This window comes from Pseudomonas sp. Root569, from assembly GCF_001427465.1.
Lineage (GTDB): Bacteria > Pseudomonadota > Gammaproteobacteria > Pseudomonadales > Pseudomonadaceae > Aquipseudomonas > Aquipseudomonas synxantha.
In genome coordinates this window covers 56,596-114,266 of record NZ_LMGQ01000005.1, presented here as the reverse complement: position 1 = coordinate 114,266, position 57,671 = coordinate 56,596, and the positions used below count along the sequence as shown (strand labels likewise).

51 protein-coding genes, 1 tRNA gene and 1 pseudogene (2 of these 53 only partly in view) are annotated in these 57,671 nt (G+C 57.9%); 25 read left to right on the top strand and 28 right to left on the bottom strand.

What is annotated here, in order from left to right:
• The 5 genes from secF to queA form a co-directional block, all read right to left on the bottom strand.
• On the bottom strand, positions 1-60 hold the beginning of the coding sequence (secF, locus tag ASD70_RS06650; RefSeq protein ID WP_056845985.1) for a protein translocase subunit SecF. Its footprint begins 855 nt before the window's first position; the window shows 60 of its 915 coding nt (coding positions 1-60); it begins with the start codon at positions 58-60; its stop codon lies off the left edge, out of view.
• A 9-nt stretch (positions 61-69) separates the two neighbouring features.
• Positions 70-1,938, bottom strand: a complete 1,869-nt coding sequence (gene secD, locus ASD70_RS06645; RefSeq protein ID WP_046069450.1) for a protein translocase subunit SecD — start codon at positions 1,936-1,938, stop codon at positions 70-72.
• A gap of 62 nt (positions 1,939-2,000) precedes the next feature.
• Positions 2,001-2,339 carry a preprotein translocase subunit YajC gene (yajC, locus tag ASD70_RS06640; RefSeq protein ID WP_003175975.1) on the bottom strand — a complete coding sequence of 113 codons (339 nt, stop codon included), beginning with the start codon at positions 2,337-2,339 and terminating at the stop codon, positions 2,001-2,003.
• 43 nt (positions 2,340-2,382) lie between these two features.
• Positions 2,383-3,498 (bottom strand): tRNA guanosine(34) transglycosylase Tgt, encoded by a 1,116-nt coding sequence (tgt, locus tag ASD70_RS06635; protein WP_032803964.1) that lies wholly within the window; start codon positions 3,496-3,498, stop codon positions 2,383-2,385.
• Positions 3,499-3,503: 5 nt separating this feature from the next.
• Entirely contained in the window at positions 3,504-4,553 is a 1,050-nt protein-coding gene (queA, locus tag ASD70_RS06630; protein WP_046069453.1) for a tRNA preQ1(34) S-adenosylmethionine ribosyltransferase-isomerase QueA, read from the bottom strand.
• A 108-nt stretch (positions 4,554-4,661) separates the two neighbouring features.
• Between queA and ASD70_RS06625 the strand changes: the two genes are divergently transcribed.
• Positions 4,662-4,746: transfer RNA gene (locus ASD70_RS06625), tRNA-Leu, on the top strand.
• 416 nt (positions 4,747-5,162) lie between these two features.
• Here the strand turns inward: ASD70_RS06625 and ASD70_RS06620 are convergent.
• A complete protein-coding gene (locus ASD70_RS06620; protein WP_056845984.1) occupies positions 5,163-5,471 on the bottom strand; it encodes a DUF3077 domain-containing protein in 309 nt (102 codons plus the stop codon).
• Positions 5,472-5,905: 434 nt separating this feature from the next.
• Here ASD70_RS06620 and ASD70_RS28210 point away from each other — a divergent pair.
• The 3 genes and pseudogenes from ASD70_RS28210 to ASD70_RS06600 form a co-directional block, all read left to right on the top strand.
• Positions 5,906-7,110 (top strand): annotated as a pseudogene (locus tag ASD70_RS28210) (DUF927 domain-containing protein); the annotation flags it as partial.
• 98 nt (positions 7,111-7,208) lie between these two features.
• Positions 7,209-8,051, top strand: a complete 843-nt coding sequence (locus ASD70_RS06605) for a hypothetical protein (RefSeq protein ID WP_056845981.1) — start codon at positions 7,209-7,211, stop codon at positions 8,049-8,051.
• A gap of 63 nt (positions 8,052-8,114) precedes the next feature.
• Positions 8,115-8,324 (top strand): hypothetical protein, encoded by a 210-nt coding sequence (locus tag ASD70_RS06600; RefSeq protein ID WP_236708690.1) that lies wholly within the window; start codon positions 8,115-8,117, stop codon positions 8,322-8,324.
• Between the two features lie 298 nt (positions 8,325-8,622).
• On the opposite strand, the gene ASD70_RS06595 is transcribed toward ASD70_RS06600, so the two are convergent.
• Together ASD70_RS06595 and ASD70_RS06590 are read right to left on the bottom strand one after the other, a co-directional pair.
• Entirely contained in the window at positions 8,623-13,185 is a 4,563-nt protein-coding gene (locus ASD70_RS06595; RefSeq protein WP_056845979.1) for an AAA family ATPase, read from the bottom strand.
• Positions 13,186-13,725: 540 nt separating this feature from the next.
• Entirely contained in the window at positions 13,726-14,757 is a 1,032-nt protein-coding gene (locus ASD70_RS06590; protein WP_056845978.1) for a S1 family peptidase, read from the bottom strand.
• A gap of 1,090 nt (positions 14,758-15,847) precedes the next feature.
• Between ASD70_RS06590 and ASD70_RS06585 the strand changes: the two genes are divergently transcribed.
• The gene (locus ASD70_RS06585) at positions 15,848-16,450 is read left to right on the top strand and encodes a hypothetical protein (RefSeq protein ID WP_056845977.1); all 603 of its coding nucleotides are present in this window, start codon (positions 15,848-15,850) and stop codon (positions 16,448-16,450) included.
• A gap of 191 nt (positions 16,451-16,641) precedes the next feature.
• Complete coding sequence (locus ASD70_RS06580) at positions 16,642-16,971, top strand: hypothetical protein (RefSeq protein WP_056845976.1); 330 nt, start codon at positions 16,642-16,644, stop codon at positions 16,969-16,971.
• Positions 16,972-16,978: 7 nt separating this feature from the next.
• Here the strand turns inward: ASD70_RS06580 and ASD70_RS06575 are convergent, their stop codons facing one another.
• Positions 16,979-17,614: a LysE family translocator gene (locus ASD70_RS06575; RefSeq protein WP_056845975.1), complete on the bottom strand. Its 636-nt coding sequence runs from the start codon at positions 17,612-17,614 to the stop codon at positions 16,979-16,981.
• Between the two features lie 154 nt (positions 17,615-17,768).
• Between ASD70_RS06575 and ASD70_RS06570 the strand changes: the two genes are divergently transcribed.
• Complete coding sequence (locus ASD70_RS06570) at positions 17,769-18,140, top strand: PH domain-containing protein (RefSeq protein ID WP_043046807.1); 372 nt, start codon at positions 17,769-17,771, stop codon at positions 18,138-18,140.
• 132 nt (positions 18,141-18,272) lie between these two features.
• On the opposite strand, the gene ASD70_RS06565 is transcribed toward ASD70_RS06570, so the two are convergent.
• Entirely contained in the window at positions 18,273-18,647 is a 375-nt protein-coding gene (locus ASD70_RS06565; RefSeq protein WP_046069457.1) for a c-type cytochrome, read from the bottom strand.
• 203 nt (positions 18,648-18,850) lie between these two features.
• Here ASD70_RS06565 and ASD70_RS06560 point away from each other — a divergent pair, with 203 nt between their 5' ends.
• From ASD70_RS06560 to ASD70_RS06525, 7 genes are all read left to right on the top strand, one after another.
• Positions 18,851-19,231, top strand: coding sequence for a response regulator (locus ASD70_RS06560; protein ID WP_046069458.1), 381 nt, complete (start codon positions 18,851-18,853; stop codon positions 19,229-19,231).
• Between the two features lie 194 nt (positions 19,232-19,425).
• The gene (locus ASD70_RS06555) at positions 19,426-20,040 is read left to right on the top strand and encodes a biliverdin-producing heme oxygenase (RefSeq protein ID WP_056845974.1); all 615 of its coding nucleotides are present in this window, start codon (positions 19,426-19,428) and stop codon (positions 20,038-20,040) included.
• Positions 20,037-22,265, top strand: a complete 2,229-nt coding sequence (locus tag ASD70_RS06550) for an ATP-binding protein (protein ID WP_056845973.1) — start codon at positions 20,037-20,039, stop codon at positions 22,263-22,265. Before ASD70_RS06555 ends, ASD70_RS06550 begins: the two co-directional genes overlap by 4 nt.
• 455 nt (positions 22,266-22,720) lie before the next feature.
• On the top strand, positions 22,721-24,622 hold the full coding sequence (locus ASD70_RS06540; RefSeq protein WP_056845972.1) for an alkaline phosphatase D family protein: 1,902 nt from the start codon (positions 22,721-22,723) through the stop codon (positions 24,620-24,622).
• A 135-nt stretch (positions 24,623-24,757) separates the two neighbouring features.
• Positions 24,758-25,771, top strand: a complete 1,014-nt coding sequence (locus ASD70_RS06535) for a sensor domain-containing diguanylate cyclase (protein WP_056845971.1) — start codon at positions 24,758-24,760, stop codon at positions 25,769-25,771.
• Between the two features lie 113 nt (positions 25,772-25,884).
• Positions 25,885-27,138: a 2-aminoadipate transaminase gene (locus ASD70_RS06530; protein WP_056845970.1), complete on the top strand. Its 1,254-nt coding sequence runs from the start codon at positions 25,885-25,887 to the stop codon at positions 27,136-27,138.
• A gap of 163 nt (positions 27,139-27,301) precedes the next feature.
• On the top strand, positions 27,302-28,018 hold the full coding sequence (locus ASD70_RS06525) for a hypothetical protein (RefSeq protein WP_056845969.1): 717 nt from the start codon (positions 27,302-27,304) through the stop codon (positions 28,016-28,018).
• A gap of 171 nt (positions 28,019-28,189) precedes the next feature.
• Here ASD70_RS06525 and ptaA read toward each other — a convergent pair whose 3' ends face one another.
• A complete protein-coding gene (gene ptaA, locus ASD70_RS06520) occupies positions 28,190-29,281 on the bottom strand; it encodes a pyoverdine biosynthesis transaminase PtaA (RefSeq protein WP_046069466.1) in 1,092 nt (363 codons plus the stop codon).
• Between the two features lie 213 nt (positions 29,282-29,494).
• Here ptaA and ASD70_RS06515 point away from each other — a divergent pair, with 213 nt between their 5' ends.
• Positions 29,495-30,100 carry a helix-turn-helix transcriptional regulator gene (locus ASD70_RS06515; RefSeq protein ID WP_080944662.1) on the top strand — a complete coding sequence of 202 codons (606 nt, stop codon included), beginning with the start codon at positions 29,495-29,497 and terminating at the stop codon, positions 30,098-30,100.
• Positions 30,087-30,956 (top strand): queuosine precursor transporter, encoded by an 870-nt coding sequence (locus ASD70_RS06510; RefSeq protein WP_046069467.1) that lies wholly within the window; start codon positions 30,087-30,089, stop codon positions 30,954-30,956. The genes ASD70_RS06515 and ASD70_RS06510 overlap by 14 nt, the downstream gene beginning before the upstream one ends.
• 115 nt (positions 30,957-31,071) lie before the next feature.
• Here ASD70_RS06510 and queC read toward each other — a convergent pair whose 3' ends face one another.
• The 8 genes from queC to hmpA all read right to left on the bottom strand — a co-directional run bounded on the left by queC (position 31,072) and on the right by hmpA (position 39,420).
• A complete protein-coding gene (gene queC / locus ASD70_RS06505; protein WP_046069468.1) occupies positions 31,072-31,770 on the bottom strand; it encodes a 7-cyano-7-deazaguanine synthase QueC in 699 nt (232 codons plus the stop codon).
• A gap of 104 nt (positions 31,771-31,874) precedes the next feature.
• Positions 31,875-32,762: a heme o synthase gene (gene cyoE, locus ASD70_RS06500; RefSeq protein ID WP_003176002.1), complete on the bottom strand. Its 888-nt coding sequence runs from the start codon at positions 32,760-32,762 to the stop codon at positions 31,875-31,877.
• A gap of 11 nt (positions 32,763-32,773) precedes the next feature.
• Positions 32,774-33,115, bottom strand: coding sequence for a cytochrome o ubiquinol oxidase subunit IV (gene cyoD, locus ASD70_RS06495; RefSeq protein ID WP_046069469.1), 342 nt, complete (start codon positions 33,113-33,115; stop codon positions 32,774-32,776).
• Positions 33,115-33,741, bottom strand: coding sequence for a cytochrome o ubiquinol oxidase subunit III (locus ASD70_RS06490; RefSeq protein ID WP_046069470.1), 627 nt, complete (start codon positions 33,739-33,741; stop codon positions 33,115-33,117). Before ASD70_RS06490 ends, cyoD begins: the two co-directional genes overlap by 1 nt.
• 3 nt (positions 33,742-33,744) lie before the next feature.
• Positions 33,745-35,763, bottom strand: coding sequence for a cytochrome o ubiquinol oxidase subunit I (cyoB, locus tag ASD70_RS06485; protein ID WP_046069471.1), 2,019 nt, complete (start codon positions 35,761-35,763; stop codon positions 33,745-33,747).
• Positions 35,764-35,766: 3 nt separating this feature from the next.
• Positions 35,767-36,708, bottom strand: a complete 942-nt coding sequence (gene cyoA, locus ASD70_RS06480) for a ubiquinol oxidase subunit II (protein WP_043046795.1) — start codon at positions 36,706-36,708, stop codon at positions 35,767-35,769.
• A 792-nt stretch (positions 36,709-37,500) separates the two neighbouring features.
• A complete protein-coding gene (locus ASD70_RS06470; protein WP_046069472.1) occupies positions 37,501-38,007 on the bottom strand; it encodes a disulfide bond formation protein B in 507 nt (168 codons plus the stop codon).
• Positions 38,008-38,238: 231 nt separating this feature from the next.
• Entirely contained in the window at positions 38,239-39,420 is a 1,182-nt protein-coding gene (gene hmpA, locus ASD70_RS06465) for an NO-inducible flavohemoprotein (protein WP_056845967.1), read from the bottom strand.
• A 147-nt stretch (positions 39,421-39,567) separates the two neighbouring features.
• Here hmpA and norR point away from each other — a divergent pair, with 147 nt between their 5' ends.
• A complete protein-coding gene (gene norR, locus ASD70_RS06460; RefSeq protein ID WP_046069474.1) occupies positions 39,568-41,112 on the top strand; it encodes a nitric oxide reductase transcriptional regulator NorR in 1,545 nt (514 codons plus the stop codon).
• 47 nt (positions 41,113-41,159) lie between these two features.
• Here norR and ASD70_RS06455 read toward each other — a convergent pair whose 3' ends face one another.
• Complete coding sequence (locus ASD70_RS06455; RefSeq protein ID WP_046069475.1) at positions 41,160-42,062, bottom strand: DMT family transporter; 903 nt, start codon at positions 42,060-42,062, stop codon at positions 41,160-41,162.
• Between the two features lie 136 nt (positions 42,063-42,198).
• Here ASD70_RS06455 and ASD70_RS06450 point away from each other — a divergent pair, with 136 nt between their 5' ends.
• On the top strand, positions 42,199-43,074 hold the full coding sequence (locus ASD70_RS06450) for an AraC family transcriptional regulator (protein ID WP_056845995.1): 876 nt from the start codon (positions 42,199-42,201) through the stop codon (positions 43,072-43,074).
• On the opposite strand, the gene ASD70_RS06445 is transcribed toward ASD70_RS06450, so the two are convergent.
• The 7 genes from ASD70_RS06445 to ASD70_RS06415 all read right to left on the bottom strand — a co-directional run bounded on the left by ASD70_RS06445 (position 43,071) and on the right by ASD70_RS06415 (position 52,749).
• The gene (locus ASD70_RS06445) at positions 43,071-45,566 is read right to left on the bottom strand and encodes a LuxR C-terminal-related transcriptional regulator (protein ID WP_056845966.1); all 2,496 of its coding nucleotides are present in this window, start codon (positions 45,564-45,566) and stop codon (positions 43,071-43,073) included. The genes ASD70_RS06450 and ASD70_RS06445 overlap by 4 nt on opposite strands.
• 175 nt (positions 45,567-45,741) lie before the next feature.
• A complete protein-coding gene (locus tag ASD70_RS06440) occupies positions 45,742-47,100 on the bottom strand; it encodes a DUF1329 domain-containing protein (protein ID WP_046069477.1) in 1,359 nt (452 codons plus the stop codon).
• A 27-nt stretch (positions 47,101-47,127) separates the two neighbouring features.
• Positions 47,128-48,909 (bottom strand): DUF1302 domain-containing protein, encoded by a 1,782-nt coding sequence (locus ASD70_RS06435; protein ID WP_056845965.1) that lies wholly within the window; start codon positions 48,907-48,909, stop codon positions 47,128-47,130.
• Between the two features lie 480 nt (positions 48,910-49,389).
• Positions 49,390-50,301, bottom strand: a complete 912-nt coding sequence (locus tag ASD70_RS06430) for an SDR family oxidoreductase (protein ID WP_056845964.1) — start codon at positions 50,299-50,301, stop codon at positions 49,390-49,392.
• A gap of 116 nt (positions 50,302-50,417) precedes the next feature.
• On the bottom strand, positions 50,418-51,320 hold the full coding sequence (locus ASD70_RS06425) for an alpha/beta fold hydrolase (protein WP_056845963.1): 903 nt from the start codon (positions 51,318-51,320) through the stop codon (positions 50,418-50,420).
• Positions 51,320-52,102 (bottom strand): class II aldolase/adducin family protein, encoded by a 783-nt coding sequence (locus ASD70_RS06420; protein WP_056845962.1) that lies wholly within the window; start codon positions 52,100-52,102, stop codon positions 51,320-51,322. Before ASD70_RS06420 ends, ASD70_RS06425 begins: the two co-directional genes overlap by 1 nt.
• A gap of 191 nt (positions 52,103-52,293) precedes the next feature.
• The gene (locus ASD70_RS06415) at positions 52,294-52,749 is read right to left on the bottom strand and encodes a flavodoxin (protein WP_046069482.1); all 456 of its coding nucleotides are present in this window, start codon (positions 52,747-52,749) and stop codon (positions 52,294-52,296) included.
• 128 nt (positions 52,750-52,877) lie between these two features.
• Between ASD70_RS06415 and ASD70_RS06410 the strand changes: the two genes are divergently transcribed.
• Positions 52,878-53,345: a PAS domain S-box protein gene (locus tag ASD70_RS06410; protein ID WP_046069483.1), complete on the top strand. Its 468-nt coding sequence runs from the start codon at positions 52,878-52,880 to the stop codon at positions 53,343-53,345.
• A 58-nt stretch (positions 53,346-53,403) separates the two neighbouring features.
• Positions 53,404-54,009, top strand: coding sequence for a hypothetical protein (locus tag ASD70_RS06405; RefSeq protein ID WP_046069484.1), 606 nt, complete (start codon positions 53,404-53,406; stop codon positions 54,007-54,009).
• A 2-nt stretch (positions 54,010-54,011) separates the two neighbouring features.
• Here ASD70_RS06405 and ASD70_RS06400 read toward each other — a convergent pair whose 3' ends face one another.
• Complete coding sequence (locus ASD70_RS06400) at positions 54,012-54,968, bottom strand: MerR family transcriptional regulator (protein ID WP_056845961.1); 957 nt, start codon at positions 54,966-54,968, stop codon at positions 54,012-54,014.
• Positions 54,969-55,180: 212 nt separating this feature from the next.
• Between ASD70_RS06400 and ASD70_RS06395 the strand changes: the two genes are divergently transcribed.
• The 5 genes in view from ASD70_RS06395 to ASD70_RS06375 are tightly spaced (at most 56 nt apart) and all read left to right on the top strand, a layout consistent with a single transcriptional unit that may run on beyond the window.
• Positions 55,181-55,738: a hypothetical protein gene (locus tag ASD70_RS06395; RefSeq protein WP_056845960.1), complete on the top strand. Its 558-nt coding sequence runs from the start codon at positions 55,181-55,183 to the stop codon at positions 55,736-55,738.
• A 56-nt stretch (positions 55,739-55,794) separates the two neighbouring features.
• Entirely contained in the window at positions 55,795-56,505 is a 711-nt protein-coding gene (gene folM, locus ASD70_RS06390) for a dihydromonapterin reductase (protein ID WP_046069487.1), read from the top strand.
• A 20-nt stretch (positions 56,506-56,525) separates the two neighbouring features.
• A complete protein-coding gene (folE, locus tag ASD70_RS06385; RefSeq protein WP_046069488.1) occupies positions 56,526-57,086 on the top strand; it encodes a GTP cyclohydrolase I FolE in 561 nt (186 codons plus the stop codon).
• A gap of 2 nt (positions 57,087-57,088) precedes the next feature.
• Positions 57,089-57,460, top strand: coding sequence for a dihydroneopterin triphosphate 2'-epimerase (gene folX, locus ASD70_RS06380; protein ID WP_005791287.1), 372 nt, complete (start codon positions 57,089-57,091; stop codon positions 57,458-57,460).
• A 24-nt stretch (positions 57,461-57,484) separates the two neighbouring features.
• Positions 57,485-57,671: the 5' portion of a DUF1244 domain-containing protein gene (locus tag ASD70_RS06375; protein ID WP_014719882.1), read on the top strand. 110 nt of this gene lie beyond the right edge of the window; only the first 187 of its 297 coding nucleotides appear in the window; it begins with the start codon at positions 57,485-57,487; the stop codon falls past the right edge of the window.

Genomic DNA, 57,671 nt, shown 5'->3' with positions numbered 1-57,671 from the left:
GAGCACGGTGACGCCGAACGCAACGTTGCGAACGCCCATGAAGTTGATTGTACGTAACATGGCAGCCCCTTAAATCCACAACTTCTTGAAGTCACGCCCGCCAAAGATCAGGTTGACCATTGCGCGGGTCACCATGATGGCCGTGAACATCGAGGTAAAGATACCCAGGGACATGGTCACCGCAAAACCTTTGACGGGGCCGGTGCCCATGGCAAAGAGAATCCCGCCGACCAGCAAAGTGGTCAGGTTGGAGTCGAGAATCGCGGTAAATGCCCGGCCGAAGCCTTCGTTGATTGCACGCTGTACGGTCATGCCCGCCGCGATCTCTTCACGGATACGCGAGAAGATAAGCACGTTGGCGTCGACCGCCATCCCCATGGTGAGCACGATACCGGCGATACCCGGCAGTGTCAGGGTAGCCCCCAGCAGCGACATCAGGGCCAGCAGCATCACCATGTTGCCCGCCAGGGCGACGGTGGCGATGACGCCGAAGAAGCGATAGATGGCGATGATGAACAGCGACACGAACAACATGCCCCACAGCGCCGCATCGACACCCTTGGTGATGTTGTCGGCACCCAGGCTCGGCCCGATGGTACGTTCTTCAGCAAAGTACATCGGCGCCGCCAGGCCACCAGCACGCAGCAACAGCGCCAGTTCGGACGACTCGCCCTGGCCGTTCAGGCCAGTGATGCGGAATTGAGCACCCAGCGGCGACTGGATGGTCGCCAGGCTGATGATCTTCTTCTCTTCCTTGAAGGTCTGTACCGGCACGTCTTTTTCGACGCCGTTGACCATCTGCTTGGTGTAGGTAGTGATCGGGCGCTGCTCGATGAAGATCACCGCCATGCTGCGACCGACGTTGCTGCGCGTGGCGCGACTCATCAGTTCGCCACCGTGGCCATCCAGGCGGATGTTCACTTCAGGGGTGCCGTGCTCGCCGAAACCGGCCTTGGCATCGGTCACCTGGTCGCCAGTGATGATCAGGCCACGCTCGATCAATGCTGGAGGACGGTTGCCTTCGCGGAACTCGAACTCTTCGGAGGTCGCGCGGGTGGCACCTGGCTCAGCCGCGAGACGGAATTCCAGGTTGGCGGTCTTACCCAGGATACGCTTGGCTTCAGCGGTGTCCTGCACGCCCGGCAGCTCAACCACGATGCGGTTGGCGCCTTGACGCTGCACAATCGGCTCGGCCACACCCAGCTCGTTGACGCGGTTACGTACCGTGGTCAAGTTCTGCTTGATGGAGTACTCGCGGATCTCGGCGATCTTGGCCGGGCTCATCGCCAGGCGCAACACAGCCTGACCATTCAAGTCGGCCGGCACGATGTCGAAATCATTGAAATTTTTGCGGATCAGCGCACGGGCCTGTTCGCGAGAGGCTTCGTCAGCAAAGCCCAACTGGATGGCACCGTTGAGCTGCGGCAGGCTGCGATAACGCAACTTCTCTTTGCGCAGCAGGCTCTTCACATCACCTTCGTAGACTTTCAGGCGCGCATCGAGGGCCTTGTCCATGTCCACTTCCAGCAGGAAGTGCACACCACCGGACAAGTCCAGACCCAGCTTCATCGGGTGCGCGCCAATGCTACGCAGCCATTGTGGCGTGGTCTGTGCCAGGTTCAAAGCAACGACGTAGTCGTCACCCATGACCTTGCGCACGACATCTTTGGCCGGCAACTGGTCTTCTTGCTTGGTCAGGCGCAACAAGCCGCCTTTGGAACCAGCCGCCAAGGTTGCCGCTTTAACCTGGATACCCGCGTCGTTGAGCGCTTTGCTCGCACGTTCCAGGTCAGCCTGATTGACCTGCAGCGAAGTGCTGGCGCCAGAGATCTGGATCGCAGGGTCATCAGGATAGAGATTGGGAGCGGAATAAATAAAACCGATCGCCAGCACCGCCAGGATCAGTACGTATTTCCACAGAGGGTATTTGTTCAGCATCACGCCGCCCGCTTATAACGCGGGGCGCCTTGCGCGCCCCGTCGATTGGTAAAGGTTGTTACTCAGATCGCTTTGAGCGTGCCCTTAGGCAGCGTGGCGGCGATGGCGCCCTTCTGGAACTTCATTTCTACGGTGTCGGAGACTTCCAGTACCACGAAAGCATCGGAAACCTTGGTGATCTTGCCGGCGATGCCGCCAGTGGTCACGACTTCGTCGCCTTTCTGCAGGCTGCCCAGCAGGTTTTTCTGCTCTTTGGCGCGCTTGGCCTGTGGACGCCAGATCATCAGGTAGAAGATGACCAGGAAGCCGACCAGGAAAATCCACTCGAAACCACCGCCCATAGGGCCGGCAGCAGCAGGCGCAGCGGCGTCAGCCATGGCGTTAGAGATAAAAAAGCTCATTTAGCACTCCAGTTGCAAATAGTGAATCTTAGGGTCGGGAAACTCAGTCCAAGGGCGGCACAGGGAGCCCGCGCTTGGCATAGAAGGCATCGACGAAGGCGGCCAATGTACCCTGTTGAATAGCCTCGCGCAAACCAGCCATCAGGACTTGGTAGTGACGCAAATTGTGGATGGTATTCAACATGCTACCCAGCATTTCCCCGCATTTGTCCAAGTGATGCAGATAAGCACGGGAGAAGTTCTGGCAGGTGTAGCAGTCACAGGTGGGATCCAGCGGCGAATCATCATGGCGATGGAACGCGTTACGGATCTTCAGCACGCCTGTATCGATGAACAGATGCCCATTGCGGGCATTACGGGTTGGCATCACGCAATCGAACATGTCCACACCGCGGCGCACACCCTCTACGAGATCTTCGGGTTTGCCAACGCCCATAAGGTAACGAGGTTTGTCAGCGGGCATCAGGCCCGGTAGGTAGTCGAGCACCTTGATCATTTCGTGCTTGGGCTCGCCCACCGACAAACCGCCGATGGCCAGGCCGTCGAAACCGATCTTGTCGAGGCCTTCCAGCGAGCGCTTGCGCAGGCTTTCATGCATGCCGCCCTGGACGATACCGAACAACGCAGCCGTATTGTCGCCATGGGCATTCTTCGAGCGCTGGGCCCAACGCAGGGACAGCTCCATGGAGATGCGCGCTACGTCTTCGTCAGCCGGGTACGGCGTGCATTCGTCGAAAATCATCACGATGTCGGAGCCCAGGTCACGTTGCACCTGCATCGACTCTTCCGGCCCCATGAACACCTTGGCACCGTCCACCGGCGAGGCGAAGGTCACACCCTCCTCCTTGATCTTGCGCATGGCGCCCAGGCTGAACACCTGGAAACCACCGGAGTCGGTGAGGATCGGGCCTTGCCACTTCATGAAGTCATGCAAGTCGCCATGCTTCTTGATCACTTCCGTGCCCGGGCGCAGCCACAGGTGGAAGGTATTGCCGAGGATGATCTCGGCGCCGGTGGCGACGATGTCACGGGGCAGCATGCCCTTGACGGTGCCGTAGGTACCGACCGGCATGAAGGCCGGGGTCTCTACGGTGCCGCGCGGGAAGGTCAGGCGACCGCGACGGGCCTTGCCGTCGGTAGCCAGCAGTTCAAACGACATACGACTCATAAGTTATCCTCAGGGCCGCGCGGCGCCGGGTTACGGGTGATAAACATCGCATCACCGTAGCTGAAAAAACGGTACTCGTTGGCGATGGCGGCTTGATAAGCGGCCATGGTTTCCGGGTAACCGGCAAATGCCGACACCAGCATCAACAGCGTGGATTCCGGCAAATGGAAATTGGTGACCAGGCAATCGACCACATGGAATGGCCGACCCGGGAAAATAAAGATGTCAGTGTCGCCACTGAACGGCTTGAGTACGCCATCACGCGCCGCACTTTCAAGTGACCGTACGCTGGTGGTGCCCACCGCCACCACTCGCCCACCGCGCGCCTTGCACGCGTTAACCGCGTCCACTACGTCCTGGCTGACTTCCAGCCATTCGCTGTGCATATGGTGGTCTTCGATGTTCTCCACACGCACCGGCTGAAACGTACCGGCCCCCACGTGCAGGGTCACATAAGCGGTCTCGACGCCCTTGGCGGCAATCGCATCCAGCAGCGGCTGGTCGAAATGCAGGCCGGCCGTCGGTGCTGCAACCGCACCGAGACGCTGGGAGTACACCGTCTGATAGCGCTCGCGATCCGAGTCTTCGTCGGGGCGATCTATATAAGGAGGCAACGGCATATGACCGACACGTTCCAGCAGCGGCAACACTTCCTCGCAGAACTTGAGCTCGAACAAGGCATCGTGGCGCGCCACCATCTCGGCTTCGCCACCGCCATCGATCAACAGGCTCGAACCCGGTTTCGGCGACTTGCTGGAGCGCACATGGGCCAGCACGCGATGGCTGTCCAGCACCCGCTCCACCAGGATTTCCAGCTTGCCGCCGGAGGCTTTCTGGCCAAACAGCCGCGCCGGAATCACCCGGGTATTGTTGAAAACCATCAAATCGCCTGGGCGCAAATGCTCAAGCAAATCAGTGAATTGACGGTGTGCGAGGGCACCGCTCGGCCCGTCCAGGGTCAGCAGTCGACTGGCGCGACGCTCGGCCAAAGGGTGGCGAGCGATCAGCGAATCAGGGAGCTCAAAAGTAAAGTCAGCAACGCGCATGATGGGGTTCGTCTAGCAGGGCCGGGAAGTCTAGCGGAAATAGTCAAAATTGACCATGAAACGTGATTGACCAACGGTAATCTCATCTCTATACTTCGCCGCCATTGAGCCCTGATGGCGGAATTGGTAGACGCGGCGGATTCAAAATCCGTTTTCGAAAGAAGTGGGAGTTCGATTCTCCCTCGGGGCACCATCTTAAAGAAAGACCTTGAAATTCAAGGTCTTTTTTTTCGTCTGTAGAAAAGTGGGCAGCCAGCTGATCCCTCGCTCACCGCCAATTACCACCTGAAACACGGCCCAATGTGGGAGCTGGCTTGCCTGCGATTACCATGGGTGTCTACAAAACTTCGAGACGCCGCTGGACCCTGTGGGAGGGGGCTTGCTCCCGATGGCGGCCTGACAGACGACCAGAATGCTCGATCAGGCCGAGCACCTATCCGGTATTTAGGTAACGGCCGCTTAAGGTGACCGTTATCGCAGCAATAGATATGTACACCGACAGGGCCAATCGGGAGCCCCCCCCCCACAGGGTCCAGCGGCGCACCCGATGAAGTTGTGTAGATACCTATACTGCGATTAAGCCAGCCCACATACCGTCAAACCATCGCCTTACACACCAACAGATACCACCTCCTCCACCACCCCATTCGGCAACATCCCATTCGCCAAATCATCCACCACCGCCTTCGCCATCTCTCCCAAATAATGCGCCGCCCAGGCATACCGACCCGCGCTGTTATCCATCGCCGCATCCAACGCCAGCATTTTGGAACAATGCAGAAGCTCGGAGGCATGCTCCAGGGCGTCGCGGATGGGCACGCCGGAATTGACGCGGAATAGACGGTGGAGGTTGGGCTGTTTGCCGCAGGTGGAAAAGGTGATGACACCGAGGGTTTTGTTGAGGGGTGGGTTGATCATTGGGCACCTCCGATCTGAGCGGCGGTGTCGATTGCGGAAGTGCGAGGATACGACCTATCAGAAACGCTCATTGCTTAAGCTCCTATGTAGTGAGCTGCCACGTTCGTTTCTCATGCGAATGGGTGGCAGCTATGCGCGGGCTGAGAAACCGGGACAATAGGAACCCGGCAGACCCGAAGGTCTCCCACGCATAGCCGCCATTACACAGACATGCGGACACAAAAAAGCGCCAACAGTCTAATGGATGGTGGCGCCTATGCGCCTATTGTTTCTCGGATTCTCAAGTCCGGTCGCTGGGTTGGAAGCGACGGGAGAAAAGTAGCGCAGGAGTGGTTGGAGATGAAAGTTAGTATCTGTGGCGAGAGATTTCCGGCGGGCAGCCAAAAGGGTTGCGGGCGTTAGGAAGAAGAAAGTCTTGCTCTAATCCCGATTATTCGTTGCGCGCTGGTATCCACCCCTTGATGTTTGTCGTCTCTGTGGCAGTTGCAGGGCTACTGCTAAATCTGCTCCGACATTAGTTTGTCGGCTTCCATCTCTATGATGGGCCGCGCCTGGTGCGTTCGTGGCACTCGTCAGATAACACCCTAAAGTCCATCGCTGCCGCACAATCAGATGGCATCTTGGTGCCGGATGAAATTGGCATGTGTGATCTGCACATCATTAGCAAAACGGTGTACATGCTCGGCAACGGCACGGGTAAAACCCGAGCAAATGACCGAGGGCAAGCGGGCCGACAGGTGCAGGGGTGGCGCTTGCTGTTTCTCTCGACCGGCGAGAAGACGTTGGCGCAGCACATGGCGGATGCCAACAAGGAGCAGAAAGCGGGCATGGAGGTGCGCATGCTTGCGGTGCCAGCGGATGCCAGCAAGGGCCTCGGCATGTTCGATGTGCTGAACAGTTTTGAGGACACCGCCGCCCTCTCCGATGCGCTCAAGGCCCGTGTCGCCAAATACTACGGCCCCCCCCCCTCACCGCCTTCCTCCACGCGCTGTGTGCACCTGGAGAAATGCTCAGATGGTCGGTGATCGTGCGCCGCACGGTGGAGCAGTTCATCACCCAAAACCTGCCCGCCTCTGCCAGTGGACAAGCACAACGTGCCGCCCTTCGCTTCGGCCTCGCAGCAGCGGCCGGAGAGCTGGCCACCGCCTTCGGCGTTACTGGCTGGCCCGATGGAACAGCCACAACCGCCGCACGGGTGTGTCTGCATGCGTGGCTGGCCGAACGCGGCGGCGCCGGAAACTTCGAGGGCGATGCGATCTTGGCGCGGCTGCGCCAGGTCATCGAGCGGTTTGGAGAAAGCCGCTTTACCCGCTGGGAATCCGCCGCCGCCAAGCTCGATGAGCACGGGCCGCACACGATTGATCGGTTGGGCTTTCGCAAGACGCTGGAACACGGCATGGGCGACGCCCTGCACACCACCAACACCTATTACGTACTGCCTGAAGCCTGGAGGACCGAGATCTTCAAAGGCATGAACATCAGTGCGGTGAACAAGGAGTTGCTGCAACGCGGCGTGCTTGAGCCGGGTAGTGACGGCAAGGCCCACAGCTTGATCCGTCTGCCCGGGTTAGGGCCCCAGCGCTGCTACGTGGTGAAGACCGTTCCAGGAACGGACGAAGGCGAGGCCAAGGCCGCCTGACGGCGAGCCTGCTGATCGAGGTAGCGCCGGCTCATCACCGGCCTTGCCAGCCATTCGACAACCATCCCTATTAACCACAGTACCCAGAGACAATTCAGATGAACACTATCCAAGAACTGAAAGACCGCCGCGACCAACTGACCCTCGAAGTGGAGAGCATTCAGCGCGACCTGGCTCCCTTCGAAGAGGCGCTGGAAAGCCCGGAGGTTATCCAGCAGGGCCGTCAACGAGCCGTGCAGGATGAAATCAACGATCATAAAAGACGCATCGACTCGCGAAATCTGGAGATCAGCAACCTGAATCAAAAGATTCATCGCCTTGAGAGATTGGCAAACCGTGAGAGCTTGGCTGCGGGATATCTCAGCGATATGGCGAACTGGGAAGCCGACGAGATGGAACTCAACGAAAAGCGCAGCAGAATCGAGACTCGGTTGCAGCAGGTCCGCCAGAGCGATCAGGAAGACATGGCAAAAGCTCGACAAGCTGAAACGGACGCCGCCACCGCTTATGCACAGGCTGTCGCATGGGGCGATGTAGAGGGCGAAAAAGCGGCTAACGCAGAAGCTCAAAAGGCAGCAAAAAACCTCACGGCTGCGGCTGAGCATCACCGCCGCCAACAACTGCTCATCACCGCACTGGAGCAGGAGCTGGTGACGATTGATCTGCATATCACAGAGGCACAAAAGGAACGCACCGAGATCGAGAATAAAGCGGCTCACCTGGCAAACACTGTGCTGGAAGAACAGTGGAATGAGGCCGCCAAAACACTGCTGGAGACCGGCGGCAAGCTGTGGGCCGCACGCAACCTGATTAGTCGTGACCCGGTTGCACTGATGAAGCTGGATATCCCTGAACTGGGCGAGCACTTTGGAAGCTGGACCTGGCGAGAACTCGCGGCTCGCTCACACCAACACAGCCTGCTTGACCTGTTGGCGGCCTAACTCAAACCTTCCCCGAAGCAACCGGCGAGGGTCGGCTGCTTCGGGCCAACCATCGGTCTAACCATGAATAAACCATCACAGAACAGTGCTCAGATGCCTGATTACCTAAAAGCCCGGAAGCTGCATTTGAACGGGATAATTAACCTTATGGGCGATATGAAAAAGCTCAACGCAAGAGCAAACAAAAACGCAAAAGTCGAGATGCTCACGATTGATGCAATCGCGGCAGAGCTTGACTTCATTGACCTTCAACTCAAAAGAAAGGGAGTGTGAGAAAAATGCGGAAGCCCGTGCAGCTTCCGCTTCACTAGATCCTATCCTTACAGGTAAGGATTACGACTTTTTCGACTTCTGGTCTATAACTACCTTACTCTCACGACCACTTTTGACCACAACAACTCTCTCAAGTGTGTCTACGGCTCCCGTCGCAGTTTAGTTCGTACAGGATTACTGTCGACAACTTTGGCTTGATCATCATGATATTCCTAACACAGTTAAGACCCCACTTACAGAGCCTACCTCTCTCAAAGGTCCATGCGCTAATATGCGGGATATCTATACGCAACGTAACTTACGGCCTCTCTGCAGCCGCTAGCCAATCACTGACGCCAGATACACCAAGGGACAACAACTTATCCTGCACCGAAACGACACGTTGTAACATCACGCCGCCGTCCGTCTCTTCCCATTCTTCTGCTTCTGCAAAAAGACGAGTCAATAATTGAGTGAAATTCCCACCATGGTCGTACATGTGTGCAGACTTATCTTGCATATAATCAAGGTACAACTCGAAAACCGTAAGAGCCTCTCCGGGATCCCTCTGCGCTGTAGCACTTAACCATTCATCCAAACCATAGATGTGTGCATTTGTACTATTGCTGCTTGCCTCACGAGCAGCGAAATAACTGCGTACGAGATCAGAAGATACGCCCGTCACACCACGATTAAACAGCTGGCTCATTCGCTGTACTACAGCGCCTGCATGCCCAACTACAGAGAGGCCATATTCAAGACCGGCAATACATTGACTTCGATGCCTTTTGAAGTTCTCGGTGTTCGTCCAGACGGCTGACGCTCCCTTCCATGCGGCCACTTCATCAATGGCGGTCAGATCAATCAGTAGCTCAGAAGTGCGAGTATGATCCGGTAAGGCAGCCAGAGCGGATATTCTCCCCCAGGTTTCAAGATCCTTGCCGCTCCCTTCCAATCGAAGCCGTTCCAGCCATTTCGATACACGTTCAAAATCTTTGTAGTACGTGTAATAAAGACACGGTTCTGCAGTTCCCCACAGTCCGGATGATCGCCCCGTCATACAGCGATCGAACAGATCCCAGCCTACGTCGGGGTCAAGGCTCTGTAGATAAGGCAAACGTCGAATAATCACTGCACTCACTGCCGGGTTTTTCTCATCAGCAAAATTGCGCAATAGTCTCAACAGCACTTCAGGCAACGGTACGCCACTCTCCGTCAAGTTGGTTACCAGAACCACTAGCGCCTCAGCAATACGCCCACGAGTCATATTGATCCCAACCTCAAGGTGGCCAACCCCATCGCCACTGATAGACGCTCCTTCTTGCATTTCCAAAAACTCTGAACTCAAACCAACATGCCGATGAGCCTGGTCGATATCAGCAATCACATGAGCACATGCGTTCAAAGCATCTGATGCAGCGCGGTTCTGCCGCCAGCATTCAGGATGATTGGAAAGCTCATTGATGACAGCTCCCGCCAAAGCGGCCACATCGACAGAGACGAAAGTAGCCCAGGAGTCTTCAGCCTTTAAATTCCCATGAAGATGAGCAAGGCAGTTGGCAGCCCCGCTCATAATCGCGTCGCGAAAAACCGACGAAATGTCAGGCCAGTTTTTCGACATAATGCCTAAAAATCGATCAGGGTCACGAGAGGCTGCCTCTCTAAGCATTGAGGCGACCTCGCTCTCTCCACCAATCAAACCTTCTTCAAACCTTCGTTCATATCCGGTGTAGTGCTTCAATAGCCGCAGCACCCCATAATCACTCGTTTCAAGAAAGACGCTAAATGGGAAAGGTGCCGAGACCATTCCGCTCCAACCCTGAACTGGTGGTGACTCAACAAAGATGCCTTCACGTACTTCTACTTCCTCGAGCAGCAACTGAGCACTAGGTGGGCGCATATGACATGGAATACATGCGACGAATCGAACCTGAATACTTTTCCTTCTTAAAATCTCGTACTCATCCTGATCATCACACTCGGTAATGGCGAATACTGCCTCCATTACCGAATTCTGTTGATTGGAGTTAAAATAAAAAAACGCTACCTTAACGAGACAGCCAAGCTCGTAGCTAAATTCAGAATCGTCCAACGGCTTTTCACAGAGCAATCGAACTGAAAGATCGGCATTACTACTCGGAGCACCTTTGCACGAAAGTATTCCAAAATAGCGCAATGCACCTTCATGATTGAAACAGAGTCGCTCTCGATTATCCCGCCACCATTTCGAATCAAGTGAAGCATGATTTATCACAGCAGCTTCTATTGCGCCTAGAAGCAAGACATCTGCATCAATATGTTGACCGCCGCCCTTCTCTCGAATTGCTTCGTATGAAGTACTCCGCAAAAATCCCGAGCTACCGGCGGCCCATTCTCCAATTTCGGATATTCTTAAATGGCTCCAATCCTCTATAGACTGGACTGCGAGACTCAATAGTCCAGACGACACTTTCAAGCGTTCAGCAAGATAATTCTTACATCGATCACCGAACTCATAATCCTGCAACGTCAGCTTTTCGCCAATGTTATGAAATTCAAGTATGTCATCATTAGTAACGCGTCCTGTCACAAACTTCCACAGCACTTCATCTGATAAAACATCTGCATCAATGCAACGTGCGATGGATTGTCCAAGGTAGCTGTGCTCTTGCAGAGGCAAACGAAGCAACGACTCCACCAATTTTCCAACAAGAATTACATGGTCTAGTGCTACCTCAGACAGCAAGTATCCCAACCTACTTGCGACACGCCCTCGGTCCATCCAGTCCGCTTCGAGCAGTTCAGTCCAAAATGGGAAAACCAAAGATGGTGCCTGATTGGCCCACACAGAGCATCGGTGCATTTGCATCAACAGCGCTTCTTGATCTCGCTCCTCCCACAGCACAGGGACTAAATATTTGAACCAGAACTGACCCCACTCGAGCGTCTTACCCTGTAGATAGATAATCTGAAACACATCGCTACAGTCTCTTCGTAAATCACGCAGTAACGACCAATCATCGTCATGAGGCAATCGATCCGCAAATGACTCTGCAACCAGACGACGCACATGGAACGGGCTTCCCCCCATAAGAACAGCACGCAACTGAGTTCTGAACACTCGGCGGTCACCGATAGCCAGTTGTGTTACAAAGCCACGAATACTCGGCCTTACGAATGGTGCAGGTGACAAGCTCTGGATGAAGCCATTCAGCGTCATCCCCCTTCGAATGGCAGAGCTAATCACTAGCACGTCTAGCAACGTTTGATGGCCAAACCCCACCCGACCATCCAAAGCTTGATGCAGAACGTTGTGGCTGAGGAGTAGTCGCAGGACACTTTGAGAGCCGCCGAATCGCTGAGCGGGAATGGTAAGGCTTCGAGTGCTGAGCATCTCGTCGGCGACCGATTCGATTGCTTGAACAGCGGCATCGCCTAACCTCGTATCTGCGCGAACCAGAGTCTCTAGGTATCGCTGTGCTAACCCCTGGCTAGTCACAACACTAAATCCGCCCTCCAACTGCGCAAGCTCAATGAATACTGCCAGCTCCCGATGATTTTGGATGAGTGCGCGCGTCGGGCCATCGATCCCAGCAGTGTCAATATCAAGTGACTGAAGCAGCGGTAAAACTTCACAGTCCAAATCCAAAGGTTGGCAAGCCAGCTCACACTCCCACACACGCGCTGCCAGACGACGATCATAGCGTCGGTCAAAATCACGACAGGCCGTTAATACTGTGACTTTCTCGATCAACAAAAGCCTGTCAATCTGAGCCAAGAAATACGTGAGAGCCGCATGCTCCCGGGAAATTGAAAGCACATCGAGGGAATCAACAACAATGACAACGTGAGCCTTGTCGGCAAGTCGCGCTACCCTCTCGACCCAGTCTTCGCATAAGCCCTGAGATTCTCGATCCCTCGCAGTCGCAAGATCGGCAAACTCTCGAGACTGGATGAACATCGGAACCAGTGCACTGTCACATTTGGCTCGAAGTTCCAAAGCTTCTTGCACAGCTAGAAGAGTGCATGTCTTTCCTGAACCTGGCATCCCAGTGAGGAGGATTGAACGCTTCCTGCTGTAAATAGCCGAAAGCAAATCCTCAACGACACGATTCTGTAGCCTCTTTCCACCTATCTCTCGCCGCCAGCTCCGTCCCACTGCGGACACCCCAATAAGAGAAGCACGAATTTCGGACTCGTCTATATGTGGCGCTAGCATTGATCCCGATTGCGTCAGTACAGCGACAAGATCAGCTCTCGTTAATCGGTGCTGAACAGACGCTGCCTTTGAGCCATGTGAGACCAGCCGTCCTCCCAACTGATCGAGATGGTGCCAAAGTGCGACGTAGGCAGTCTGCGCATTTGTTGATAGAAGGCTCAACCGCTCTAACAACGACGCTTCAAGATCACTGAAATCTTCAGTGTTATGGAACGTAGTGCGACGCAAAAATTCATAGGTCGTGAGAGATACGGCTGCGTTGAAGGTATTGCTCAAAGAGGTATCAGTGGTCGTATGCTCGATAGTGAGACTGTCGCGGTAGCTCTCCTGATTGGGCTGCGTCACACAATGCTCTCGCAACTTCGCAACTAGACCGAACGTACCCCGGGAATAGAAATGCACCTCTGCGTTCGCCTCCCTCGCCAATAGCAGAGCGGTTTTTTCAAATTCGCTAGAGAGGTCGCCGATTGTCCAGGGCCTGAAATCAGGTTGATTCTTCTTACACTGGCAGCAAATGATAGATCCATCGACCTTCCCGACAACAACGTCATCCACCAACCAACGAGTGGAGTCAATTTCCAGCCACTGGTATTCGGTGTCAGAAAGAATTGTCATAGCCCATCGCATAGCGATCAGTGTCTGATAGCTATCTCCTCGATTTGATCGAATACCGGCAAGGCTCATTGATTACCTAATAGTGCAATAGACATGGAAGACCTTCGCCCGCGAGATTATTGCGGGAGCAATAGAGGCTAACGCTCACCGAAGCGGCCTAACTTGAAAGGTAGCTCTTTTACGACCGAAAATCGAAGCGAAATCCACCGAAAATTAGTATCAAATGGCAGCCGACTTGAATCGCCACAATTCTCGCAGTTGGCCAAAGTGACCGCTTTTAGCCGACTTCTGCCGGTACGGCCACCCAGTTTGCTGGTCAAGTCGAATGCAAATGAGCGGGCAAGTGCAATGCAAGCTGGTGGTCAGGTGGAATGCAATTACCCAGCTAGCTTCTAGCAGGCTCAACGCCTCCTCTTGCCTTGACGCGCTCTCTGAAACCCCAAACACATTCCGATACCGTTGGGCTTGCTGCCGATCCATAGGCCAGTAAGAGAAACCCATATCGAGGCGAACTCTTACCTGGGGCCAGAAGTAAACTTCAAGCGCAGCATTCGTCCGTGGTCGATTGCCAGCTCACTTCGCACTTCAGATGTGAAACCCACGGTTTCTCTAAACAGATATATAATTTCTGGTGCCAATTTTGTTTGCGACTTTCACGATGCGGTGAGGCTGCCTGAGCAAATTTCCGGCTGAAACTGCATCCTCCTCCAAAGCATGAACACTAAAAGGTTCGCTCTCATTTTCTAGAAAGACACCCCAACACACCTGCCATCCCGGCGCATCCAAGCTCGGCGAAAATGGTTGAATGTCGTATGCCCTACCAAGGTCCACCGCATAACCTCTGCCGGGAAGATCCCCCTCGGCTCGAATCGAACGGCTAACGATACCAACAACGTCCCCTGCCCGATTGAATACCGGACCTCCGCTCATGCCTGGTGGCCAGTCAGTCTCCACCTCAATAACCGGACTAGGGTTGACCGTGCCAACTCCATTCAAGTGCACATCGACAATGCGCCCATATGCGCCGTACATCCCCTCCGACAAAAGCATTTTTTGAGATTCGTCCGAGAGCCTAGAAAGGTCCAATTCTGGGTACCCAATGGCAAGCAAGATATCCCCGACTTGAGGCCGCCATCCGTTAATACACACGCTCACCGCCTGGGGAGGACGCACTCGTGGACCAAGCGGAGAGGCCTGCATAACTGCTAGGTCGATGGCAACTTTACGCTCCTGCCTCCCTCGCAAAGCCCCCATGGGATCAGCAGAATCCATCATGGCCATTTGACACCCAGTTACAGGCACGAAGCAGTCACTGGGAATGGTGACTGAGCCAAACACGATCGCGTGCATGCTCAGAAACAAGACCGGTCGGCTCGTCCCGCTTTCTCCAGAGAAGTCGATGACGTGATGGGCGGTAAGGAAGGTGCCAAACTGATTAATGTTGAATGCAGTGCCAAAACCGAAAAGCTGTCCGTTTGTGTCTTGCCGGAATACAGGTACTACGGCATTCCTCAGCCCAAAGGGATCCTTAATTCTGAACGGATGAAAAGGTCTTTCGGGGTCGGGGTCAAGCGGGTAGGCCCTTTGTGACGATTCAGTCATTTCGCAGGTGGCAATCTCAAACGGTACGAAGTGTTTCATGGACGCTCCTAAATACGATCCTGCCGTACCTCCGCAGCCCTACGCAAGGTTCCCGGTCCCCACACCATACACCTTGCACGAAAGGTCGCTATCGGCTGATTCTGTTGAAAAAGTCGGCTTACTTAAAACGTTCGAATATTGATGGATGAAAAAACCTCTTTTACACGCAGCTACGTGAAATCTAAACTCCTGAACCTTCTGGGCAAAACTCAGATTTCAATCTCAGGCGCGTACCTTTCTGCCGTGAATTCGAAGCAGACTTTTTCAAAAGAATCGGTCAATAGCGGCCCTTTGTAACGAAGAGCTTTGATGCGATTACAGTAGCCATAATCATCATAAACCGCGCCTCACAAAGCAGTAATTGGTGTAACACCTATTTGCCATGTAACAGATCTATCGGCAAAGGAAGCACAGCAGCGTTACACCATAAAAATCATTTAAAATCATATACTTATAAAGTATCGTAACACGCGCAACACCCGTAACACCGTTTTTTAACGGTATCCCCGCGCCCACGTTCTGAACTGCCCCCCAGCGAGGCGAGATCCATTATTCTCCTGGCTTCGCGTAAATACTGGGGGGGGGGTCCCTACGCGTGTTGGTTTGGCACGGGTTAGTAAACCCGCGTTATCGTGTCAGCGGAAAGGTGCCCAGCTTAGTGAACAGGTGAACCGGGTGAACTGCTGTTCACCAGTGCATTTGCCCTATGAATCGAAAAGCCGCTGGGGACCCTGGGCATTTCGGATAGACACGGGGCAAAGAACCCGCCGGATCTCGTTAGTGGCTGGGCTCCAAAGTTAGTGACTGGTTGACCGAGTTGACCAGGCCAATCGTTCACTATTCTGAACGAAACCCATGACCGTTACACATCCGGTAAGGATGCACTTTTCTCTTCAAGATCCTTTCAATTTCAACGTTGAAATTTCAGTAAGCTGGTACGGCTGCCGCTACCACGATCCCGCGGGTTTCTGACCCCGTGCAAAGAGGAATGTCCCAGGGTCCCCGGAGGCTTTCACCCGTAGAATGAAATCGACCCGACAATCGCTAAATCACTAGACTGTCGCTCAAATGAAACTTGTGGAGACCGCGTATGAAAACGTCAGAGACGCATCAAATGCTTCTGAACATTGGAGCTATCGCGCAGCATGAGGCAGCTCACTGTGTAGCAGCGTTGGCCTCTGGATTCGATGCTCATCAGATCAGTCTTCACTATCAGTTGTACCCCCAGGCGCATCGGGGTAAAGCGTATGCTGACTACAACATTCGCTGCGACTCACTGACTGAACTGCATGATCTTATGACCAAGAAAGTGGTAATTGCCTTATCGGGTGCAATGGGAGAGGCGATTGATCGCTCCACCTTCAAGGTAAACGCCATAACTGCTTACAAGATTCTTGATGAGGGAGCCACTGGGGCAAGCCAGGATTTCGCTGTCGCGAAAGAGCTTGTCAATCTAATACATAATTCCTCTCCGGTGACTGCGGATGCTGAAACGGGGAAGGACAGCACCTCAGTGGACTTGCTGCGCTTTCTTCTCGAAGCTGCGCTCCGACTGGTAGAATCGAATGCGAAGCAGATATGCATGATCGCTGACGCTCTTGTGAAAAAGGTAGTGGAGGGTAAAGGCATAGGTGAATTGCAGAGGGATGATATCGAGCAGTTGCTAACTCCTCCCGAAGCGTCAGCACCCTAGCCGATCAATCCTTGTATCCCTGCTTGTATCCCTGCTTGTATCCCTAGCTTTAAAATCACTCTCAAGGCCTTGAATTATATGGAACCCGACAGTCTCCCTCGGGCACCATCTTAAAGAAAGACCTTGAAATTCAAGGTCTTTTTTTTCGCCTGTGAAAAAGTGACCGGCATGGCAGTAGAGGTAACGGGACCATGGAATTGACGCTTGAAGCAGTTGCACTGTTTGCCCTGAAACTGGTGCATGAGACCGAGGACGGCAGCCCGCTGCTGCGCGATGACCCGGCGATGGATGGGTATGAACGCGAGGTGTTTGGGCTGCTAGTGCGCCAGGGTGATTTGGCGCGGATTCAGTTAAAGCTTGATCAGTGCCTGACGTTAGCGCTCGACTCTCTGGGCGGCGCCCATACCGTGATGGGGCGCGAGCTGCAGCGGCTTGCGCTGGACGTGCATCAAGCAGCGACCCTGGAAGCACTCAATGCTCCGCTCCAGGCACTCACGGATTACCTCAAAGCCATCCTGTAACGCGCAGCTAGCGTCGCCCCTCCACCGCCATCCGCACCGCCAACCCCATCAACACCGACCCCATCACCCAGCGCTGCACCACCTGCCAGCCTGGCCGGGTGACGAAGAACACCGCGATGGAACCCGCCATGCAGGCAATCACCGCATTGACGCTCACGCTGATAAAAATCTGCAGGGAGCCCAACACCAGGGATTGCATCAGCACACTGGCATGACCGTTCGGATCGATGAACTGCGGCAACAGCGACAAATACATCACCGCTACTTTGGGATTGAGCAGGTTGGTGATTAGGCCCATGGTGAACAGCTTGCGCGGGCTGTCCTTGGGCAAATCCCGCACCTGGAATGGCGAACGCCCACCCGGCTTGACCGCCTGCCAGGCCAGGTACACCAGGTACAGCGCCCCGCCGAGCCGCAGCGCGTCGTAGGCGAAGGGCACTGCCATCACCAACGCAGTGATACCCAGTGCCGCGCAAACCATATACACCACAAAACCTAACGCCACCCCGCCCAGGGAAATCAACCCGGCGGTGCGGCCCTGGCAGATCGAGCGGGAGATCAGGTAGATCATGTTCGGCCCGGGCGTCAGCACCATGCCGAGTGAGATCAGACCATAGGCAAGCAAGCTGGACATATCGGGCATTGTTTCGCTCCTGGATTTTTATTCTGCCAGCGTGAATCCTTCGCCACACTGTGATGTTTCGCTCCATGCTAGGGCGTTAGAGGCGTGGGCGTTAGATACAGATCCGCGAACAAAACCTCATACACAGGCGCCCCCACTGACCCAGGACAGGTACATGATCGACTTCAACAACAAAGGCTTCTTCAAGCTCAAACAAAACAATGAGTACGCCGAACGCGTATCGGCCCTGCTGCTCGACGGTGAGGAAGTGGTCGACGCCTACAAAGCCATGCGTGACGGCGTGGTTTTCACCACCAAGCGCATCATTGCGGTGAACGTGCAGGGGATTACCGGCAGCAAGAAGGACTTCACGTCGTTGCCGTATAAAAATATCGTGGCGTATTCGGTGGAAACGTCCGGGACGTTTGATCTGGATTCGGAATTGGAGATTTACTTTTCCTCACTGGGGAAGGTGAGGTTTGAGTTCACCGGCAAGACCTCGATTGTGGAAATATCGCGGTTGATTTCCAAGCATCTGCTGGGCTGATCAACACAAGGAGGCTTGCCCGCGACAGCGGTGAATCAGTGACTAGATCGGCTACTGATACTCTGCCATCGGGGGCAAGCCCCTCCCACATTTTGATCGCGCTGTATCAGCTGAATACGCATGCGAGGCCGCTCACTTGGGCTGGAATGTCTCCAGGTAGGCCAGGATGTTTTCAATCTTCTCCTGATCGCTGATCCCCCAGAAAATCATCCGCGTCCCACTCACCACCTTCTTCGGCGCTTCGATATAGGCGGCAAGCTTGTCCCGCGTCCACACCACCCCGGAATTCTTCATCGCATCCGAATACTGATAGTCGGTGGTAGTTCCGGCAGGCCGGCCAATGATGCCGTTAAGCTGCGGCCCGAAACCACCGCGGGCGCCTTCGCCGACGCTATGGCAGCCACCGCAGGTCTTGGCGAAGAGTTTACCGCCCGCCTCCGCGTCGCCGGCGGCGAAGGCAGGGCTGGTGGCAAGGGTCAGGACGAGGGTGAACAGGGCGTACTTCATTGAGGGCTCCACTTCGGCTATTACTGGCGATTATGCCTGTTTAAGCGGGCATGCCTCCAACCGTCCAATCAGGCACGTCAGATAACCTCGCTCCAGTAGCAACCACGTCAAATGACCACCCATCGTTTAAAAAACATCCAATCGAACCTATAAGCGCGCGCCCCACTCCACCCTACTGAACCCCTGATGGTGGAGTAAGGATCATGGCTCAGCCATCGATTTTGGTATTGGAAGACGACGAGATCATTCGTTCGTTGATGGTGGATGTGCTGGAGGAGTTCGGGGCGCATGTGACGTCGTTCCCTTCGGCGGATGACGGGATGATTTTCCTGGAGCGCGATGATGAGCAGGTGGACCTGATTGTCAGCGATATCCAGATGCCCGGGCTATTGAACGGCTATGACTTGAGCAGGGTGGTGGCGCATCGTTGGCCATCTATCCAGGTGCTGTTGACGTCCGGTAATACGTCGCTGGCGTCTGAGTTGGGTGGCAGAGTCAGGTTTTTACCCAAGCCGTGGAGCACCGAGCGTCTGCTGGAATGTGTGGAGTCGGCGTTGACCCAGCAGGGTGCGTCCATGCATTGATAGCGCTGCGACATCGCTCAAACCGAACTTCCGGTCAGGCGAAGGGGTCATTAACCATGCATGGAGCGACTTCTCGGATCCGACGGTCAGCCTTTTCGCTTTGTGCGCTCAGCTGACGGCCATGAGTGTGTAGAATCGTTGCCGACTTTTACCCGTCATGGATGGCTGACAAGCCCACAGTTCGAGCTCATTGAATGCATTCACAGGCCCCTGACATTGGTGCGCCCCCGTTGCTGGAAGCCTTGCGCACAGGCACGGGCTTGCTGCACGTAGCACTGGAAAAGCGCCTGCCGTTTTTCTGTGCGAGCCTGGATGTCGACTGGTACCGACGTTTACTTCAAGCGTATTACGGGTTTTACAGACCAATAGAATCAGCGCTGTACCACAGTGACTTGATCCCTGAAGGCTTCGACTGCGTGTTGCGTGCGAAAACCCCGACACTGGTCAGTGACCTCCACGCCCTGGGCCTGGATGACCATGGTATCAACGCCCTGCCCCGCTGCACCCATCTCCCAGACTTGGACACCCCGGCGGCCTGCCTGGGCGCACTCTACGTGCTGGAAGGCGCGACCCTCGGCGGCCAGGTGCTGCGCCGGGAAATGGCCCTGCGCCTGGACGTGGGACCCGACAACGGCGGCGCGTTTCTCAATGTATATGGCGCCCAGACCGGTCGGCGCTGGAAAGACTTTCTCGATTATCTGGGCCGTTTGCCATTGGATGCACTCGCCAAACAGCACGCGGTTAACGCGGCCCGCTCGACATTCAGCGGCTTTGAGCAATGGCTCGACAGCCAGAAGGTACTGCTATGAAACCCGAAGACTTTGAAGAGCTGCTTGCCAACTGTGCTGACGAGCCCATCCGCTTTCCGGGGGCGATCCAGCCCCACGGTGTGCTGCTGACCTTGTCGGAGCCCGGCCTGGAAATCATTCAGGTGAGTGCCAACGTAGGCACCTTGTTTGGCCACGCGCCTGAAACCCTGTTGAATCAGCCGTTGCACAGGCTGATCGGCGACGAGCATGCCCAGGCTGTGCAAACCATGGCTGCCAACAATACGTTTTTCGATGCTCCGCCCCTGCACGTCACCTTCAACGGCGCGCCATTCGAGGGCCTGCTGCATCGCCATCAGGATGTGTTGGTACTGGAATTCGAACCACGGCTTGAGAACTTCAAGCCACAGGCGCGCAATGGCCGCACCAGTGACCTGGGCAAGATGCTGCAACGCCTGCAATCGGCCAAGACCCTGCAGGCGCTGTATGCCATCAGTGTGAATGAAATCCAGGCCATGACCGGCTACGACCGGGTGCTGATCTATCGCTTCGAAGAAGAAGGCCATGGCCAGGTGATTGCAGAAGCGTCGGCACCGTCCATGGAGTTGTTCAATGGGCTATTCTTCCCCGCATCCGACATCCCCGAACAAGCTCGCGAGTTGTACCGCACCAACTGGCTACGCATCATCCCGAACGCGTCCTACGAACCGGTGCCGCTGCTGCCCAAGTTGCGGCCGGACACGGGCCAGCCCCTGGACCTGAGCTTTGCCACCCTGCGCAGTGTCTCGCCGATCCACTGCCAGTACATGCAGAACATGGGTGTGCTGTCGTCCATGAGCATCTCGCTGATGAAGGGCGACAAACTCTGGGGACTGATCAGCTGCGGCAACCGCGAACCGCTGCTGGTGCCCAACGACCTGCGTATGACCTGCCAGACCATAGGCCAAATACTGTCGTTGCAGATCAGTGCCATGGAAGCCTTGGAGCTGAATCGCCAGCGCGAAGAGAAAATCGAAGCCCTGGCGCTGCTCGATCAGGCCATGAAAGCCAACGAAGGTAACGTGTTCGACAGCCTGGCCCACCACGGCAAAAAACTGATGGACCTGGCCCTCTCCGGCGGCGTAGCGATCATCGAAGACAAACAATTGCACCGCTACGGCAACTGTCCGGAACCGGCGCAGATCCGCGCATTGCACAAGTGGTTGCAGGAGAGCGGCGAGCCGGTGTTTTCCAGCCATAACTTGGCCTCGGTATACCCGCCCGCCGCCGAGTACCAGGCCGTCGCCAGCGGCGTACTCGCCATGAGCCTGCCCAAGCCTGTGGATAACGGTGTGCTGTGGTTCCGCCCCGAGGTGAAAGAGAACATCAACTGGAGTGGCGATCCGAAAAAGCCGTTGGACCTGGAAACTTCCGACGCCGGCCTGCGCCTTCGCCCTCGCACCTCGTTTGAAATCTGGAAGGTGGAAATGGCCGGCATCTCCACCAAGTGGAGCCATGGCGATCTGTTTGCCGCCAACGACCTGCGTCGCTCGGCCCTGGAAAATGACCTGGCCCACCAAGTGGTGCGCGAACGGCAAGCGGTGCGCGCCCGTGATGAACTGGTCGCGGTGGTGTCCCACGACCTGCGTAACCCGATGACAGTCATCTCGATGCTCTGCGGCATGATGCAAAAAGCCTTCAGTTCCGAGGGCCCACACACCTCACGGCGGATTTCATCGGCCATCGACACCATGCAGCAGGCCGCCGGACGTATGAATGTGCTGCTGGAGGACTTGCTCGACACCTCGAAAATCGAGGCCGGGCGCTATGTGGTCAAGCCGGTTGCGTTGGACGTCAGTCAGATCTTTGAAGAGGCGTACTCACTACTGGCGCCGCTGGCCACGGAAAAAGGCATCGACCTGTCGTTCAATGCCGAACCTGGCCTGCAGATCAATGCCGACCCGGAACGCTTGTTCCAGGTGCTGTCGAACCTGATCGGCAACGCGATCAAGTTCACGCCGCGCCAGGGCAACATCGGTATCAGCGCCATGAGCAACGGCAAAGATATCGTGTTCTCGGTGCGTGACTCCGGTGAAGGCATTGCCCCTGAGCAACTGCCCCATGTGTTTGAACGCTACTGGACCCAGACAGAGAACAACCCTACCGGTAGCGGGTTGGGGCTGTATATCACCCAAGGCATTGTCCAGGCCCACGGCGGGCGGATTGAAGCCCAGAGTGAGTTGGGCCGTGGCAGTGAGTTCAGGTTTACGGTGCCTAAGCCCGTCTGAAACACGCCCAAACATTTGATTACCTGAGGCCGGGAACGACGAACCCGGCTTATGCCACAGATTAAGTGCGCACTCAAAGGGAGCATTGATGCGGGAACAATCCTCCAATTGAGCAAAGGGTTTATCATGATTATCGGTCAGCCGTTCCACACCTATAACATCAACCAATCCACGGAGGTCCAGCAGGACCATCAAGCGTCCCTAAATCCTGCGGATAACCCGTCGACAACTGAAAGCAATCAATCAGAGCACGTGACAACGGGGAAACCTCCTCACTCATCCCTGGACTCCCTCGGACAGGGCAGGCTGCTTTGACCCTACCCACAGCGCCAGGCCTGTAGCACGCCTGGTCGCCCCCAAGGAGTGCAGCGCCGGTGCTGCACTCTGTTGACAAAACACTGACATCCCCCGCGCTACCCTTTCACGTCCTAGACTTCGTGTGAGCCACCACCTCAATGCTTCAACCCGACACTCTGCCCGCAGTCATTGCAGGACCGCTGTTAAGGCGGCTGGAACCGCAGCGCCTGGTTATTTGGTTGGTGGGCAGTCGTGTCCTGCCGTTGTACTTGGAACTGCGTTTACCCCACGGCGAGACGTTGGATATCCCTTTAGATACCACGTGCTGCCAAGTCGTGCCCGTCGGGCGCCATGCCTTCATCCACCTGATCGATGTTGTGCTGGATCATGCCCTGCCCCAGGATGTGGTCATCGGCTACGACCTGTTGATCGACGGCGTAGGCATCGCCGACTGGGCATCACATTTGCTGTACGCCGATAAGACGATGCCGAACTTCGTGCTGCACAGCCGCATCCACCAGTTGGTACACGGCTCCTGCCGTAAGCCCCACCACCGTGCCGACGAAGGCTTGTTATGCGTTGACCGCCTGCTGACGGATGCCCGCACACCGACCGAACGCCCGGCCCTGCTGATGATGAGCGGCGACCAGGTCTACGCCGACGATGTCGCAGGCCCCATGCTACGGGCAATTCATGCGCTGATCGCGCGCCTGGGGCTGTTCGACGAATACCTGGAAGGTGCCGTGGTGACCGACAGCGCCACCCTCTACGACCATCGCGCCAGTTACTACCACCGAGCGGATTTGCTACCTGCGCTGGACAGTAACGAGACCTTGCGCGAACGCTTTTTCGGCGGCGTGAAAAAACCTATCTTCACCAGCAGCACCGCGGACAACCACCTGGTGACCTTTGCCGAAGTGATCGCCATGTATCTGCTGGCCTGGTCACCCACGCCGTGGACGCTGATCACGCCACAACCACCGCAACTGAGCCCCGAAGAACAACAGCGTTATGCCCGCGAGCAGGCGCAGATTGACCTGTTCCGCAGCGGTCTGCCTGGAGTCGCTCGAGTGTTCGCCCACCTGTCGACGCTGATGATCTTCGACGATCACGACATCACCGACGACTGGAACCTCAGCGCCCAATGGGAAGAAACCGCCTACGGCCACCCCTTCTCCAAACGCATTATCGGCAATGCGTTGCTGGCGTACCTGTTATGCCAAGGCTGGGGCAACCAGCCCGAAGTGTTTGGTGAACTGCTGAGCCAAACCCAGGCCATGGCCGGCCAGGCACGCGACAATCATCTCGACGCCGTCGCGCAAGATGACCTGCTGGAAGCGCTGTTGAAATTCCAGCACTGGCACTACGTATTGCCAACCACGCCCGCCCTGGTGGTTTTGGACACCCGCACCCGACGCTGGCGCAGCGAGTTCACCCTCAAGCAACCCTCCGGCCTGCTGGACTGGGAAGCCTTGAGCGAACTGCAACAGGAACTGCTCGACCACCCGTCGGCCATTATCGTATCGCCCGCGCCGATTTTTGGCGTAAAGCTGATCGAGACCGTACAGAAAATCTTCAGCTGGTGCGGCTTCCCCTTGCTGGTAGACGCTGAAAACTGGATGGCCCATCGCGGCGCCGCCCAGGTGATATTGAATATCTTCCGCCACTCGCGTACGCCGGGTAACTACGTGATCCTCTCCGGCGACGTGCATTACTCGTTCGTCTACCAGGTGCTGATCCGCCATCGCAACGGTGGCCCGAAGATCTGGCAAATCACCAGCAGCGGTATCAAGAACGAGTTCCCGCCACGCTTGCTGGAATGGTTCGACCGCCTCAATCGCTGGCTCTACTCCCCACGTTCACCGCTCAACTGGTTTACCCGTCGTCGCACCATGCAGGTGGTACCGCATATTCCGGAGCATGCCGAGGCGGGGGAGCGTTTGTGGAATTCGGCGGGCATTGGCCAGGTGTTTTTCAATGAGCACGGCCAGCCAGAGGCTATTTACCAGCACAACGCCAATGGGAAGCCCCGGACAAAAATGGCACCTCCCGAACAATAGCCTATTGCCACTAGCCAAAAGCAGCACACCCGCCCTATTCAAAGCGCGCAGGCGGCGATGTACAGTAGCGCCAGCCACGGAGTATCGGCGACAACAATGACTGGCCTTAAGCCAGCCCTCGCAGGAAGCGCGCTGATGGACGATACATCCGGCAACGAACCACTACGCAATGACATAACCGACCTCAACGTCGACCTGTTGCACGCCATCATGGAACTGGTCAGTGACGGAGTCTGGGACTGGAACGCCAATACCGGTTTCGTCTACCGCAACCCCGGCTGGTACGAGATGCTTGGCTACTCCCGCCACTCCCTGGAAAACAGCGTGTTCACCTGGGAGAACGTGATCCACCCCGAGGATTACCCCCGCGTGATGGCGATGTTTGACGACTACATCAGCCAGCGCTCGCCCCATTACCGGGCTGAATACCGCTGTCGAAAAGAAGATGGCACCTATCTCTGGATCGAGGACTGCGGTTATATCATTGCACGTAACCCCGACCACTCCGTGGCCCGCATGGTGGGCGCGCACCGCAATATCCATACGCGCAAATGCTCCATCGAACAGTTGCAAAGGCGCAATAAATCCCTTGAGGCACTGGTGGCCGAACGTACCCTGGAGCTGTCGCGGGTCAATCAACAACTGCAATTGCAACTGGACGAAAACCGCTCCCTGGCCGAACGGGACGCGCTGACACGCATAGCCAACCGTTATCGCCTGGAAAAAGTCCTGCTGGAAGAATGCGACCGCGCCGAGCGCTTCCGCTTGCCCCTGGCGCTGGTGGCGATGGATATCGATGATTTCAAGCCGATCAATGACCGCCACGGCCACGGCGTCGGCGACCAGACGTTGATACAGGTGGTCGAAAGCCTGGAAACCTGCATACGCACCAGTGACTTGCTGGCCCGGTGGGGGGGCGATGAGTTTATGGTCGTGCTGCCCAAAAGCACCCTGGAGATGGCCAAGGAACTGGCCGAAAGGATTCGCCATACAGTCAAGCTAGCGCCCACCGTAGGCGGCTTCAACGTCACCCTGAGCCTGGGTGTGGTGGAGCGGCTCATGGGTGAGTCGCCGGCCGCCCTTATGGCGCGGGCCGACCAAGCGCTGTATCGGTCAAAGGCGGCGGGCAAGGACGGGGTTTCGGAATAATGCAGGCAACCGCTCCTTCCGATTTGGAATGACCCGGCGACTTTATTTCGTTTGCGGCAAGACCAGGCGCGCGGCTTAGATAAACACGCCTGCCCTTGCCGAGTCCCGGATTCATGAGCCACGCCACCATTAGCCAATCAATTTCCATCGTTCACCCCATCAGCCTCAGCCACGGTAAAAACGCCGAGGTCTGGGATACGACGGGCAAGCGCTATATCGATTTTGTCGGCGGCATCGGCGTACTCAACCTGGGCCATTGCCACCCGGCTGTGGTTACGGCGATTCGCGAGCAAGCGACCAAGCTCACGCACTACGCGTTCAACGCCGCACCACATACACCCTACATCGAGCTGATGGAACGCCTGACTGCGTTTATTCCGGTGGGCTACCCGGTCAGCGGCATGCTCACCAACAGCGGCGCGGAGGCCGCGGAAAACGCCTTGAAGATCGTGCGTGGCGCCACCGGGCGCACGGCGGTGATCGCCTTTGACGGTGCTTTCCACGGCCGCACACTGGCGACCCTCAACCTCAATGGCAAGGTAGCGCCCTACAAGCAGAAAGTCGGCGTACTGCCCGGCCCGGTGTATCACCTGCCCTACCCCAGTGCCGATAATGGGGTGACCAGTGCCGAAGCGCTGAAGGCCATGGACCGCCTGTTCAGCGTGGAAATCGACGTCAACGATGTGGCCTGTTTCATTATCGAGCCGGTGCAGGGTGAAGGCGGCTTCCTCGCCCTGGATATCGCGTTCGCCCAGGCCTTACGCCGGTTCTGCGACGAGCATGGCATCCTGCTGATCATCGATGAAATCCAGTCAGGCTTTGGCCGCACCGGCCAGCGTTTTGCCTTCTCGCGCCTGGGCATCGAACCGGACCTGTTACTGCTCGGCAAAAGCATTGCCGGCGGCGTGCCGCTGGGCGCGGTGGTCGGGCGCAAAGCGCTGATGGACAACCTGCCCAAAGGTGGCCTGGGTGGCACGTACTCCGGCAACCCCATCGCCTGTGCGGCAGCGCTGGCCACTCTTGAGGTGATGACCGATGAGCATCTGCAGGCATGGGGATCACAACAGGAAGCGGCGATTGTCAGCCGCTATAACACCTGGCGTTCGCGACAACTGTCGACCTACCTGGGCCGCCTCACCGGCGTTGGGGCCATGCGCGGCATTGAGCTGGCCCATGCCGACGGCACGCCCGCGCCCCAGCAACTGACCCAATTGCTGCGCCTGGCGCGGGAGGCCGGCTTGCTGCTGATGCCCAGCGGCAAGTCGCGGCACATCGTGCGCCTGCTGGCACCATTGACCACCGAGCCGGCAGTGCTGGAGGAAGGCCTGGATATTCTCCAGGCCTGTCTCGCACAACTGGATGAATAGCACGCATGCCAAGGCAGGGCCTGGATGGTGGTACAGTCATTGATGCGCCGCTATCGGCACTGAAAGTATTCACCCGCCCGAACCTGCCTTGACCTGATCCCTCTCCCCGCCGAAAATGCCCGACGTTTTTTTGTCTCCCCGCTTACTACGCAGTGAAATTTTAATGTCCGATTCCTACACCGCAGAATCCGCCGAAGAATCCGTAGCCGCCTTGCGATCCAAAGCCGAATACGAAAACGCCATCAATCTTTCACAGCATGTGCCAGCGGCCAAGATCATCAGCGAGATGGTGCTGGACGCGTTTCACACCTCCAAGGAAAGCGACCAGATCCGCGAGTTGCGCGTTGCCATCCGCCAGGCCCACGACGCCTTCGACGATGACAAGGCTTATGACCTGATGGGTCAGCTCAAGCAATTGAAAGACGCCGAAGCCGCCGATAACGCCGCCCTGGAAAACCTGAGCAGCCAGTTCTCCATCAGCCGTATCCTGTCCTGCTTCAAGGACGACCCAGAGTTCCAGGAACTGGTGTACGGCCTGGCCCTCAAGGTGCTGAACCAGTCGCACCAGGCCATCAGCAACCCGAACGCCGGCAAGGGCAAGGCCGCGCGCGCCAAGAAAGACACCGAAGTGTTTGTGATCAGCAAGGATGGCATCAGCGTCACCCTGCCGCTGCGCACGCCGCGCTCCAAGCTCAATGTGGACCGCGAAGCACTGGAGTTCCTCGGCTTTGCCTTTGTGGGCGAAGGCAGCGAGGCGGAATTGGCGAGTGAAACCTTTATCGACAACAGCGGCGCGGAGCAGCCAGTCACGCGCAAGAGCATCGTCACCGCACTGCAACAGCAAAGCGCCTTTGACGGCTATACCATCGCCGCCCAGTAACACGATGTGCAGCACACATCGAGCAAGCGCCGAAGGTCGTCGTTCAGCATCGGTCGGGTTTTATCGGGGAAGACATTTCGTCGCACAGCTGTCGTCCTTGATCATTCAACCCGCACGAAAACGAAGCATGCCCGGCAGGCCTGTCCAGGCTTGGTGTAACAACCCTGGTGCCTAGGCCCGGGCCAGCTGCGCCGCGAAGACCTGGCGAAAGCGTTCCATTTCCTGCTGGGTACCCACCGTCACCCGCACCCATTGCGGCCAGTTCTGCCACACCCGCCCGACCAGTACATTCTGGGCTGCCAGCCGCTCGACCACCTGTTCTGCCGGTTGCTTCACTTCAATCATGAAGCAATTGCTCTGGGAGGCCGTGCAGGCAAAACCCCGGTCCTTGAGCCAAGCGATCGTCTCATCGCGCAACCTGGCATTGAGCGCTTTGCGTTGGCCCACCAGTTGGGCCTCTTCCAGGCTGGCAGTCGCACCCAACAAGCTGGCGCCAGCTGGGACGTTGTCGCCGCCGAACACGGCCAGCCGCTCCAACAGTGCCGGATGGCCGATTGCCAGGCCCAGGCGTGCACCGGCCATACCATAGATTTTCGAGAATGTGCGCAGCACCAGCAGGTCATCGTAGTCGTTGGTCCAACTCACGCAGCTGGGGGCGTCGCAGAAATCGATGTAGGCTTCGTCTACCACCAGCACACTGCCCTTGGGTTTGTTCACCAGGGCTTGGCGGATAGCTTCAGTCGGGGTCAGGGTGCCGGTCGGGTTGTTGGGGTTGCACAGGTACAGCATGCCGGCTTGTGGGTCGGCCTTGAGCATGGCCTGCACATCATGGGCATGCTGCGTGTCGAGGTCCACTTCATGCACAGGCGCTTTGTTTGACTCGGCCGCCTGTCGCGGGACTTCGTAGGACGGTGTGGCCATCACCAGGCCGCGGTTTTGACTGGTGAACGCCAGCACCGCATAACGCAGGGCCGCCATCGAGCCGGCAAATACTGCGACGTTTTCTTCAGCGATTCCCTGTTGCCGGGCAAACAGCTCGGCCAGTGCGTACATGTGCGGGTAAGGATAGCGTCCAGACTCTGCAATCGCCCGCTGCATCGCCGCACGGGCTGCGTCTGAAGGGCCGTAAGGGCTTTCGTTGTAGTTGAGCAGCACCTTGTCAGATGACGTCGGCGGCGGGCTGGCGAGCGCCCAATCCAGATGCCCCAGCACGGGCAAAGCGGCCCCGAGGGCGAGAAGCGATCGACGGTTGATACTGACCATGGCTACTACTCCTTGTAGAGGCGCGAGAAATTCGCACCGGGTCATATTCAAGAGTATGACGAAATAACCGTTGCCTGATTTAGCGTCACACCCTATCGGTACACTCAGCACTTTATTGTTATGCCGGGCCCATGCAACACTTCCATTGCCGCGAACCTGAAAGGACAGGTTCTGCCGGACATGGACTGACGACTAAATGGAAGTGGTGAGCACTTGATACACAGACGGGAAAAAACCGAGCACTTGAAGAGCAACATCAAGTACTTGATCAAGAGCCGTGGCGAAACCCAGCGTTCGTTAAGCAATGCCGCCGGGCTGACCAGGACCACCATCTACAACATCCTGGGAGGCAAAGTCCTCAACGTACAGCAGTCGACCATTCGCAAGATCTCTGACTTCTTCGGCGTCTCGTATGAGGAAATCGAGACCATCAGTTTTGAAGCCAAGGAAATCATCGAGAACAATGTCTCGCCGCTGGGCAACATGAACCCGGCAGCGGTGCCTGTGCTCAAGGAAAGCCTGCTCATGCAGAACCTGGGCAAGCGCGTGGGCGAATTGGCCACGCTTTATCCGCTGACCTATTACTTCGGTACGTCATGCAACTTGATCGGCGTGCGCCTGGAACATGCGATCCCCGGCATCAATGAGGCGGGTGACTTGTTGATCGTACAGAAAGGTTCATCGAGCGACAGTAAAGAGAAACTGGTATACGACCGCGCGACCAAAAAGCTGTTTATCACCCTGGAGCCCTGTGCTCATTCAGACCGTTTATGTGTCATCGGCGATATTCTTGAGGAGCGCTTCAATGACCACGTATGAAGGGGCCGTTGAAAACAGCAGGTATAAATTGCTGGGCTTTGAAAATGACAAGCGCCTGGCGGTGATCATGGTGCTTGCCACGGGCAAGGTCATCAAGATCAAACTGAGTGAAGTGCTCAACAGTGAGATCATGGATGACTTCAATAGAATGGAAGTCAAGAACGTCTACAAGAAGTTCTATGCCCAGGGAGGCACACTCACCGCCTACGATATAAACGATCGCAATGAAAACTCCTGGATGATCTACATCATCCTGAACTTGCTGCTGTTCACGTTTTATATCTTCACCAGCATTGCCGCGACCAAGCCGATATACCTGGAGTCCATGGGCATCATCGTGACGCCGGGCACATTCCTGTACCCGCTGACCTTTCTGATCGTGGACCTGCTGAACGAGAATTTCGGCTTGCGCCTGGCGCGACGGGCCATTCTGTTTGCGTTTGCCAGCAACGCGATGATCATCATCCTGCTATATGGCTCGACCTTCCTGCCGGGGCTGCCGGGCTGGAAACTGGACGGGCCGTATACCGACGTGATCCTGCAAGTGTCGTCGGTGCTGGTGGCCTCTTCGGTGTCGTTCCTGGTGTCGGAGAATATAAACTCCTACCTGCTGTGCAAGATCAAGGAGCTGACCAACTCCAAATACCTGTACCTGCGGATTTTCCTCAGTACATTCTTTGCGGTCATTATCGACAGCTTCCTGTTTTGCTTCATTGCCTTCTACGGCGCCATGGAGACCCGCGACATCCTGGGCATGATCTATGTACAGATCGCGATCAAAGTCGGCTTTGCGTTCTTCAATATCCTGCCTGCGTATGGGGCACGCTCGTTGTTCAAGCGCTACCTGGCGACTTGAACCCATTGCCGTGTAGGAGCGAGCTTGCTCGCGAAAAACGTCAACGATAACGCAGCGCTCCTGGTTGAACGCGGCGCTCTCGGGATTTTCGCGAGCAAGCTAGCTCCTACAAGAGTTATTTCAACTGCAACTTATGCTTCAAGCTGTGCATGACATCCGCCTTGTTCTGCAGATACTCATTCAAGCCCCGCGCACGCAGGTTGCACGCATCGCAATTGCCGCAGCCTGTGCCGATGATGCCGTTGTAGCAAGTCAGCGTCTGCTCGCGCACCAGCTCCAGCTGGTCGTGGTAATCGGCCAGTGCCCAGGTTTCGGCCTTGTTCAGCCACATCAATGGGGTGTCCAGGCGCAGCTTGTATTCCATGCCCAATTCAAGGGCCTTGTTCAGCGCTTTGACGAACTCATCCCGGCAATCGGGGTAGCCCGAGAAGTCGGTTTCGCACACGCCGGTAATGACGGCCTCGGCCTTCACCTGGTAGGCGTAGATCGACGCCAGGGTCAGGAACAGGATATTGCGACCCGGCACAAAAGTGCTTGGCAGGCTTTCGCCCGAGCTGTTCACGGTCGGCACGGGAATGTTGTCACGGGTCAGGCTGCTGATGGCCAGCTCATTGAGCAAGGACACATCCATCACTTTGTGGACCGTGGCCCCCAGTTGCTTGGCAAGCGTGCGGGCCACTTCGATTTCCGCCACATGGCGCTGACCATAATCAAAGGTAATGCAGTGCACTTCGTCATACAGCGGCAGTGCCTGGATCAGGCAGGTCGTCGAATCCTGCCCGCCGCTGAATACCATAACGGCTTTTTTACTCATTGCTTTGCTTCCTGCATCCGTAGAATTGGAGAATAGTTTAAAGGGCATGTCATAAAAAACCCCGCGCTTCTTGCGAAGGCGGGGTTTTTAATTGCTCACACCACTCAGTGGGCGTAGGTCAGCAACAGCTCTTTCGGCACTTGGAAATCCAGGGACATCATCACGCTGAGCGCGGTGATGGTGAAGATCGAGAACACGAACAGCTTGCGCGCCCAGACGGTGTCATCCACCGCCTTGTAGCCGGTCCAGGCCATGTACAACCAGTACATGCCCATGGCGGCGGCCACGGCCAGGTAGCTCATGCCGGCGTAGCCACTGAAGGTCAACATCAAGGTCGCCACGAGGAAGGCCAGGATGTAGAGCAGGATGTGTTTCTTGGCCACCTGGATGCCACGCTTGACCGGCAATACCGGAATCGACGCAGCCAGGTAGTCATTGAAGCGGAAAATCGCGATGGCGTAGGAATGCGGCATCTGCCACAGGCTGAACATCACCAGCAGCACCAGCGCGGCCATGTCGAAGCTATTGGTTACAGCCACATAACCAATCACCGGCGGCATCGCACCCGACAGGCTGCCCACCAGCGTACCGTGTACCGACTTACGCTTGAGGTACAGACTGTAGAGGCCGACGTAGATGACAAAACCGATCACGGCAAACAGCGCCGCCAACGGGTTGGCCACCTTGTACAACAGCACCACACCGGCAACACCCAGGACGGTCGCAAAGATCAGTGCCAGTTTCAGGGAGATAAGCCCCTGCACCAGCACGCGATTCTTGGTGCGCTCCATCTTGATATCGATGTCACGGTCGATGCAGTTGTTGAACACGCAACCGGAAGCAACCACCAGGGACGTACCGATCATTGCAGCCAGGAAGATGGCCAGATCGACATGTCCCTTGGAGGCCAGGAAGAAACCGCCCGCCACAGAAAGCACGTTACCGAAAATGATCCCCGGTTTGGTGATTTGGATAAAGTGCTTAAGCGACATCGGGTCTTACCTCACTTCGCCATCATGAACGTATGGATGCTGAACATGATCCATATCGACAGGCCAACCAGCAGCACGATTACGATCCCTGCAAACACGAACGCAACCACGTTGTCGCGCTGCTCTTTGGAACGATCCAGGTGCAGGAAGTACACCAGGTGAACCAGCACCTGAATCACCGCGAACGCCAACACGATCATCAAGGTGATCGACTTCGGCAGGGTCGGGTACATCACCAGACCAAACGGGATGATCGTCAGGATTACCGACAGGATGAAGCCGATAGCGTAGGACTTAACGCTGCCGTGGCTCGCATCATGGCTGTCATGGTCATGGGAGTGTGCATTAGCCATTACAGAGTCCCCATCAGGTAAACAACGGTGAAGACGCAGATCCAGACCACGTCCAGGAAGTGCCAGAACAGGCTCAGGCAAGTCAGGCGAGTCTTGTTGGTGTTGGTCAGGCCGTGCTTATTGACCTGATACATCATCACCGCCATCCACAGCAGGCCGGCCGTTACGTGCAGACCGTGGGTGCCGACCAGCGTGAAGAACGCCGACAGGAAGCCGGAACGGTGCGGGCCGTAGCCTTCGGAGATCAGCAGGTGGAACTCGTTGATCTCCATGCCGATGAAGCCCAGGCCGAACAGGAAGGTCAGTGCCAACCAGCTCAGTACGCCCTTCTTGTTGCCCTTGTAGAAGGCCAACATGGCGAAGCCGTAGGTGATCGAACTGAACAACAGCAAGGCGGTTTCGCCGAGCACGTAAGGCAGTTCGAAGATGTCGTGGCCCGACGGGCCACCCGCTACGTTGTTTACCAGTACCGCGTACACCGCGAAGATCGACGCAAACAAGATGCAGTCGGTCATCAGGTAGAGCCAGAAACCGAAGACGGTCATTGGCCCCGAGTCGTGGTGATGGTCATCGTGCCCATGGTCATCGACATGGGCGTGTCCAGCATTGGTCACTAAGTTCGACATGGTTTAAGCCTGTTCCAACGAGGTTTCTACACGGTTGGCCGGAATCTTCTTCTCGGCTACCAGGCGAGCGTGCTGCTCGGCTTCGATGCGTTCGATCGTTTCGACCGGCACCATGTAGCCTTGATCATCACGGGCAGCGTGAATGATGAAGTAACCGATAGTGCCCACCAGGCTCGCGATTGCCAGCCACCAGATGTGCCAGATCATCGCGAAACCGAACACGGTCAACAGCGCGCCCATCACCACACCAGTGGCGGTGTTGCTTGGCATGTGGATCGGTTCGTAGTGCTTGGGCTTCTGGTACGCAGTACCGTCTTCCTTGGCTTCGGTGAACGCATCAATGGTGTTCGCAGTCGGGATCACGGCGAAGTTGTAGAACGGTGGTGGCGACGAGGTCGACCATTCCAGGGTGTGGCCATTCCATGGGTCGCCGGATTCGCAAGCGTTCTGCTTACGGTCACGGACGCTCACGTACAGCTGGATCAACTGGCAGGCGATACCCACGGCGATCATCACCGCACCGAACATGGCAACGTACAGGTACGGTACCCACTCAGGGTTGGTGGTGGCGTTCAGACGACGGGTCATGCCCATGAAGCCCAGCGCATAGAGCGGCATGAACGCGACGAAGAAGCCCGAGATCCAGAACCAGAATGCAGCCTTGCCCCAGCCTTCGTGCAGCTTGAAGCCGAACGCTTTCGGGAAGTAGAAGCTGAAGCCAGCGATGTAGCCGAATACAGCACCACCGATGATCACGTTGTGGAAGTGCGCGATCACGAACAGGCTGTTGTGCAGGACGAAGTCAGCACCCGGGATGGCCAGCAGTACGCCGGTCATACCGCCGATGGCGAATGTCACCATGAAGCCCAGGGTCCACAGGACCTGGCTGGTCATGCGCAGACGACCGTGGTAGATGGTGAACAGCCAGTTGAATAGCTTCACCCCCGTCGGGATGGAAATCAGCATCGTCGCCAGGCCGAAGAAGGCGTTGACGCTGGCCCCCGAGCCCATGGTGAAGAAGTGGTGCAGCCAGACCATGAAGCCCAGTACGGAGATTGCGCCCGATGCGTAGACCATCGAGTGGTGACCGAACAGGCGCTTGCCGGTAAAGGTCGAGATCACTTCGGAGAAGATACCGAACGCTGGCAGGATCAGGATGTACACCTCAGGGTGACCCCATGCCCAGAACAGGTTCACGTACATCATTGGATTGCCACCAAGTTCATTGGTGAAAATGTGGAAATCCAGGTAACGGTCAAGCGACAGCAGCGCCATGGTAGCGGCCAGGATCGGGAACGAGGCCACGATCAGTACGTTTGCCCAGGTGCAGGTCCAGGTGAAGATCGGCATGTCCATCAGTTTCATGCCAGGGGCGCGCATTTTCAGGACGGTGGCCAGGAAGTTGACCCCCGTCAATGTCGTCCCTAGTCCTGATAACTGTAGCGCCCAGATGTAGTAGTCCACACCCACGCCCGGACTGTATTGCAAGCCCGACAATGGCGGATACGCAACCCAACCGGTCTTGGCGAATTCGCCGACGCCCAGGGACACGTTGATCAGCACCACGCCGGACACCAGCAGCCAGAAGCTCAGGGAGTTCAGGAACGGGTAGGCAACGTCACGCGCACCGATCTGCAGCGGCAAGGCCAGGTTCATCAAGCCGGTGAAGAAAGGCATCGCCATGAAGATGATCATGATCACACCGTGGGCGGTGAAGATCTGGTCATAGTGTTCAGGTGGCAGGTAGCCAGGCGAACCCTCGGTGGCCATGGCCAACTGGGTACGCATCATGATGGCGTCGGCAAAACCACGCAGCAGCATGACCATGGCAACGATGACGTACATGACGCCGATTTTCTTGTGGTCGACCGAGGTCAGCCATTCGGTCCATAGGTAGGACCATTTCTTGAAATAGGTGATACCCGCAACCAGTGCCAGACCACCCAGCGCGATCATGGCGATAGTCACCATTACGATCGGCTCGTGGAATGGGACCGCGTCCCAACTTAATTTACCAAACATCGTTTACTCCTCTGCCCCAGCAGTTGAATGCGCGCCTGTATCAGAACCTTCAACCGCGGCCACTTCTTTCTTCTCATGCTTGACCGGCTTGCCTGGCTTCATACCTTCGTACTTGTCGACGATTTTCTGAAACAGGTTCGGCTCATACGTGGAGTACAGGGCGACTGGGTTGTTCTGGCTTGGTTTGGTCAGGGCGTCGTATTCAGCTTGATCAAGCTGTTTAGGTGCGGCCTTGACTTCGGCTACCCAGGCGTTGAAATCGTCCTGGCTCGTCGAGATCGCTTTGAATTTCATGCCGGTGAAGCCAGCGCCGCTGTAGTTCGCGGAGATGCCTTCCATTTCAGCTTTTTCGTTGGCGATCAGGTGCAGGCGGGTCTGCATGCCTGCCATCGCGTAGATCTGGCCGCCCAGGGCTGGGATGAAGAACGAGTTCATCACGGCGTCGGAGGTGATCCGGAAGTTAAGCGGGGTGTTCTCCGGGAAACGGATCTCGTTGACCGTGGCGATACCCAGGTCCGGGTAGATGAACAGCCACTTCCAGTCCAGCGCGACCACTTCGATGTTGATCGGCTTGACGTCGGATTCAAGCGGACGGTACGGGTCCAGCTCGTGGGTCGACTTATAGGTGATGTAACCCAGGGCGATGATGATGAGGATCGGTACCAGCCACACCGCAATTTCGATCTTGGTGGAGTGCGACCACTTGGGCGCGTAGGTCGCCTTGGTGTTCGACGCGCGGTATTTCCAGGCGAAGGCGAACGTCATGATGATCACAGGCACCACGACCAACAGCATCAGCAGGGTGGCAGTGATGATCAGGTTTCGTTGATCCAGACCGATCTGTCCTTTCGGGTCCATCAAGGTCCACTTGCAGCCTCCCAGCATTAACATCATGCCAAGCAGCGGCAAAAAGCCTAGTAATCGGGGGTACCTGTTTTTACTCATCTCACGACCTCTAAAGCAGCTTGCGCAATGCAGTTGGGTTTTGATCGCCAACACTTCACCCTGCCAAGGGTTGGCATTTCTCTTCGATTGAATAAGAGCCTGCCCGACACGTCATGACTGTACGTTGCACGGACCAGCAGTGAGTTCTTATTCGATTTCGTGGCTAAAGGCCTTGTTACAGACCAATTCCATTTGGTGCGGATAGTTGAAAGGCTGCCGGAACCTGGGGTCGCACAGAGCCTTCCATCTGCCCCTCGACCGCTCCAATGCTCAAAGATTGAACAGCACCGGACATTCAGTGCGGGCGATTGTAGTTAGCTAGCGATGTATAAACCATGTCTTATAAAGAAATAATTTTTATCGATTCCAGCAACAATCCTTCACCAAACTTGCAAAGATTCGCGATCTTATCGCGTTCGATTCTCAACAAAAACCACAAAAATTGCCCTGTCATTGGGCAGATTGCCACTTCCCTTACAGCCTGTAAGGGCATGCCGAAGCTATCCAAGTCCCCATAAAACAAGGCATTCATAGCTCCGTCGAGCGCTCGGACCACAGGTGCGGCGCGGCGCCGCTCGCACCACGAACTGACAGCACAATTTGTGCGCTGGGTGCAAATTTAAGCGCCGATTTCACGGGTCAGAAACGTCCTGCGACAGTGTCCGTGTGACAACATGTCGCACACTGTGCGCACCTTAAGTTGCTCCTCGTCACGGCGCTTTCACAAATCCCTACAAACAAAAACGCTCCGGCCTTCACAAGAAGGACGGAGCGTCTTAATGGAGCGAAGGCTCAGGCTTTGGGATGACGATTGCGATAGATGCACAGCGGCACCAGGATCACCGTCAGCACGAACGCCACCAGCGCCCATTGGGCCAGGGACAGGCCGAGTATCGGCGGGTAAGGCGTGCTGCAGAAGCCGTCGACCTGGAAACCCAGGGGAAACACTTTGGCCAGGGGCAGGTCATCGACGATCGGTTGCAACACATCAACGCCGCAACTGACCTGTGGAAAGAACTGGGTGTACACATGGTGGCCGGCAGCAGCCACGCCACCCAAGGCGCTGAGTACGACCAGCCCTTCGAAAAACGTGACCGCCCCTTTGGTGCGCATGGCCGCCCCGATGAACGCGAAGAGGGCGATCAGCAGCAAGGCGTAGCGTTGCAGGATGCACAGCGGGCACGGTGCTTCGCCCAGCACCACTTGCATGTACAGCGCCCCGCCAATCAGCGCCAGGCAGATGATGCCCAGCAACACCAGAAAGCGCCGCTCCCTGCCCAAACGCATATCGTCAATCATCCCCGTTTTCCCTTTGCCTGATTATGGTTGTGCCTGATGGCAACAAGTTTACACACAGGCAGTGGTTTAAACAGAGAGGGGTTAACAGCAGATTAATCAGGAAAAATAGAGCACTTAATGTGGGAGGGGGCTTGCTCCCGATATAGGTGTATCAGTCAGCATAGAGGTAGCTGGCCCACCGCCATCGGGAGCAAGCCCCTCCCACATTGGGATAGTGCCGCTACAAAAAGATTATTCCAGCGCCGCAGCCGGGCCGAAGAACTCATAGCGCGCCTGCTTCTCCGGTACGCCCAGCGCCTTCAGATGCCGCTTGATCGCCGCCATAAACCCCTTGGGCCCCAGGAAGTACGCATCGACATCCCGCTGCTCAGGCAACCAGGCCTCCAACTGCTCCTGGTTCAGCATTCCAATCTTGTCCGCCGCCGGGCTGATACCGTCATCCTCGGCATAGCAGTAGAAACGCTTGAGCTGCGGATGCTGGGCCGCCAGGCTGTCTACCCAGTCACGAAACGCATGCACCCCGCCATTACGGGCGCAGTGGATAAAGTGCACCGGGCGCTGGGTCGCCAGGGCCGCTTCGAGCATCGGCAGGGTTGGAGTGATACCCACCCCGCCGCTGATCAGCACCAGCGGTTTATCACTGGCGGCCAGGGTGAACTCGCCCGACGGTGGAAACAGGTCAATGGTGGCACCGATGTGCATCTGGTCATGCAGGTAGTTGGACACCCGCCCACCGGCTTCGCGCTTGACGCTGATGCGGTACATGCCGTTATCGGTGAGGGCCGACAGGGAATAGTTACGGCGCACTTCTTCGCCATCGAGCACCAGTTTCAGGCCGATGTACTGGCCAGGTGTGGCGGCCAGGATCGGGCCGTTATCCACCGGGGCGAAATAGAACGAGGTGATCTCGTCGCTCTCCTCCACGCGCTTGACCAAAAGGAACGGCCGCGCACCGCGCCAGCCGCCGGGCGCCTGGGCTTTTTCATCATAGATGGCCGCCTCGGCGCCGATCAGGATGTCCGCCAACTGGCCATAGGCCGCACCCCAGGCATTCATTACCTCTGGGGTGGCAATCTCGCTGCCCAGCACTTCGGATATAGCTCGCAGCAGGCAGGCACCGACGATGGGGTAATGCTCGGGCAGGATCTGCAAAGCCACGTGCTTGTTGATGATCTTGGTCACCAGGTCGCCCAATTGGTCCAACTGGTCAATATGGCGCGCGTACATCAGCACCCCATTGGCCAGGGCGCGGGGCTGGTCGCCGCTGGCCTGGTGAGCCTGGTTGAACAGCGGGCGCACTTCGGGGTACTCGGAGAGCATCATGCGGTAGAAATGGGTAATCAGCGCTTCGCCGCCACTTTCCAGCAGGGGCACGGTGGATTTGACGATTGCACGGTCTTGGGCACTAAGCATGGGAGACTCCTAGGTCTTTTTACTCATTACCCTTTGGTAGTCAGTATTCGTGCCAACTAATAAATCCTTTATTTTCAATAGATTAAATATAATCTAGTCAAAACGACTTCCTACGCTTTATAGTCATAAGGACTACAAGGAGTCATTATGACTGCACAACCGTTGCTCACCACCCTGCTGCCGCTGGTTGCCGATCTCTCTCGGGAATTGCCCGAAGGCGAGCGTTACCGACGCCTGCTACAAGCCATGCGCGCCCTGCTGCCCTGTGACGCCGCCGCGTTGCTGCGCCTGGACGGTGAGTGGCTGGTGCCGCTGGCCGTGGATGGCTTGAGCCCCGACACCCTGGGCCGACGCTTCAAGATCAGCGAACACCCACGCTTCGAGATACTGCTGAGCAGCCCCGGCCCTACCCGTTTCGACAGCGACAGCCAATTGCCTGACCCCTATGACGGCCTGGTCGCCGGTTTGCACGGGCACCTGGAAGTCCACGACTGCATGGGCTGCCCGCTGTTTATCGGCGATCAGCCCTGGGGCCTGCTGACCCTGGATGCCCTCGACACCGAACGCTTTGAACGGGTCGAACTGGACGCTTTGCAAGCCTTCGCCAGCCTCGCCGCGGCCACGGTCAATGTGGCGCAGCGCATCGAACGCCTGGCGTTGCGGGCTGAAGACGAGCACCAACGCGCCGAGATCTATCGCCAGGCCAGCGGCCAGCAGCACAAGGAAATGATCGGCCAGAGCAAGACACATAAACGACTGGTTGAGGAAATCAAGCTGGTGGGTGGCAGCGACCTGACCGTGCTGATCACCGGCGAAACCGGGGTCGGCAAGGAGTTGGTGGCTCAGGCGATTCACGCGGCGTCGTCCCGTGCGGATAAACCGCTGATCAGCCTCAACTGCGCCGCCCTGCCCGAAACCCTGGTGGAAAGCGAGCTGTTCGGCCATGTGCGCGGCGCCTTTACCGGGGCGCTGAATGAGCGGCGGGGCAAGTTCGAACTGGCCAATGGCGGCACCCTGTTCCTCGATGAGGTGGGTGAGTTGTCGTTGACCGTACAGGCCAAGCTGCTGCGTGTGCTGCAAAGCGGCCAGTTGCAGCGCCTGGGCTCGGACAAGGAGCACCAGGTGGATGTGCGCCTGATCGCCGCGACCAACCGCGACCTCGCCGAAGAGGTGCGCAATGGCCGCTACCGTGCCGACTTCTATCACCGTTTAAGCGTGTACCCGCTGCAAGTGCCCGCACTGCGCGAGCGCGGGCGTGACGTGCTGCTATTGGCAGGTTTCTTCCTCGAACAAAACCGTTCGCGCATGGGCCTGGGCAGCTTGCGCCTGACCGCCGACGCCCAAGCGGCGCTGCTGGCCTATGACTGGCCGGGCAATGTGCGCGAACTGGAACATCTGATCGGCCGCAGCGCGTTGAAAGCCCTGGGTAACTGCCGCGAGCGGCCGAAGATTCTCAGCCTGAGTGCCCAGGACCTGGACTTGCCCGCCGTCACTGCAGCGGTGACTGAAGCACCGGTCGAAGCGGCGCCCATCGCCACTGGCGACCTGCGCCAGGCCACCGAGCACTACCAGCGCCAGGTCATCAGCGCCTGCCTGCAACGTCACCAGCACAACTGGGCCGGCGCCGCCCGGGAACTGGGCCTGGACCGCGCCAACCTTGGGCGCATGGCCAAGCGCCTGGGCCTCAAATAGACCAGGCGACTCAGTAAAGTGTGGGAGGGGGGCTTGCCCCTCCCACATTAGATTTGTTTCGCATGAAAAGTCGGAGCTACCGGCTTGGGTTTACGAAACACCAACACATTCCCCAACATCACCAACACCAGCCCTGCCAAAGCCGGCGCTGTCCACTGGTAGCCCTCGGCAAACGCCGACACATTCAACGCCACCACTGGGAACAACACGGTGCAATACGCGGCTTTCTCCGGGCCCATGCGGCCAACCAGGGTGAGGTAAGCAGTAAAGCCGATGACCGACCCCGGGATCACCAGGTACCACAGGGCGCCGATATACCGTGCACTCCAGTCCATTTCGAAAGGAATACCGCGTACCGCGCAATAGGTGGCCAACATCGCCGCGCCATAGGCCATGCCCCAGGCGTTGGTGGTCAACGGCTTGAGCCCGGCCTTCTGTTGCAGGCTCGAGAGCATATTGCCCGCCGAGAAACACAGTGTCCCCAGCAGCGCCAAGCCCAGACCCAGCAAGGTCTGCGGGCTGGCGGTATGCCCGGCCAATTCCGGCCAGAACAGAAAGCCCAGGCCCAGCAACCCAAGCGCGCCGCCCATCAACACGTTACGTGCAACCCGCTGGCCGAAAAACACCCGGGCATTCAGAGCGTTCCACAAGGTCGCCGTGGAAAACACCACCGCCACCAAGCCGCTGGGTATCCACTGACTGGCAGTCAGAAAGCACATGAAGTTGACGCAGAACAGGCACAGCCCTTGGGCCAGGCAGATCAGGTGCCCGCGCCTGTTCATCACCTGCAACTTGCCGCTGAGCAGCAACAGCCCGAACAGCACCAGCGCAGCCAAGCCGAAGCGATAAACGATCGACACAGGAATGGCGACCACGCCCAGCTGCCATTTGAGCGCGATCCAGGTGGTGCCCCAGATCAGCACGGTCAGTAAATACAGGAAGAGGTTCATAGCGGGCTCCATCGATTGAGCCACAGTGTCGCCCCCGCTCCTTGAAAGGCTCTTGCACATTCTTGCGCTTTTATCGAGCGGTGGGCTCACAGCGCCAGCCGTGGAGCGTAGGATGCAAGGTGTCGGAGAACACACCATGCCAGAGCTGGAATCCCTGCAAGTCTTTCAATCCCTCAACCGTTCGCCCCATGCGCGCCTCGAGGCCTGCGCCGAACTGGGCGATGGCTTGGCTGCAGCCGTGTGGAGCAACCACCATGACGCCCAGGATTACCAGGCGCCCAGCCATCACACCTTGTCGTGCTACATCGGCGGCGGCACCGGCACGTTTCGCCGTGAGCGGCCGGGCACCATGGGCGGCCCCGACAAGCTGTGCATCCTGCCGGCCGAGCATCAGTCGGCCTGGGTGATCAATGGCGAGATTCGCCTGGCCCATGTGTATTTCAGCCCGGAACAATTCGCCCTCGGCTGCATCACCCTGCTCGACCGCGAGCCGCGTGCACTGCAATTGCGTGAGGGCACCTTCCTTGAAGATGCCCGCCAGGCCCGGCGTTTTCACCAATTGGTCGGCCTCAACTGGCACGAGCCCGGCGAGCGCCTGCTGACCAGCAGCCTGGCCCATGAAATGCTCAGCCATACCCTGCTCAGCCAGGTCGGCGCCCGCGACGGCTTGCGCCTCAAAGGCGGGCTGGCGGCGCACCAGCGGCGGCTATTGGTGGAGTACATCGACCACCACATCGAAGCCCCCATCAGCCTCGGCCAACTGGCCGCGATGTGCGCCTTGTCGGAATACCATTTCGCCCGGATGTTCCGGCAAAGCTTCGGCCTGCCGCCCCATCAATACCTGCTGTCACGGCGCCTGGTGCGGGCGCAGACCTTGCTGCGCAGCAGCGCGTTGCCGATGGGCGAGGTTGCCCTGCTGTGCGGTTTTTCCAGCGCCAGCCATTTCAACCAACGTTTTCGTCAAGCCATGGGCGCCACCCCGAGTGAATACCGCCAGGCTTTCTGCGCCTAGACCATCAAGCCCAGCGTCTTGGCCTTGGCCACCGCCTGGGTGCGTCGCTCCACCCCGAGTTTGCTGTGGATACGCCGTGCGTGGGTCTTGACGGTGTGCAGGGAGATATACAGGCGCTCGGCGATTTCCAGGTTGGAATTACCGAGGGCGATCAACTCCAGCACTTGCAGCTCGCGCTGGCTCAGTGGGTTCTCCACGGCACCGACAGGCGCTGCCTGTGGCTCCAGGCCCAGTTCACTCAATAGCCCGGGGGCGCGCAAACGCAACTCGCGAATGGCCTGCTGCACCTGGCAACGCCCCGCCAGCGCCAACCCGGCCTGCAACGCCCGACGAGCCAAGGCGGGGTCACCGAGCTGCCAGGTCACTTCTCCCAGCACCAGGTGCAGTTCGGTTTCCAGGCAGAGCATGCCGCGCTGCCGGGAGGTGTCGAGCAAGGCATTGAGCCGCGTAATGGGTTGTTCGGCACAGCCCAGCTTGACCTCGGCCAGCACCAGCAAATATTCCAGGCGCGGGATCAGCTCCAAGGTAGCCGGTGGCGCCTGCTTGGCGCAGGGCCCACGAAAATGACGCAACACCCGGCGCACCGCTTGCACCGTCAATTCAGCACGTCCCTGCTGCAACCAGAAGTGCCCGCTGACCAACAGCAGCACCGCTCGATACACCGTGTCCGGCACATGGCGCTGCTGCATCAGGCGCTCGGCGTCACGCAGTTGGATAAAGGCTTGGGCGTAGTCGCCACGATTGGCGGCCAACAGCGCCAGGCCGAGAAAGCCATAAAGCACGCGTTTGTCCTGGCTCTGCAGGCACATCGTCAAGCCCGCTTCAAAACACTCGGCCGCCAAGCTGTCTTGGCCCTGCCGCAAGGCCAAGTGCCCGCGACGCAGCACAATACGCCCCACCAACGGCCCAGCCTTGAGACGTTGGCGAGCCAACATCGCCTGCACCGTCTCCAACAGGCTTTGTGCCCGGTAGGGTGCGCCGCGCTGCTCCAGCAATTGAGCATGATCCAACTCCAGCAGGGCCTCCAGCACCAGCGAATCATGGGCACGGGCCAGGCACAGGGCTTCGCGGTTCAAGGCTTGGGCGACATCCAGCTCACCGCGCAACAAGGCTTGCTGGGTCAGGCCCGACAGGCACATCAGGCGCGACGTCCAGGCACTCTCAGGCAAGGCTTGCAACGCTTCGAGGAAATGCTCGCGGGAGCGTCCGGCATCGCCGCTCAAATGCAGCAGCCAGCCCCATTGGGCCTGCCAGCGCGCCAGCAGATAGCGTTGCCCAGCGGCCGTCGGCTGGGGAGCAAACCGAGCCAGTTGGTCGATACACAACGCCGCTTGCTCGAAGCGCCCGGCAAACAGCAAGGCCGCCGTGACCAACCCCACTAATTGCGCAGACCCAAGCATCAACTCATCGCCGTGCTGCTCATGCAGGCGCAACAGGAGCACCGCGTTTTGCTGGCGAAACAAATCTTCGAAACTGAAATGCTGCAATAGGCTTACCGCCAGTTCGTATTCCTCTGCCAGCAGCGCCTGCTCGAAGGCCGCCTGCCAGTCGGTTTCGGCGCAAAACCACCGGCACGCACGTCGGTGCCATGAACGCTTGGTCGGCCAGGGGGCTTCGCGCGTCAATCGCGCCAGCGGGGCAAAAACTTGCAGCCATTCACTGGTGTCTTCCCAAGGTTGGATAAACGCGCCGAGCGCCTGCAACGCGTGCAAATACTGAGCGCCGTCGTCAATGCCGAATAGATGCTCACACAAGCTTTGATTGAAGCGTGGCAGATGGGCCAGCACGCGCCAGGCATCCACCAATGGCGTCGGCAAGGTGTTGAAGAGTTCATGCTGCAGGTAATCGAGCAAGGTTTTGTCGGGATGGCCGTCGCCCAGCAAGGCAATACGTACCCCGGCACACCAACCGGCGCTGAATTGCATAATGCTGTCGACGCTCTGCCCTGGTGCGAGCAGCATCTGGATCTCCGCAGCGCTGAATGACAACTCACTGCACTCCAGCAATTCATCGTCGAGCAACAGGCGTGGCCAGTTGCACAACGGACGTCGCCGCGCACCCAGCCACCAGGTCAGGTGTGGGCTGCTGGCGGTGAGCAAACGGTCAAGCAAGGCGTCCAGCTCGGGCGCCGGCAGACGACAGAAATCATCGAGAAACAGCCACGTGGGGTTTGGCCAACGGCTGAGGTCGAGCAGCAATGTGGCTTCGTCGATAAACCGCAGACCCAGGTATTGCGCCAGCCGTGCGCAGAAATCCAGAGGGGTGAGCGCCGCACCGTTGAGTGGCATCCAGTAGACCTGGCACTCCTTGGGCGCCTGCAATGCACACTCGGCGAGCAGCGCACTCTTGCCACTGCCCCCAGGCGCGCACAGCAACTTCACCCGCGCCGGTGCCGCGAGCAGCGGCCCAGCCAGGCGCGGGCGCAACAGGTGGTGAGCGGACAGCCTTGGCATGAGTCCAGGACGGTCCAGGCAGCGGGTCATGGCGGTCATTGCTGCATCCTGCTTTTTTATTGTTATGCAACCGTAGACCCGTGGTTGGTGGTTGTTGAAGAAGTATTCAGCGGGGTGATTAGTGACCATGCACAAACCCGACATTCCAGTTGGCTGTCAGGCCACCATCGGGGGCAAGCCCCCTCCCACACGTTGATCGCATTTCACAAAGGTACTATCGAACGCCTGCCGACCTCAGTGCGGCCGGGGTGTAGTCCGCCGCCTTGGCCGCGAAGCCGAATACGAAGCTGCTCTTCTCCTCGTTCTTCATGCCCAGCGCGATATAGCGCCCCGCGATGAGGTCGTACAGGGTTTCCACGGTGTAGGCCGGCACCTGGTGGTCGTAGTAGAACTGCGCGTGACCTTCGGCGACGCGCCACAGTTGGCCGCGACCGTCGTAGTGATCCACCAGGGCGACCTGCCAGCTGTCTTCATCGATGTACATATGGCGCTTGGCGTAGATGTGCCGCTCGCTGGGCTTGACGGTGCCGACCACTTCCCATACGCGGTGCAGCTCATAGCGGGTCAGGTCCTGATTGATATGCCCGGCCTTGATGATGTCGTCGTACTTGAGCTTCGGCGAATCGAGTTTGTAGCTGTTGTAGGGGATGTACATTTCCTTCTTGCCCACCAGCTTCCAGTCATAACGGTCGGGGGCGCCGGAAAACATGTCGAAGTTATCGGTGGTGCGCAGGCCGTCGGAGGCCGTGCCCGGACCGTCATAGGACACCTGCGGCGCCCGCCGCACACGACGCTGGCCGGCGTTGTAGATCCAGGCCAGGCGCGGCTCCTTCACCTGGTCGAGGGTTTCGTGCACCAGCAGCACATTGCCTGCCAGCCGCGCCGGGGCGGTGACCGACTGCTTGAAATAACTCAGCACGTTGGCCGCCTTGGCCTGGTCGATATCCGCGATGGCCTGGGGCACCGCCACTTCTTCTTCGAAGCGGATCGGCGTATAGCTGCCGTTGGTCTGCGGCGTGGCCTGGGTGATGATGCGGCGCAGGTTGCCACCGTGATAACGGGTGATGTGGTTCCACAGCACCTCCACACCGTTCTTAGGGATCGGGAACGCGTAATAACGATTGCCGGTGAAGTTTTCCAGGCCGTTGCCGTCATTGATCGCATGCACATTCAGGGCGCTGCGCTTGATCGACTCGTAGATGTCTGCCGGCAGATTGACCGTGCGATGGCTGGGGTAGACCGGAATTTTGTAGGTTTCTGGGTAGCGTTTGAACATCGCCACCTGGCCCTCGGAGAGTTTGTCTTTGTACTTGTCCACGGTGGAGGGCGTGATCACGAACAGCGGTTTTTCATTGGCAAAGGGGTCGGCGAGAAAGCCCTTGCTGTCTACCGCGCCGGCGTTTTTCGGGATGCCGCCGGTCCAGGCCGGGATCGAGCCATCGGCGTTGCCGGCCTTCTCGGCGCCGACCGGGGTCAGGGTGGTGCCGAGCTTGGCGGCTTCTTCGGGCGACACCGCCGCCATTACGTTAGCGGCCAATACACTCAGGGCCATCACTGCAATCATCTTACGCATAGGGTCTTGTCCTTCTTTTAAGCCAGATCAGAAGTTCACGCCGAAGCTGAGGGCGAGGAAATCGCGGTCGGTCAGGGTGTTGTAGTCACCACCAAAGAAGTCGGTGTAGCTCAGGCTGGCGGTGTAGGTGCTGCGATAGTCCGCATCCACGCCGACGCTGATGGCCTTGGCGCCTTTGTTGAACAGGCCGTTGGGGCCGTAGCCAGCCACGTCATGGGACCAGGACAGGTTGGGCTTGAGGTTCACCCCGGCAATCGCGTTGTTGTAGTCCAGGATCGCCCGCGCGCGGTAGCCCCAGGAGGTGGAGGTGACGAAACCGTCAGTGTCGCCCTCGAAACCGTAGGCGCCGTACACCGAGTCGCGGCCATAACGCAGCTTGCTTTTATCTTCCAGGCCCGCGACGTGCACCACCGCCGCTTCGCCAACCAGCGTCAGGCGTTCGGCGCCCAGCACCTGGTCGAAGAACTGGGTCATGGTGCTTTGGATCTGGGTGATTTCCTTGCGGCGGTAGCCTTTGTTGTCCGCACCAAACGCGCTGCGGATCGGCGACGCGGTATTGCCGGCAATCGGGTTGACCAGCGCCAGGGTCAGGTCGGTGGTGTTGAGTTGTACCGGTGCATTCGGCCGATAGCTGATCTCGCCGGTCCACGCCGTGCCAGTAGGCAGGGTGGTGGAAAAACTGGCGCCGAACAGGCGGATATCTTCCGGATAATCCAGGTAGTACTGGCCACGGCCAAGCATGGTGCTCTGGGCCAGGGCCGACCCGAAGCCCGGCGGAGCAGCGGCACCAATGGCGCCGATGGTCGCAAGGTTGGTATTGGCGGTAATCGTGCCCACGGTCGGGGTACGGCTGTGGTAATTCATGAAGTACAGGCCGTATTCAGTGTCATCACCCAGCCAGCGCAAGGCCGCGCCAAACTGGCCGGAGTCTCGTGCATCACGGTCGCCAGCGCGCTGCACCACCACCCCTTCGCGGGTCACCACAAAGCCTTGGCCACGTGCCGCTGCTATGGGTTGCAGAGGGGCAATCGCCGGGTTGCCCACCGTGTAGTTACCGGTGCAGCCGTCCGCCGCCACGTCCCCTCCGAAGAAGGTGCCGCAGTTGTCCAGCACGGTCTGGTCCCATTCCAGTTGGTAGAAACCCTCCACGGTCAGTTGGTTGGTCAGGCTTTGTGACGCAAACAGCATGTTCACCGGGATCAACCCTTCCTTGATCTCGGCCCCTGGGCGGCGAAACGCCGAGACGTCAATGGGGTTGATGCTGTTGATGGAGTTACCGATGAAGGTGCTTTCGCCCCAACTGACCACCTGCTTGCCGGCGCGCACGGTGCCGGGCAGGTCGCCCAGGGAGTAGTTGTGGTAGACGAAGGCATCGAGGATTTGCGCGCCGCTGGATTTGGCGCCTTCTTTGCGGTTGTGATCGCTGATCTGCTTGAACTCGCGATCTTCGTCCTTGAGTTCGAAGTCGTACCAGTATTTGCCGCGCACGAACACGCCGGTGTCGCCGTATTTCAGCTCGAGGTCGTGCAGGCCCTTGAAGATCTTGGAAAAGGTCTCGCCCTTCTTGAAGTTGAGGCGCCCGTCATCCCCGGTCGACGCCTGGCCGGTGCCGCCGTTGACGGTGCTGACCAGGCTTTTATCGGCATCGCGCATGCCCCAGCTCGCGCCCACCGAGAGCGAAGAGTCGAATTGCCCTTCGATCTCACCAATATTGAACGAAACAGCCTGTGCCTGGGCACAGCAACCCAACGCAACCGCAGTGGCCAGCGCCTGTGGCGTGAAGATGGCGCGCATTATTGTTTTTGTCATGCGTCTTCCCCGGTGAGTGACAGAAGGCCCCACCCTACTGCCGCCCTTGAGGAGCGATAAGCGCACCAAGGAGGTATTCGTGTTGTCACTCGAAAGGATGAATGGCCCAGCAGGACGGGGCTTGCACAGGGCCCATGCATTAGACGGATAAGGGGCTATCAGGAGAATCCATGGCGAGATCAATTATTGTCATTTATGTAACAGTCCTTGTCCTGAACTGCTATTACTCATTTTGTTACAACCGATTATTCTTGCCTGGCTTTCAGGGCAAACAGCCCGCTTCCAAGGTTGGGAGAAAAAGCCTATTTACAACAGATTGATCCTTTATTCAGTCTGTTCCCGGTGTTCACTGACGTTGATTTGTCGCTCCTTGATCCAACGTCTTACTTCGGCCGCTGCTATGCAGCGGCCTTTTTTATGCCCGCAATAAAACGGGGCGTCATCGACGCCCCGTTGGATTCAGTGTTTTTCCAGCAACGATCAGAGGCTGAACTTCTGCAAGTTAGCCATCATCTCCTTCAAGGCTTCAATATTATCCTTGGGGTGCGCGGCCCCTTCAAAATTACAGATCTGCTGCCAGTGCGCGGCCACATCCTGCGGCGAGAAGCCCGCCTCCGGATCAAAGCCCACCCCCAGGCTGCGCTCCCAGCGGGTCTTGCCGATCCAACCGCCACCCACTTCAAACAACCCCGCGGTTTCCTCGCAGGCTTCACTGCCCAGGTACACCACCAACGGGCTGACCAGCTCAGGCTTGAGCCGCTCGAACACCTGCGGCGGGATCAGCCCTTCGGTCATGCGCGTACCACCCGTGGGGGCAATGGCATTGACCAGGATATTGTTCTTGCGCCCTTCCAGCGCCAAGGTACGGGTCAGACCATACAGGCCCAACTTGGCCATGCCGTAGTTGGACTGGCCGAAATTGCCGTAGATGCCCGAGGTGGAGGCGGTGAAGATCACCCGGCCATAACCCTGCTCGCGCAGATGGGGCCAGGCGGCGCGGGTGACTTTGTAGGCGCCTTCGACATGCACCCGGTAGACCAGGTCCCAGTCGCTGTCGTCCATTTTATGGAAGGTCTTGTCGCGCAGGATCCCGGCATTGTTGACTACCACGTCGATACGGCCGAATGCATCCAGGGCATTTTGTACGATCTTGTCGCCGTCGGTGACGGAATCATGGTTGGCTTCAGCAATGCCCCCCGCTGCGCGAATCTCTGCCACCACCCGGTCGGCCGCCGAGGCGTTGGCGCCCTCGCCCTGGGTTGAGCCTCCCAGGTCATTAACCAGCACTTTGGCCCCGTGTTTGGCAAACAGCAGCGCATGGGCCCGGCCCAGGCCACCGCCGGCACCGGTGACGATCACGACCTTATCCTGGAACTGCACTGACTCACTCATACCGAACTCCGCTGGCGACAATGGGAATAGCCAGAGTGTCACGCACAGCGCCTTTGGTCACAATAAAGACGGCCGAGGCTGAATGGTGCTCGATAAGGCAGCAGGATGATGCCTTTTCAGGAATAGACCGCACGCGGCGTCGGCTGGCCGAGACGATCACGGAACGCCTGGTAGTGTTTGAGCACTTGCACCGGCGCCTCGATCTGCGGGTAGTGGCCAATATTGGCCAGCATTACCGTGTCGGCGTGGGGCACCAGTTGGTGATAGCGTTCGACCATATGGGCGCCGGAAATAGGATCAACCTCGCCATTGATCACTCGCAACGCTACATCGCCCTGCTGCATGGCGGCTACCCAGCGCTCGCGCAGGCGGTGGCGCTGGGGAATGTAGGTAATCAGCTTGTGCAGGATGCGTGGGCCATCATTGCAGTTGATCAGGCTCCAGAAATCATCCAGGGCGCTTTCACTGGGGCGTGTGCACGGGCCGAAGATCTGGTTGAAACTGCTGGCCAGCGCACTGCGCCCAGAGGCCCGGCCGATCATCCAGCCCAGGGGGCTGAGCAATAATTTTTGCACCAACGTCGGCCGATGGGTCTCCGGGAACAGCCCGCCGTTGAGGAACACACAGCTGGCCATCTGGAAACGCCCCTCGTAATGCCGGGCGAGTAATTCCTGGGCGATGCTGTCGCCATAGTCATGGGCCAAGACATGCACCGGTTGCTCCACAAGCAGGTGATCAAGCAGCGCCTGTTGCAAGTCGGCTTGTTCCAGCAGGCAATAGTCGTGATTCAGAGGCTTGGCCGAGTCGCCAAAGCCGAGCATGTCGCAGGCAATCACTAGATGGCGCTGAGCCAACGGCTGCCACAGATAGTGCCAATCCCAACTGGCAGTGGGGAAGCCATGAATCAGCAGCAACGGCTCGCCCTGCCCGGCCACCCAATAACGCAGGGTATGGCCACCAAAGATGAAGTCCTGGCCGCGTTTGCGCCAGGCTCTGAGTGGTATCTCGGCGAGTGGCATCAGCTTTTATATCCGGGGTCCTGGTGGTCCAGTTTGCGCAGCAACGCCGGCCAGGCCAGCGCACCACCCATACCTTGGGCGCTTTTTGTGACAGCTGCCACCATCGCCTTGGCACCAGCGAGAATCTGCGGCCCGATGGCAATCAGCTCAGGTGCGCCGTTTTGCGCCAGCACCTGGATCTCGCAGGCGCGCTGGAAGGTGAACATCATCAGGAAGGTATCGGCGATGGTGCCGGCGCAGGTCAGCAGGCCGTGGTTGTGCAGCATCAGGAAATTGTGGTCGCCCAGGTCCGCCTGCAGGCGAGCCTTTTCTTCGTGATTGAGCGCCACGCCTTCATAGGCGTGATAGCCAAGGCTCGACAGCACGAACAGCGATTGCTGGCTGATAGGCAACACCCCCTGCTTTTGCGCTGAGACCGCCACGCCCGCAGCGGTGTGGGTATGCAGCACGCACGTCACGTCATGGCGCACTTCGTGGATGGCGCTGTGGATGGTGTAGCCCGCGGGGTTGATCTCGTAGGGGCTTTCCATCTGCTTGTTGCCGGCCTGATCGACCTTGACCAGGCTTGAGGCGGTGATCTCGTGGAACATCAGCCCATAGGGGTTGATCAGGAAGTCCTCGGTACCTGGCACCTTGGCAGAAATGTGTGTGAAGATCAGGTCGTCCCAGCCATGCATCGCCACCAGGCGATAACAGGCCGCCAGATCGACGCGGGTCTGCCATTCGGCAGCACTGACCTGGGCTTTGACATTCTGTGGCGATAAAGCGGGGGCTAGGCTCACGGCAATGACCTCCTTGGCGCACTTCTTATTGTGTCGAAAGTGAGAGCCAGTCTAGTCAGACGCCGAGGCCGAAGGAGTTGCCTTCGCAGCCAGCTTGATGACTGAGCGAGTCAGCCAACAGAATAGTACAAATTTGTGTCAGGCAAACGCCGTCAATGAAGGCAGGTCTTCACTGACGACGTTTACTGCGATCAACTGCGCAGTGCAGTGACCAGCTCGGCCAGCCACGGCTCGGCATCGGTTTCCGGGGTGACGCTTTCGCTGGCGTCCAGGCGCAGCATCGGCAGCACCTCACGTACCCCCAACTCACCGAACAATTCGCGCATCTGCTCCCCACCACCACAGAAGGTATCGCCATAGCTGGCATCGCCCAAGCCAATGACCGCACCGGGCAGGCCGCGCCAGGCCGCGGGCAGTTGATCGCGAATGGTCGAATACAGGGGTTGCAGATTGTCGGGCAACTCGCCCATGCCGGTGGTCGAGGTCACCGCCAGGAAGGCCTCAGGGCCAAACGCCTGCACGTCGGCCAAGGTAGCGCGAGGGTTATGCCAGGCTTCAAAACCGGCGTCTTTGAGGATTTCTTTGGCATGGCGAGCGACTTCTTCAGCCGTGCCATAGACCGAGCCGGAAAGGATGGCGACTTTCATCAATCTGATCCTGTAGTTGAGTGAAAGCCTGGGATATTAGCAGCCCGTGCCAATATTTCAGTGCGCACCGTGCAACATTCAAGACTTGCCATAAACTTGCAGGGTCAAAACAAGCCATGGACCGCTCAATGATTAACGCCAAGCTGCTGCAAATGGTCGTCAATGCTTCCAATGACGGCATCGTCGTTGCCGAACGCGAAGGCAGGGACAAACCGCTGATCTACGTCAACCCGGCCTTCGAGCGGATGACCGGCTACACCCTGGACGAGATCCTGTATCAGGACTGCCGCTTCCTCCAGTCAGGCGACCGTGACCAGCCGGCGCTGATGGCCATCCGTGAAGCCCTCGACAGCGGTGGCATGTGCCGGGAGATCCTGCGCAACTACCGCAAAGACGGCAGCCACTTCTGGAATGAGTTATCGCTTTCGACGGTGTACAACGAGGCCGATAAGCAGACGTACTTCGTCGGCGTGCAAAAAGACGTCACCCTTCAAGTCAAGGCGCAGCAACGCGTTGCCCAGCTGGAAGCCCAATTGGCCGAACTCAAAGCCGAGCTCGCGGCTCTCAAGGCGACGAGCGGAATTAACAAACTGTAAAAGATGCAGCCTTTAGAGCGATAATGGCTCTTTAATGCCTTAGCCTTGAGCCAGATCAATGCAGCGCCACAAGCTATTGACGCAGGACGAGCTGGATTTTATCCAGGACATGCAGCACAACCCGCAGCTCAACCTGCGGGATGCGTGGTCGAGCCTGACGGTCAATGGCGGAGCGCAGATTCGCGATTTGCTCACCCGGCTTGCCGCTCACGACCAGGTCACCATCCAGGCGCAGTTCGACAACCAGCAACTGACCTTCCCCCTGCATTTGGTGGAAGATGAATTTCATGCCGTGCATTTGCGCCTGGGTGTGCCGAGCATTTTCGAAGACGGCCCGATGATCCGCCCCTGGCGGCTGGCCCTGGAAGCGCCCGTGGCGCTGGAGAACGTCAAGGGCTACGCCAGCGCATTGTGGGTGCACGAAGTGTCATTCAAGGGTGTGCTGGTAGAAGTGCGTGGCCGGACCAACCCACCCAAGACCTTTTCCCTGTGGTTCAGCCCTTCCGGCTACGAACGTATCGCGCTGCGCGGTACGTTGGAGCGGGAAACCGCCCGAGGCCTGTTTGCCTATCGCCTGAATCAGAGTGATGCCGGTGAAATCGAGCGCCTGCGCCAGTTCATCCTGCACCAGCACCGCCTGGTCCATCCCCAGGTGCATGCCTGAAATCAGGTATCCAAGCGACCGCTGAGAAACTGCTGCAAGCGACGTGTCATCACACGGCCGTCATTGCCCAGGCAACCAATCGACGAGCCCGCGAGGCTCTGTTCGGCCAGGTCAGAGACATCCCCAGCCAGCAGCAGCGGGCAATCGAGCGTCAATGCAAGGCGATTGAGCCGCGATGGTAGTTCTGCGCCGGGTGCGTGATTGGAAAACATCACCAAGGCTTGCGGCCGGGTTCTCTCACAAATCAGCGTCAATTCATCGAGTGGCTGGCCCACTCCCAGAACCTTGACTGCGAGCTTGTCGCTTGACATCAACAGGCCTGCAACCAGCATTTCCAGCTCACGGCACTCTCCCGCGATGGCCGCCAACAGCACCCTGGGTACCGGCGAGGCACAGGCCATCTGCAGGCAACGCGAGGCGTGCGAGCGCAGGAAGTTGTCGAAGAACAGCCACTCGCTGGCCTGGCCAAAGCGCCCCTGATGACGCAACAGTTGCTGCCATAGCGGCATCAGAATGTCTTGAAACACCACTGTCGTTGAGTAGACGCTGAAGATCTGGCCATACAGGTGGCCCAGCTCATGATCATCAAAGGCGCTGATTGCCAACCTCAGCTGTGCCTGCCACTGGCGCCACTCCAGTTCGGTATCGCTGCGTGACGCCGTGGCGGGCTCGCCAGGCAGTGGGTCGCGCGCCAGGATCTTGCCCACCTTGCTCACCGCTACGCCACGCTCGATCCAGTCGAGAATGCGATGAACCGTATCGATATCGGTGCTTGAATACAGCCGGTGCCCACTTTCGGTGCGCACGGGCTGGATCAAGCCATAGCGACGCTCCCAGGCACGCAGTGTCACCGGGTTAACACCGGTAACCCTTGCCACTTCACGAATCGGAAACAGCACCTCGGCGTCAGCGTGTCGGTCGGGTGTCGTTTCTCGAACAGGAGCAATGATTTCGGACATCAGCAGTCAAAAAATCCGTTTGGGCTTGGATCTTATTTAACGCCCATTAAAGCCAATGATTCAAGATCTACGGCAAACCATCCGAAGTTTCTGGCGTATTTCGGCAAAACCGGAATAATCCTTGCCTGTTTTTTACGTCGCTGCATCACCCCGCAGCTTCGTTCGTGCGCCGCTTATCCGGCCCAGCGCACCCGATCACTTGGAGATACACAATGTCTACTTCACCCGTCACCTTGATGGTTGCGCGACGCGTGGCCAAAGGTCGCTACGAAGAACTGATGGCCTGGCTGCGCGAAGGCGAGCAATTGGCCACTGACTTCCCGGGTTACCTGGGCTCTGGCGTGCTAGCCCCTCCACCCCACGACGATGAATTCCAGATTATCTTTCGCTTCGCCGACGAAAAAACCCTGCACGCCTGGGAGTTTTCCGCCTCGCGCAACGCGTGGCTGAGCCGCGGCAGCGAACTGTTTGCCGACCCATCCGAGCACCGTGTAAGCGGTATTGATGGCTGGTTCGGCGCCGTGGGTGCTCGCCCTCCACGCTGGAAACAGGCAGTGGCGATCTGGCTGGCGTTTTTCCCGGTGTCATTGCTGTTCAACTTCGGCCTGGGGCCGCTGCTCAACGAGTTGGACTTGTTCAGCCGGGTACTGGTCAGCACGGCTGCGCTGACACCGTTGATGGTTTACCTCTTTATCCCGCTGTCGACCCATCTGCTGGCGAACTGGCTACAGCCCTCGCCTTCACGCAAAGTCACCGAAGCCGCCGCTTGAGTACAGGGGGCCGGGGCGCTGGTATAGTTTCAGCCTGCCCGCGACTTGAGCCTCCCATGACTGCAACCAACGCCCCGATCCTGATCACCGGTGCCGGCCAACGGGTCGGCCTGCATTGCGCCGAGCGCCTGCTGGACGAGGGCCAATCGGTGATTTTCAGCTACCGCAACGAACGCCCCGGCGTGCAGGCCCTGCGTGATCGAGGTGCCATCGGTGTGTTCGCCGACTTCTCCAGCGAAGCCGGGACGCTCGCCTTTATTGCCGAACTGCACACCCATACCCAAAGCCTGCGCGCGATCATCCACAACGCGTCGGCCTGGGTCGCGGAAACTCCAGGCGACGAAAGCCGCGCCTTTATCGACATGTTCAGCGTGCACATGCTTGCGCCATACCTGATCAACCTGCATTGTTCACCCTTGCTGCAACGCTCGACACCTGCCGACATCGTGCATATCAGCGATGATGTGGTGCGCAAGGGCAGTCGCCAGCACATTGCCTACTGCGCCACCAAGGCCGGGCTCGACAGCCTCACGTTGTCGTTTGCCGCGCAGTTCGCGCCGTTGATCAAGGTCAATGGCATCGCTGCGGCGATGGTGATGTTCAATGAGGGCGATGACGCGGCCTATCGCGCCAAGGTCCTGAACAAGTCGGCCTTGGGCATCGAGCCCGGGCCCGAGGTGATCTACCAGAGCGTGCGCTACCTGCTGGACAACCCCTATGTCACCGGTACCACCCTGACCGTCAACGGCGGGCGGCATATCAAGTAAGCCGTTTGTGAGGATGTTGCATGACTTTATCCCTGCCCCACCACTATCGCGAAATCCTCAAGGGCTTGGGCGAGGACCCGCAGCGCGAGGGCCTGCTCGACACGCCCAAGCGTGCCGCCAAGGCCATGCAGTACCTGTGTCATGGCTACGAGCAGAACCTGGACGAAATCGTCAACGGCGCGCTGTTCGCCTCCGATAATGACGAAATGGTGATCCTCAAGGACATCGAGCTGTACTCGCTGTGCGAGCATCACCTGCTGCCCTTTATCGGCAAGGCCCATGTGGCCTATATTCCGACCGGCAAGGTACTGGGCCTGTCGAAACTGGCGCGCATCGTGGACATGTTCGCCCGGCGCCTGCAGATCCAGGAAAACCTCACGCGCCAGATCGCCGACGCCATCCAGGACGTGACCCAGGCCGCCGGCGTGGCTGTGGTGATCGAAGCCAAACACATGTGCATGATGATGCGCGGCGTGGAAAAACAGAATTCAACCATGAACACCTCGGTGATGCTCGGCGCCTTCCGCGATTCGAACACCACCCGCATGGAGTTCCTGCAACTGATTGGACGGAGCAAGTAGCAATGCCACAACTTCAACCAGGCATGGCGCGTATCCGGGTCAAGGACCTGCGGCTGCGCACCTTTATCGGCATCAACGAGGACGAAATCCTCAATAAGCAGGATGTGCTGATCAACCTGACCATCCTGTATGCCGCCCAGGAAGCCGTGCGCGACAACGATATCGACCACGCCCTGAACTACCGCACCATCACCAAGGCGATCATCGCCCATGTCGAAGGCAACCGTTTCGCCCTGCTGGAGCGCCTGACCCAGGAATTGCTGGACCTGGTGATGAGCAACGAGTCGGTGCTGTACGCCGAGGTCGAAGTGGACAAGCCCCATGCGCTGCGTTTTGCCGAATCGGTTTCGATTACCCTGGCGGCCAGCCGCTAACCCCCTGAATCTGCAGTGAGCCCTATGAACGACCAACAACGCCTCGAACTCGAAGCCGCCGCCTTCCGCCGGCTGGTGGCCCACCTGGACAGCCGCAAGGATGTGCAGAACATAGACCTGATGAACCTTGCCGGCTTCTGTCGCAACTGCCTGTCCAAGTGGTACAAGGCAGAGGCCGACGAGCGCCAGATCGAGGTCAGCCTCGATGAAG

Bases quoted from the DNA above. Each gene is read 5' to 3' on its own strand.
- ASD70_RS06530 (WP_056845970.1), top strand. From the start codon at position 25,885: ATGAGCCACGCCACCATTAGCCAATCAATTTCCATCGTTCACCCCATC.
- yajC (WP_003175975.1), bottom strand. From the start codon at position 2,339: ATGAGCTTTTTTATCTCTAACGCCATGGCTGACGCCGCTGCGCCTGCT.
- hmpA (WP_056845967.1), bottom strand. From the start codon at position 39,420: ATGCTTAGTGCCCAAGACCGTGCAATCGTCAAATCCACCGTGCCCCTG.
- ASD70_RS06450 (WP_056845995.1), top strand. From the start codon at position 42,199: ATGCCAGAGCTGGAATCCCTGCAAGTCTTTCAATCCCTCAACCGTTCG.
- ASD70_RS06580 (WP_056845976.1), top strand. From the start codon at position 16,642: ATGGAATTGACGCTTGAAGCAGTTGCACTGTTTGCCCTGAAACTGGTG.
- cyoA (WP_043046795.1), bottom strand. From the start codon at position 36,708: ATGAGTAAAAACAGGTACCCCCGATTACTAGGCTTTTTGCCGCTGCTT.
- ASD70_RS06595 (WP_056845979.1), bottom strand. From the start codon at position 13,185: ATGAGCCTTGCCGGTATTCGATCAAATCGAGGAGATAGCTATCAGACA.
- ASD70_RS06440 (WP_046069477.1), bottom strand. From the start codon at position 47,100: ATGCGTAAGATGATTGCAGTGATGGCCCTGAGTGTATTGGCCGCTAAC.
- ASD70_RS06605 (WP_056845981.1), top strand. From the start codon at position 7,209: ATGAACACTATCCAAGAACTGAAAGACCGCCGCGACCAACTGACCCTC.
- ASD70_RS06550 (WP_056845973.1), top strand. From the start codon at position 20,037: ATGAAACCCGAAGACTTTGAAGAGCTGCTTGCCAACTGTGCTGACGAG.
- ASD70_RS06570 (WP_043046807.1), top strand. From the start codon at position 17,769: ATGATCGACTTCAACAACAAAGGCTTCTTCAAGCTCAAACAAAACAAT.
- folX (WP_005791287.1), top strand. From the start codon at position 57,089: ATGCCACAACTTCAACCAGGCATGGCGCGTATCCGGGTCAAGGACCTG.
- tgt (WP_032803964.1), bottom strand. From the start codon at position 3,498: ATGTCGTTTGAACTGCTGGCTACCGACGGCAAGGCCCGTCGCGGTCGC.
- ASD70_RS06445 (WP_056845966.1), bottom strand. From the start codon at position 45,566: ATGACCGCCATGACCCGCTGCCTGGACCGTCCTGGACTCATGCCAAGG.
- ASD70_RS06600 (WP_236708690.1), top strand. From the start codon at position 8,115: ATGAATAAACCATCACAGAACAGTGCTCAGATGCCTGATTACCTAAAA.
- ASD70_RS06590 (WP_056845978.1), bottom strand. From the start codon at position 14,757: ATGAAACACTTCGTACCGTTTGAGATTGCCACCTGCGAAATGACTGAA.
- queA (WP_046069453.1), bottom strand. From the start codon at position 4,553: ATGCGCGTTGCTGACTTTACTTTTGAGCTCCCTGATTCGCTGATCGCT.
- ASD70_RS06455 (WP_046069475.1), bottom strand. From the start codon at position 42,062: ATGAACCTCTTCCTGTATTTACTGACCGTGCTGATCTGGGGCACCACC.
- ASD70_RS06575 (WP_056845975.1), bottom strand. From the start codon at position 17,614: ATGCCCGATATGTCCAGCTTGCTTGCCTATGGTCTGATCTCACTCGGC.
- ASD70_RS06430 (WP_056845964.1), bottom strand. From the start codon at position 50,301: ATGAGTGAGTCAGTGCAGTTCCAGGATAAGGTCGTGATCGTCACCGGT.
- ASD70_RS06585 (WP_056845977.1), top strand. From the start codon at position 15,848: ATGAAAACGTCAGAGACGCATCAAATGCTTCTGAACATTGGAGCTATC.
- queC (WP_046069468.1), bottom strand. From the start codon at position 31,770: ATGAGTAAAAAAGCCGTTATGGTATTCAGCGGCGGGCAGGATTCGACG.
- ASD70_RS06535 (WP_056845971.1), top strand. From the start codon at position 24,758: ATGGACGATACATCCGGCAACGAACCACTACGCAATGACATAACCGAC.
- norR (WP_046069474.1), top strand. From the start codon at position 39,568: ATGACTGCACAACCGTTGCTCACCACCCTGCTGCCGCTGGTTGCCGAT.
- cyoE (WP_003176002.1), bottom strand. From the start codon at position 32,762: ATGTCGCTTAAGCACTTTATCCAAATCACCAAACCGGGGATCATTTTC.
- ASD70_RS06565 (WP_046069457.1), bottom strand. From the start codon at position 18,647: ATGAAGTACGCCCTGTTCACCCTCGTCCTGACCCTTGCCACCAGCCCT.
- ASD70_RS06415 (WP_046069482.1), bottom strand. From the start codon at position 52,749: ATGAAAGTCGCCATCCTTTCCGGCTCGGTCTATGGCACGGCTGAAGAA.
- ASD70_RS06555 (WP_056845974.1), top strand. From the start codon at position 19,426: ATGCATTCACAGGCCCCTGACATTGGTGCGCCCCCGTTGCTGGAAGCC.
- ASD70_RS06405 (WP_046069484.1), top strand. From the start codon at position 53,404: ATGCAGCGCCACAAGCTATTGACGCAGGACGAGCTGGATTTTATCCAG.
- cyoD (WP_046069469.1), bottom strand. From the start codon at position 33,115: ATGGCTAATGCACACTCCCATGACCATGACAGCCATGATGCGAGCCAC.
- ASD70_RS06525 (WP_056845969.1), top strand. From the start codon at position 27,302: ATGTCCGATTCCTACACCGCAGAATCCGCCGAAGAATCCGTAGCCGCC.
- ASD70_RS06395 (WP_056845960.1), top strand. From the start codon at position 55,181: ATGTCTACTTCACCCGTCACCTTGATGGTTGCGCGACGCGTGGCCAAA.
- secD (WP_046069450.1), bottom strand. From the start codon at position 1,938: ATGCTGAACAAATACCCTCTGTGGAAATACGTACTGATCCTGGCGGTG.
- ASD70_RS06620 (WP_056845984.1), bottom strand. From the start codon at position 5,471: ATGATCAACCCACCCCTCAACAAAACCCTCGGTGTCATCACCTTTTCC.
- ASD70_RS06435 (WP_056845965.1), bottom strand. From the start codon at position 48,909: ATGACAAAAACAATAATGCGCGCCATCTTCACGCCACAGGCGCTGGCC.
- ptaA (WP_046069466.1), bottom strand. From the start codon at position 29,281: ATGGTCAGTATCAACCGTCGATCGCTTCTCGCCCTCGGGGCCGCTTTG.
- folM (WP_046069487.1), top strand. From the start codon at position 55,795: ATGACTGCAACCAACGCCCCGATCCTGATCACCGGTGCCGGCCAACGG.
- ASD70_RS06560 (WP_046069458.1), top strand. From the start codon at position 18,851: ATGGCTCAGCCATCGATTTTGGTATTGGAAGACGACGAGATCATTCGT.
- ASD70_RS06540 (WP_056845972.1), top strand. From the start codon at position 22,721: ATGCTTCAACCCGACACTCTGCCCGCAGTCATTGCAGGACCGCTGTTA.
- folE (WP_046069488.1), top strand. From the start codon at position 56,526: ATGACTTTATCCCTGCCCCACCACTATCGCGAAATCCTCAAGGGCTTG.
- ASD70_RS06490 (WP_046069470.1), bottom strand. From the start codon at position 33,741: ATGTCGAACTTAGTGACCAATGCTGGACACGCCCATGTCGATGACCAT.
- ASD70_RS06470 (WP_046069472.1), bottom strand. From the start codon at position 38,007: ATGATTGACGATATGCGTTTGGGCAGGGAGCGGCGCTTTCTGGTGTTG.
- ASD70_RS06400 (WP_056845961.1), bottom strand. From the start codon at position 54,968: ATGTCCGAAATCATTGCTCCTGTTCGAGAAACGACACCCGACCGACAC.
- ASD70_RS06425 (WP_056845963.1), bottom strand. From the start codon at position 51,320: ATGCCACTCGCCGAGATACCACTCAGAGCCTGGCGCAAACGCGGCCAG.
- ASD70_RS06410 (WP_046069483.1), top strand. From the start codon at position 52,878: ATGATTAACGCCAAGCTGCTGCAAATGGTCGTCAATGCTTCCAATGAC.
- cyoB (WP_046069471.1), bottom strand. From the start codon at position 35,763: ATGTTTGGTAAATTAAGTTGGGACGCGGTCCCATTCCACGAGCCGATC.
- ASD70_RS06510 (WP_046069467.1), top strand. From the start codon at position 30,087: ATGACCACGTATGAAGGGGCCGTTGAAAACAGCAGGTATAAATTGCTG.